At 45.7% G+C, this 57,671-nt stretch carries 52 protein-coding genes and 1 pseudogene (1 of these 53 running past the window's edge); 29 read left to right on the top strand and 24 right to left on the bottom strand.

Going from position 1 to position 57,671, the window contains the following annotated elements:
* Positions 1 to 973, bottom strand: partial view of an ABC transporter permease gene (locus QUB35_RS14210; RefSeq protein ID WP_333142512.1) — the 5' portion only. The gene continues 68 nt to the left of window position 1, outside the view; the window shows 973 of its 1,041 coding nt (coding positions 1-973); its start codon is at positions 971 to 973; the stop codon falls past the left edge of the window.
* Between the two features lie 281 nt (positions 974 to 1,254).
* Positions 1,255 to 1,767, bottom strand: a complete 513-nt coding sequence (locus tag QUB35_RS14205) for an adenine phosphoribosyltransferase (RefSeq protein ID WP_333040475.1) — start codon at positions 1,765 to 1,767, stop codon at positions 1,255 to 1,257.
* A gap of 237 nt (positions 1,768 to 2,004) precedes the next feature.
* On the opposite strand from QUB35_RS14205, the gene QUB35_RS14200 reads away from it, so the two are divergent.
* Entirely contained in the window at positions 2,005 to 3,171 is a 1,167-nt protein-coding gene (locus QUB35_RS14200; protein ID WP_333142511.1) for a pyridoxal phosphate-dependent aminotransferase, read from the top strand.
* A gap of 106 nt (positions 3,172 to 3,277) precedes the next feature.
* Here QUB35_RS14200 and QUB35_RS14195 read toward each other — a convergent pair whose 3' ends face one another.
* Positions 3,278 to 4,051, bottom strand: a complete 774-nt coding sequence (locus tag QUB35_RS14195) for an RNA polymerase sigma factor SigF (RefSeq protein ID WP_333142510.1) — start codon at positions 4,049 to 4,051, stop codon at positions 3,278 to 3,280.
* 462 nt (positions 4,052 to 4,513) lie between these two features.
* A complete protein-coding gene (locus QUB35_RS14190; protein ID WP_333142509.1) occupies positions 4,514 to 5,356 on the bottom strand; it encodes a photosystem II manganese-stabilizing polypeptide in 843 nt (280 codons plus the stop codon).
* 399 nt (positions 5,357 to 5,755) lie between these two features.
* Here QUB35_RS14190 and QUB35_RS14185 point away from each other — a divergent pair, with 399 nt between their 5' ends.
* Positions 5,756 to 6,118, top strand: coding sequence for a hypothetical protein (locus tag QUB35_RS14185; RefSeq protein ID WP_333142508.1), 363 nt, complete (start codon positions 5,756 to 5,758; stop codon positions 6,116 to 6,118).
* 66 nt (positions 6,119 to 6,184) lie between these two features.
* Here the strand turns inward: QUB35_RS14185 and QUB35_RS14180 are convergent, their stop codons facing one another.
* The 3 genes and pseudogenes from QUB35_RS14180 to QUB35_RS14165 all read right to left on the bottom strand — a co-directional run bounded on the left by QUB35_RS14180 (position 6,185) and on the right by QUB35_RS14165 (position 14,768).
* Entirely contained in the window at positions 6,185 to 7,801 is a 1,617-nt protein-coding gene (locus QUB35_RS14180; protein ID WP_333142507.1) for a calcium-binding protein, read from the bottom strand.
* Between the two features lie 339 nt (positions 7,802 to 8,140).
* Positions 8,141 to 13,514 (bottom strand): annotated as a pseudogene (locus QUB35_RS39150) (AAA family ATPase); the annotation flags it as partial.
* Positions 13,515 to 13,781: 267 nt separating this feature from the next.
* Entirely contained in the window at positions 13,782 to 14,768 is a 987-nt protein-coding gene (locus QUB35_RS14165; RefSeq protein ID WP_333142506.1) for an AEC family transporter, read from the bottom strand.
* A 390-nt stretch (positions 14,769 to 15,158) separates the two neighbouring features.
* On the opposite strand from QUB35_RS14165, the gene QUB35_RS14160 reads away from it, so the two are divergent.
* Both QUB35_RS14160 and QUB35_RS14155 read left to right on the top strand, forming a co-directional pair.
* The gene (locus tag QUB35_RS14160; protein ID WP_333142505.1) at positions 15,159 to 17,690 is read left to right on the top strand and encodes a VWA domain-containing protein; all 2,532 of its coding nucleotides are present in this window, start codon (positions 15,159 to 15,161) and stop codon (positions 17,688 to 17,690) included.
* A 95-nt stretch (positions 17,691 to 17,785) separates the two neighbouring features.
* A complete protein-coding gene (locus QUB35_RS14155; RefSeq protein WP_333142504.1) occupies positions 17,786 to 18,130 on the top strand; it encodes a hypothetical protein in 345 nt (114 codons plus the stop codon).
* A 75-nt stretch (positions 18,131 to 18,205) separates the two neighbouring features.
* On the opposite strand, the gene QUB35_RS14150 is transcribed toward QUB35_RS14155, so the two are convergent.
* Complete coding sequence (locus QUB35_RS14150; RefSeq protein ID WP_333142503.1) at positions 18,206 to 19,498, bottom strand: ribonuclease D; 1,293 nt, start codon at positions 19,496 to 19,498, stop codon at positions 18,206 to 18,208.
* Positions 19,499 to 19,732: 234 nt separating this feature from the next.
* Positions 19,733 to 22,444 carry a DNA gyrase subunit A gene (gyrA, locus tag QUB35_RS14145; RefSeq protein ID WP_333142502.1) on the bottom strand — a complete coding sequence of 904 codons (2,712 nt, stop codon included), beginning with the start codon at positions 22,442 to 22,444 and terminating at the stop codon, positions 19,733 to 19,735.
* A gap of 396 nt (positions 22,445 to 22,840) precedes the next feature.
* Between gyrA and QUB35_RS14140 the strand changes: the two genes are divergently transcribed.
* The 3 genes from QUB35_RS14140 to QUB35_RS14130 all read left to right on the top strand — a co-directional run bounded on the left by QUB35_RS14140 (position 22,841) and on the right by QUB35_RS14130 (position 25,900).
* Complete coding sequence (locus QUB35_RS14140) at positions 22,841 to 23,764, top strand: histone deacetylase (RefSeq protein ID WP_333142501.1); 924 nt, start codon at positions 22,841 to 22,843, stop codon at positions 23,762 to 23,764.
* Positions 23,765 to 24,084: 320 nt separating this feature from the next.
* Entirely contained in the window at positions 24,085 to 24,273 is a 189-nt protein-coding gene (locus tag QUB35_RS14135) for a hypothetical protein (protein WP_015175516.1), read from the top strand.
* Positions 24,274 to 24,877: 604 nt separating this feature from the next.
* Positions 24,878 to 25,900, top strand: coding sequence for an ABC transporter ATP-binding protein (locus QUB35_RS14130; protein WP_333142500.1), 1,023 nt, complete (start codon positions 24,878 to 24,880; stop codon positions 25,898 to 25,900).
* 416 nt (positions 25,901 to 26,316) lie between these two features.
* Here QUB35_RS14130 and QUB35_RS14125 read toward each other — a convergent pair whose 3' ends face one another.
* Both QUB35_RS14125 and QUB35_RS14120 read right to left on the bottom strand, forming a co-directional pair.
* A complete protein-coding gene (locus tag QUB35_RS14125; protein WP_333142499.1) occupies positions 26,317 to 26,904 on the bottom strand; it encodes a Uma2 family endonuclease in 588 nt (195 codons plus the stop codon).
* 178 nt (positions 26,905 to 27,082) lie between these two features.
* Complete coding sequence (locus QUB35_RS14120) at positions 27,083 to 28,486, bottom strand: NB-ARC domain-containing protein (RefSeq protein WP_333142498.1); 1,404 nt, start codon at positions 28,484 to 28,486, stop codon at positions 27,083 to 27,085.
* Between the two features lie 256 nt (positions 28,487 to 28,742).
* On the opposite strand from QUB35_RS14120, the gene QUB35_RS14115 reads away from it, so the two are divergent.
* The 5 genes from QUB35_RS14115 (at position 28,743) to QUB35_RS14095 (ending at position 31,936) form a co-directional block, all read left to right on the top strand.
* On the top strand, positions 28,743 to 29,693 hold the full coding sequence (locus tag QUB35_RS14115; RefSeq protein WP_333142497.1) for a hypothetical protein: 951 nt from the start codon (positions 28,743 to 28,745) through the stop codon (positions 29,691 to 29,693).
* Positions 29,694 to 29,701: 8 nt separating this feature from the next.
* Positions 29,702 to 30,148: a hypothetical protein gene (locus QUB35_RS14110; RefSeq protein WP_333142496.1), complete on the top strand. Its 447-nt coding sequence runs from the start codon at positions 29,702 to 29,704 to the stop codon at positions 30,146 to 30,148.
* A gap of 31 nt (positions 30,149 to 30,179) precedes the next feature.
* Positions 30,180 to 30,371 carry a hypothetical protein gene (locus QUB35_RS14105; protein WP_332950290.1) on the top strand — a complete coding sequence of 64 codons (192 nt, stop codon included), beginning with the start codon at positions 30,180 to 30,182 and terminating at the stop codon, positions 30,369 to 30,371.
* 5 nt (positions 30,372 to 30,376) lie between these two features.
* The gene (locus QUB35_RS14100; RefSeq protein WP_333142495.1) at positions 30,377 to 31,690 is read left to right on the top strand and encodes a ThiF family adenylyltransferase; all 1,314 of its coding nucleotides are present in this window, start codon (positions 30,377 to 30,379) and stop codon (positions 31,688 to 31,690) included.
* A gap of 78 nt (positions 31,691 to 31,768) precedes the next feature.
* Entirely contained in the window at positions 31,769 to 31,936 is a 168-nt protein-coding gene (locus QUB35_RS14095; protein ID WP_333142494.1) for a hypothetical protein, read from the top strand.
* A 35-nt stretch (positions 31,937 to 31,971) separates the two neighbouring features.
* Here QUB35_RS14095 and QUB35_RS14090 read toward each other — a convergent pair whose 3' ends face one another.
* The 5 genes from QUB35_RS14090 to QUB35_RS14070 form a co-directional block, all read right to left on the bottom strand.
* Positions 31,972 to 32,226, bottom strand: a complete 255-nt coding sequence (locus tag QUB35_RS14090; RefSeq protein ID WP_333142493.1) for a type II toxin-antitoxin system PemK/MazF family toxin — start codon at positions 32,224 to 32,226, stop codon at positions 31,972 to 31,974.
* A complete protein-coding gene (locus QUB35_RS14085; protein ID WP_333142492.1) occupies positions 32,216 to 32,695 on the bottom strand; it encodes a DUF433 domain-containing protein in 480 nt (159 codons plus the stop codon). The genes QUB35_RS14090 and QUB35_RS14085 overlap by 11 nt, the downstream gene beginning before the upstream one ends.
* A complete protein-coding gene (locus QUB35_RS14080) occupies positions 32,661 to 32,936 on the bottom strand; it encodes a type II toxin-antitoxin system HicB family antitoxin (protein WP_333142491.1) in 276 nt (91 codons plus the stop codon). Before QUB35_RS14080 ends, QUB35_RS14085 begins: the two co-directional genes overlap by 35 nt.
* Positions 32,937 to 33,063: 127 nt before the next feature.
* Positions 33,064 to 33,300, bottom strand: coding sequence for a hypothetical protein (locus QUB35_RS14075; RefSeq protein ID WP_333142490.1), 237 nt, complete (start codon positions 33,298 to 33,300; stop codon positions 33,064 to 33,066).
* A gap of 81 nt (positions 33,301 to 33,381) precedes the next feature.
* Entirely contained in the window at positions 33,382 to 33,714 is a 333-nt protein-coding gene (locus tag QUB35_RS14070) for a Tse2 family ADP-ribosyltransferase toxin (protein WP_333142489.1), read from the bottom strand.
* A 299-nt stretch (positions 33,715 to 34,013) separates the two neighbouring features.
* Here QUB35_RS14070 and QUB35_RS14065 point away from each other — a divergent pair, with 299 nt between their 5' ends.
* Both QUB35_RS14065 and QUB35_RS14060 read left to right on the top strand, forming a co-directional pair.
* Positions 34,014 to 34,904 (top strand): ABC transporter permease, encoded by an 891-nt coding sequence (locus tag QUB35_RS14065; protein ID WP_333142540.1) that lies wholly within the window; start codon positions 34,014 to 34,016, stop codon positions 34,902 to 34,904.
* Positions 34,905 to 35,421: 517 nt separating this feature from the next.
* A complete protein-coding gene (locus QUB35_RS14060; protein WP_333142488.1) occupies positions 35,422 to 35,805 on the top strand; it encodes a hypothetical protein in 384 nt (127 codons plus the stop codon).
* A 148-nt stretch (positions 35,806 to 35,953) separates the two neighbouring features.
* On the opposite strand, the gene QUB35_RS14055 is transcribed toward QUB35_RS14060, so the two are convergent.
* Complete coding sequence (locus QUB35_RS14055; RefSeq protein WP_333142487.1) at positions 35,954 to 37,312, bottom strand: FAD-binding oxidoreductase; 1,359 nt, start codon at positions 37,310 to 37,312, stop codon at positions 35,954 to 35,956.
* 249 nt (positions 37,313 to 37,561) lie between these two features.
* The gene (locus QUB35_RS14050; protein ID WP_333142486.1) at positions 37,562 to 38,311 is read right to left on the bottom strand and encodes a class I SAM-dependent methyltransferase; all 750 of its coding nucleotides are present in this window, start codon (positions 38,309 to 38,311) and stop codon (positions 37,562 to 37,564) included.
* 698 nt (positions 38,312 to 39,009) lie between these two features.
* On the opposite strand from QUB35_RS14050, the gene QUB35_RS14045 reads away from it, so the two are divergent.
* The 6 genes from QUB35_RS14045 (at position 39,010) to QUB35_RS14020 (ending at position 45,302) form a co-directional block, all read left to right on the top strand.
* Positions 39,010 to 39,120, top strand: coding sequence for a hypothetical protein (locus QUB35_RS14045; protein WP_333142485.1), 111 nt, complete (start codon positions 39,010 to 39,012; stop codon positions 39,118 to 39,120).
* Between the two features lie 381 nt (positions 39,121 to 39,501).
* Positions 39,502 to 40,914 carry an adenylate/guanylate cyclase domain-containing protein gene (locus QUB35_RS14040; RefSeq protein WP_333142484.1) on the top strand — a complete coding sequence of 471 codons (1,413 nt, stop codon included), beginning with the start codon at positions 39,502 to 39,504 and terminating at the stop codon, positions 40,912 to 40,914.
* Positions 40,915 to 41,128: 214 nt separating this feature from the next.
* Positions 41,129 to 42,433: an adenosylmethionine--8-amino-7-oxononanoate transaminase gene (gene bioA, locus QUB35_RS14035; protein WP_333142483.1), complete on the top strand. Its 1,305-nt coding sequence runs from the start codon at positions 41,129 to 41,131 to the stop codon at positions 42,431 to 42,433.
* 17 nt (positions 42,434 to 42,450) lie between these two features.
* Positions 42,451 to 43,494: a biotin synthase BioB gene (gene bioB / locus QUB35_RS14030; RefSeq protein ID WP_333142482.1), complete on the top strand. Its 1,044-nt coding sequence runs from the start codon at positions 42,451 to 42,453 to the stop codon at positions 43,492 to 43,494.
* A gap of 364 nt (positions 43,495 to 43,858) precedes the next feature.
* Entirely contained in the window at positions 43,859 to 44,470 is a 612-nt protein-coding gene (locus tag QUB35_RS14025) for a class I SAM-dependent methyltransferase (protein WP_333142481.1), read from the top strand.
* A gap of 157 nt (positions 44,471 to 44,627) precedes the next feature.
* Positions 44,628 to 45,302, top strand: a complete 675-nt coding sequence (locus tag QUB35_RS14020; protein ID WP_333142480.1) for an SDR family oxidoreductase — start codon at positions 44,628 to 44,630, stop codon at positions 45,300 to 45,302.
* 191 nt (positions 45,303 to 45,493) lie between these two features.
* Here the strand turns inward: QUB35_RS14020 and QUB35_RS14015 are convergent, their stop codons facing one another.
* Positions 45,494 to 45,973, bottom strand: a complete 480-nt coding sequence (locus QUB35_RS14015) for a hypothetical protein (RefSeq protein WP_333142479.1) — start codon at positions 45,971 to 45,973, stop codon at positions 45,494 to 45,496.
* Between the two features lie 82 nt (positions 45,974 to 46,055).
* On the opposite strand from QUB35_RS14015, the gene petN reads away from it, so the two are divergent.
* From petN to QUB35_RS13995, 4 genes are all read left to right on the top strand, one after another.
* Entirely contained in the window at positions 46,056 to 46,145 is a 90-nt protein-coding gene (gene petN / locus QUB35_RS14010; RefSeq protein ID WP_071883976.1) for a cytochrome b6-f complex subunit PetN, read from the top strand.
* A 91-nt stretch (positions 46,146 to 46,236) separates the two neighbouring features.
* A complete protein-coding gene (locus tag QUB35_RS14005) occupies positions 46,237 to 46,836 on the top strand; it encodes a DJ-1/PfpI family protein (protein WP_333142478.1) in 600 nt (199 codons plus the stop codon).
* Complete coding sequence (locus QUB35_RS14000; RefSeq protein WP_333142477.1) at positions 46,833 to 47,081, top strand: DUF167 domain-containing protein; 249 nt, start codon at positions 46,833 to 46,835, stop codon at positions 47,079 to 47,081. The genes QUB35_RS14005 and QUB35_RS14000 overlap by 4 nt, the downstream gene beginning before the upstream one ends.
* 366 nt (positions 47,082 to 47,447) lie before the next feature.
* Positions 47,448 to 47,636, top strand: coding sequence for a CsbD family protein (locus tag QUB35_RS13995; protein WP_333054441.1), 189 nt, complete (start codon positions 47,448 to 47,450; stop codon positions 47,634 to 47,636).
* Between the two features lie 268 nt (positions 47,637 to 47,904).
* Here the strand turns inward: QUB35_RS13995 and QUB35_RS13990 are convergent, their stop codons facing one another.
* The 5 genes from QUB35_RS13990 to QUB35_RS13970 all read right to left on the bottom strand — a co-directional run bounded on the left by QUB35_RS13990 (position 47,905) and on the right by QUB35_RS13970 (position 52,747).
* The gene (locus QUB35_RS13990; protein ID WP_333142476.1) at positions 47,905 to 48,159 is read right to left on the bottom strand and encodes a DUF4926 domain-containing protein; all 255 of its coding nucleotides are present in this window, start codon (positions 48,157 to 48,159) and stop codon (positions 47,905 to 47,907) included.
* A 10-nt stretch (positions 48,160 to 48,169) separates the two neighbouring features.
* Positions 48,170 to 48,505, bottom strand: a complete 336-nt coding sequence (locus tag QUB35_RS13985; RefSeq protein ID WP_333142475.1) for a DUF6883 domain-containing protein — start codon at positions 48,503 to 48,505, stop codon at positions 48,170 to 48,172.
* Positions 48,506 to 48,818: 313 nt separating this feature from the next.
* On the bottom strand, positions 48,819 to 50,786 hold the full coding sequence (locus QUB35_RS13980; RefSeq protein WP_333142474.1) for a calcium-binding protein: 1,968 nt from the start codon (positions 50,784 to 50,786) through the stop codon (positions 48,819 to 48,821).
* 6 nt (positions 50,787 to 50,792) lie between these two features.
* Entirely contained in the window at positions 50,793 to 50,969 is a 177-nt protein-coding gene (locus QUB35_RS13975; RefSeq protein ID WP_333142473.1) for a hypothetical protein, read from the bottom strand.
* A 644-nt stretch (positions 50,970 to 51,613) separates the two neighbouring features.
* The gene (locus tag QUB35_RS13970; protein WP_333142472.1) at positions 51,614 to 52,747 is read right to left on the bottom strand and encodes a cob(I)yrinic acid a,c-diamide adenosyltransferase; all 1,134 of its coding nucleotides are present in this window, start codon (positions 52,745 to 52,747) and stop codon (positions 51,614 to 51,616) included.
* Positions 52,748 to 52,974: 227 nt separating this feature from the next.
* Between QUB35_RS13970 and fraC the strand changes: the two genes are divergently transcribed.
* From fraC to QUB35_RS13945, 5 genes are all read left to right on the top strand, one after another.
* Entirely contained in the window at positions 52,975 to 53,493 is a 519-nt protein-coding gene (gene fraC / locus QUB35_RS13965; protein ID WP_333142471.1) for a filament integrity protein FraC, read from the top strand.
* Between the two features lie 5 nt (positions 53,494 to 53,498).
* Positions 53,499 to 54,497, top strand: a complete 999-nt coding sequence (locus tag QUB35_RS13960; protein WP_333142470.1) for a DUF5357 family protein — start codon at positions 53,499 to 53,501, stop codon at positions 54,495 to 54,497.
* 438 nt (positions 54,498 to 54,935) lie between these two features.
* Positions 54,936 to 56,207, top strand: a complete 1,272-nt coding sequence (iscB, locus tag QUB35_RS13955) for an RNA-guided endonuclease IscB (RefSeq protein ID WP_333142469.1) — start codon at positions 54,936 to 54,938, stop codon at positions 56,205 to 56,207.
* A gap of 87 nt (positions 56,208 to 56,294) precedes the next feature.
* Complete coding sequence (locus tag QUB35_RS13950; RefSeq protein WP_333142468.1) at positions 56,295 to 57,068, top strand: ABC transporter permease; 774 nt, start codon at positions 56,295 to 56,297, stop codon at positions 57,066 to 57,068.
* 413 nt (positions 57,069 to 57,481) lie between these two features.
* A partial coding sequence (locus QUB35_RS13945; RefSeq protein WP_333142467.1) for a helix-turn-helix domain-containing protein occupies positions 57,482 to 57,671 on the top strand: 190 nt, incomplete at its 3' end.

Genomic DNA, 57,671 nt, shown 5'->3' with positions numbered 1-57,671 from the left:
CAACAATCAACATGGTCGCACCCATCATCAAACTTGCCATTACTAAATACAAATCTTGATTGTTCACCGCCTCCAAAGTCAGCTTTCCCAAACCAGGCCAATTAAAGAAAAATTCGGCAATAAACGCACCGCTCAACAAACTAGCAAACTCAAAACCCAATAGCGTAATCAACGGATTAACAGCATTCCGCAAAGCATGAATGTAAATTACTCGATCGTCCGGCAAACCTTTCGCCCTTGCTGTGCGGATATAATCTTGACGCAGCACGTCCAACAATTGTCCGCGCATCAATCTTTGCAAACCAGCAAAACCAGTAACGCTGAGGGCGACAGTTGGCAAAATTAAGTGCCAGCCGTAATCGAGGATTTGACCCCACCAAGGTAAGTCTGCATGGTCAATACTTGTCATTCCTCCGACGGGAAACAGAGGCGAAGTATTCTGTGCGAAAAATAGCAGCAGCAACGCTGTGATAAAGCTCGGAAATCCTTGTCCGGTGTAGCTGACTACTTGCAGAACTCGATCGACTGTGCGGTTTTGATTGACGGCCGCGACAATTCCCAAAGGAATCGCGATCGCCCAAGTTACAATCAAAGATGCGATCGCCATTAATAACGTCGCCGGTACCCGTTCCCACAGCAGCGAAGCTACGGATCGCTGATACACAAAACTCGTGCCAAAATTCCCCCGCGTCACAATTTGTTGCAGCCACCGCCCATACTGCACAATCGCTGGTTTATCTAAGCCGAACTGCTGTTCGAGTTGCTTGAGCGTTTCCGGCGAAATCTTCGGATTTTGGCTCAATGTATCCAAGTAATTTCCCGGTGCTAGCTCAATAATTGCAAAACAAAGCATCGATGCCAAAAATAGGGTTAAAAGTGCCTGCAACAGTCGCTTGAAAATATAAGTAAATGTCTCGCTGCTAAACAGAGAACTCAACATTCGCCAATTTCGATTCAATTTAATAGAAGTCATAGGATTTTAGATTTTAGATTTTAGATTTGAAGAATTGTGAATGATATTAATGCCGCTTGCATCGGAATGATTTAACCACAGAGAACGCAGAGATCGCAGAGAAAGAGAAGAGAGAGATTAATAATTCCGATGCAAAGGTCAAGGATATTATTTGTCAGTAGTTTTTACTCAGCAGTCAACAGTCAACTGTCAGCAGTCAACTGTCAACTGTCAACTGTCAACTGTCAACTGTCAACTGTCAACTGTCAACTGTCAACTGTCAACTGCCAACACTTAACTAACTAATACTCCACTAGCGTGACGATCGGCACATCGGGCAATTTCTGCCTGCCGCCCAAGGCCTGCAATTCAATGATAAAAGCAAAACCGACAAGCTCGCAGCCAGCTTGCTCTAACAATTTAGCCGTCGCCGCCGCTGTTCCGCCAGTGGCGATTAAATCGTCCACAATCAGCACCCGGCTGCCGGATGTCATCGCATCTCGGTGCATCTCCAGTCGATCGACACCATACTCCAACTCGTACTCAGCAAAATGAACCGCACCTGGCAGTTTCCCTGGTTTGCGGACAGGAATAAAGCCTATTCCCATTTTATAAGCCAACGGCGCGCCAAAGATGAAGCCCCGCGATTCCATGCCCACCACATAGTCAACAGACATTGCAGAGCATTTTTCTGCTAAGCTGTCAATGGTGTAGCTCAGCCCTTGCGGGTCGCGCAGCAAAGTTGTAATGTCTCGAAACAGAATTCCCGGCTTGGGGAAATCAGGAATGTCGCGAATCAGAGATTTGAGATCCATAAGCTTGCAGATCGGCGTTGAGGGTAACGAGGCATCAAAAATGTTACAATAATAACGTCAAAAAATAAAAATTAAAAAATAAAAATTAAAACTAAGAGCTTTTTTAATTTTTATTCTTTAATTGCTTAATCCTTTACGTACTATGTAAACAAATGTCATAATTCCCTAACAATAGGGTTGAATATCAACATTTGTCACCCTATGATCTAAAGTCAAAAATCTAATATCTAAAATCCAATGATTAAGTTGGCAGCACGAGTGGGTGAGGTTCCTCCTTCTATAACCTTGGCGATCGCCGCTAAGGCTAAAGCCATGAAGGCCGAAGGGATTGATGTCTGTAGTTTGAGTACGGGAGAACCTGACTTTGATACGCCCGAACACATTAAAGCAGCGGCAAAACAAGCTTTAGACGCGGGGAAGACTAAGTACGGCCCTGTGGCTGGGGAACCGCAGTTAAAAGCTGCGATCGCCCGCAAACTCCAATCCGACAACAATCTCAACTATCAACCAGAAAATATCATTGTCACCAACGGCGGCAAGCATTCGCTCTACAATCTGATGATGGCTCTGATCGAGCCGGGAGAGGAAGTAATTATTCCGGCTCCCTACTGGCTAAGCTACCCTGAAATGGTGAAACTCGCTAGTGGCAAGCCAGTAATTGTACGGACTGATGCTTCTACAGGATATAAAATTACACCGGAACAACTGAGTAAAGCGATTACTCCCAAAACCAAGTTATTTGTACTGAATTCGCCTTCTAACCCGACGGGAATGGTGTATACTCCGGCGGAAATCAAAGCATTGGCCGAGGTGATAGTCGATCGAGATATTTTAGTCGTTGCTGACGAGATTTACGAAAAAATTATATATGACGGCGCCCAACACGTCAGCATTGGTTCCCTGGGCAAAGAAATCTTCGATCGCACCCTGATCAGCAGCGGTTTTGCTAAAGCTTACTCGATGACAGGCTGGCGAGTCGGTTATTTGGCCGGGCCGATCGAATTAATCAAAGCCACCAGCACCATTCAAGGTCACAGTACCTCAAATGTGTGTACCTTTGCACAGTACGGCGCGATCGCAGCTTTGGAAAGCAGCCAAGAGTCTGTCGAAACAATGCGTCTAGCTTTTGCCGAAAGGCGTCAGGTAATATTTGAATTACTCGATGCTATTCCGGGAATTAGCTGTATTAAACCAGACGGTGCTTTCTATATGTTTGTCAACATCAGCAAGACTGGAATGAATTCTCTGGAATTTTGCGACGCTTTCTTAGAACAGCAGCAAGTAGCAGTTATTCCGGGGATTGCTTTTGGTGCAGACGACCACATTCGATTGTCTTACGCCACCGATTTAGGCACAATTAAAAAAGCCGTAGAAAGGCTAGATAAATTTGTCCGCAGCATCTAAAAATTAGTCTGTTGACTGTTGACTGTTGACTGTTAACGGTTCACTGTTAACTGTTAACGGTTGACTGTTAACTGTTCACAACTGACAACCAACAACTGACTAATAACTAAAGCTGTTTAGTCATAATCTCTTTGAGCAAATCCAGCCCCTTCTTAACTCGCCGAGAAACAGTCACCGCACTGATACCCAAGCGTTCAGCCGTTTCCTTCTGCGTCAAATCGTAGAGAAAAACAAACTCCAATATCTCGCGAGTCCGTTGTTCCAACATAGCCAAAGCTTGCTGTACGCGAATTTGATCTTCTTGCGCCAACTGAAAACTCCGATACTTGCTATCGGGCACCAATTCTCCCAGACAAGTCGCCCCCTCATCTTCATCTTGCATCGGCGCGTCCAAACTCAGAGGCGATCTGTTGAGATGGGCCAACTTAATTTCTTGCCATTCTTCTAAAGACACCTCAAGGGCTGCTGCTACTTCAGCATCCGTAGGTTTGCGGTTTAACTGCACCTGCAAATCCTTGATCGCTGCTACTGATTTGCGTTCCAGGGACTGCCAGTGGCGGGGAAATCGCACAGAAGGGCTTTTGTCGCGCAAGTAGTGTTGAATTTCGCCCCGTATGTAGGGAATTGCAAAGGAACTAAAAGCGTGTCCCTTGGCGATATCAAACCGCTCGATCGCCCTGATCAACCCAATACATCCGACTTGCAGCAAATCGTCGTAGCTTTCACCGCACTGGTTGATCCAGTGGTAAACTTCTTTTCTGACCAGTCCAATATTCAGTTTAACTAACTGATTGCGGATTTCATTCGATCCAGAAACTTGGTACTCGCGCAACAATTGCAAATTTTCGCTTTTTAGCTCGTTCGGCACTGTGGTAGACATGGTGACATAAGGGTTGGTAGAGCAGAGGACTGAGGTTGCTTTAGATCTAGCTTCTAATCTAGTCTAAAAAAATTCACTTTTAGGTAGTGTAATCCTAGCACTTAATAGGTGTGATAGCGGACACACCAGTTGAGTTTTCGGTACCTGAACGGATTTAGCGGGATTCTCCGAAGTTTTTCGGCATCAGGCAGACTTTTACCAGGGAGAACACCTTCGATCGAATCCCCAATTTAACCAGCTTTTTTCAAAAATATATTATAAGCTGAAAACCTTGTGAATACAATACTTTAATTAATAAAAAATCCCAACTTCATAACTTGCGAATGACCACTATTCAATCATAAATTTAGTCATTAGTCAACAGTCCTAAGTTATGTTGCTCAAGACTGTTGGCCAATGAAGGGCGAGCAGGAGCTTTACGACCAGAAACTGCTCAAGTTCGATCTATCCAGAAAGCCAATTTTACGATACAGAAGGCTCAATGCGAGCGTAAAACAAACCCCGAATTTTCACGTCCAGAGCCGGTCTAGCTCCCAAATCAGTATCAGAAGGCTGCGTGCTCTCAAAAATCCCGCCAACTTCGCCAGTGGCGCTGTTGACTTTAGCAACTTGGAGAGAAATTTTGCCGGCCTTAGTGCGAGTGTCAGCAACCTTAACATTAGCCCGCACCCGTTTGGAATTGTCACTAGCCGGAAGCGCTACAGCATTGTCGTAGCCAGTCGATACCCCGCGAGCTTTAGGGTCTAAAAAGCCTGCGCTGCGGTAAGAAGGAACGTTAAACTCCCCTCTCAAATCGGTGGAAGTATTGATAGCAACCACTCCGGGATCGGAACTGGCCACTAGCTGTTTAATGGTAAACAAGAAAGGTACTTGCTCTCCGCCCGGTAACTGAATCGTAATAGCTTGAAAATCCAAGCCGTCTTCTTCTGTGAAAGTCAGAGTTCCGTCTGTACCGACCTTGAGCGTACCTTGAACTTGGTCAATGCTCGACGTGAACCGGGTCAGCAATTTACCAGGCACAAATTCCGCTTCTTGGCGTTTGTTTGCTGGTTCTTCCTTCACAAAATAAGTTGTGGGCTGCAAACACAAACCAGTAAGTTTATAGGTGGCGCCCGCTTCGATGGGGATCGATCCCCGAGAAGTTTCTGCCAAGCTAGGGCAGTTATTAGCCAAGCCAGTACCTCTAATCTCGTCGTAGGTGAGCAACTCCGTAGTCGCCACCGTCGTGTCAGAAGCAGAAGAACAAGCAACCAGCGCACTCATGCAAAATGCTAAAAGTGCAACAATTAAAGCACGATATTTCATTGCAAACCTCAATATCCAACATCGGATTATATTAAGAAAAAGCCCTACTTCGAGCAAAATATAATTGCCCGCCGGCAGGCTAGGCCAGCGCTTAGGGCAGCATTTAGATCCAGATCGCTCGCTTCACCGAGACCGGCATTGACTCAAAAAATCAAGCTAGTGCGCCGTGAAAATAAGCATGAACTTATGATTTCTCAAAGGTTCGGATCGCAGCCCAATACACATGGTACGACGGGTTGTGCTCTTTTCCTGACTTGGACTGCAAATTAATATTGCTTAAGTCAACCTACTTAAGTTACTTTGCTTATGACCCCGAATGGCGATCGCGACTAGCTCGATTAGTCGATTGACCAAAAGGCTGGGGACAAAGGCCTTGTAGATTTCAAAGGAAGCAGCGGTATGGACAACGGCAAAGATTTAGAGTCAGAAAAGTTGCAGTCTCAAATGCACTCGCTGACAGAGGCGATTCGGACTTTAGCCGAAAGTTGTCAGGGAGACAGTCTGCTGCTTTTGGCCCTGCTGCGGAGGCTGGAAGCTTCGCACCGGGAAATTCGGGACGGTTTGTTTCAAGCGTCTTTTCCCGACAACCGCCAAGCACTTTACAAACTGCTCAGGAATATTGAAGCCAATGGCGGCTGGCCTTACATCCACCGCATGAAACTTCGATCGCTCTTGGGGTACAGCCAACAATTATCTCCTGTAGAAGATTCTCCAGCCGAGTCGCCACAAGACTCGGCCGGAACTCCCCAAGACGTGAAATAGTTTTGAGTTATGAGTTATGAGTTTATGTAAAACTCACAAACTCATAACTGAGCTGCGCGATCGCACCTAGAACCCCAAAGGTGTAGGAGCTAAGGGTATCGGGTTCGCCACCGTCGGGAATATCGGCGTCTGCCCCGGCATTGGCAATAGTCCGGGAGTCGGCGTCGGAGGGATCGAACTAATTGATAGCAGAGGCGAATCAGGCACGCTAACTGTCGGCGGAATCGGAATCCTCGAAGCAGTCGGCGTCGGAGGCGGAGTTGGAGTCGGAGGGGGAGTTGGAGTCGGAGGCGGAGTTGGAGTCGGAGGGGGAGTTGGAGTCGGAGGGGGAGTTGGAGTTGGAGGCGGAGTTGGAGTCGGAGGCGGAGTTGGAGTCGGAGGCGGAGTTGGAGTTGGAGGCGGAGTTGGAGTTGGAGGCGGAGTTGGAGTCGGAGGCGGAGTTGGAGTCGGAGCATCAGTTGCAGCCTCCGTTGCAGCCCCAGTTATATCTGTAGTTGTGGTTGTAACTGTGGTTGTAACTGTAGTCCTAGTTGGTCTGGGAGTAGCCGTCCCAGTCACAGCGATAAAATCATTCGCCTCGATCAGCGCCGCCGGAGTGTCGATCAAAATTGCTAAAAGCTTGCCGTCGAGCGTCGTAATTACTGTATCCCTGACATTTGCACCGTTACCTTGCCGAACTTGCAGTTGAGCGAAAGATAAATTGCTCGGCAGTCCAAAGAAATCCTCTGTGTCATTGTAATCAGTAATTAAACCCAAACTGCCAGGCCCGGCTCCCAATCCAAAGACATCGCTGCCGCTGCCGCCAGTCAGAGTATCCGAACCCTCGCCTCCGATTAAAGAATCATTACCTTCTGCCCCAAATAAATTGTCATTGCCGAAACCTCCCAAAATGGTATCGTCGCCGATACCTCCAGCCAAGGAGTCATCGCCAAAACCGCCGTCGATACCATCATTACCTTTGCCGCCAAACAGGAAGTCATTGCCTTCATCTCCCAGTACCGAGTCGTCGGCTTCATCGCCGCGAAGCGTATCGGAACCGATGCCGCCAAAAACTGTATCGTCAGCCTTGCCCCCGAATATCTGGTCATTACCAGCGTCTCCCAAAAGCGAATCGTTGGCGGCATTGCCGTACAAAGTGTCGTCGCCGTCGCTGGCACTCAAGTAATCGTTGCCATCACCGCCCAACAGTTGATCCCTGCCACTACCGCCGTTGAGAGAATCGTTCCCAAAATTCCCGTAGAGAAAGTCATCATCAGCATTCCCGAACACGGAATCGTCCCCGTCATTCCCTGTGAGGGTGTCGTTGCCAGTACCGCCGGCAATCACATCAAAGCCTGCGTTCCCACTAACTAAGTCGTCCCCTGCATCTCCCAACACGCTGTCTATCCCGTCGTTGCCTTCGAGGATGTCGTTGCCCAAACCGCCGCGAATCGAGTCGTCGCCGTTGCCGCCTAGAGCAGAATCGCGGCCTTGGTTGCCAATAAGTTCGTCATTTCCTTCACCGCCAATCAGCGAATCTGCTCCGTCACCTCCAAGAAGCTGGTCGTTGCCGCCGTCGCCCTCTAGGGTGTCATCTCCTCCCGCACCCAGAGGCGTGTCATCGCCATCTAAGCCGCGAATTCGATCGCCCAGCGGAGTCCCTAGAATAAAGTCGTTGCTGTCTGTGCCGATCAGATTTGCCATACGGGATACACCGTTCCTCAATAAAATAAATTGTTTGAAATTATGTTAATCGCCTTCGTGACAAGGGATTGCTGCTTGCCTAGGTTAGCATAATTGAGATTTTGGCAATCTGGCGCAGGGGCGCTGGAAGTTTGACCCGTGTCCGCAGTTGCGATCGGGGCTGGTATAATGCCCGATTAGTCATTAGTCATTAGTCATTAGTCATTAGTCATTAGTCATTAGTCAACAGTTAACAGTTAACAGTCAACAGTCAACAGTCAACCGTCATCAGTTAACAGTCAACCGTCATCAGTTAACAGTTAACAGTCAACAGTCAACAGTCAACTTTTATGCGCTAATAGGTAACACTATCTCAAATTCACTCCCTCCCCCCAAAGTAGAATTGACATTAATTGTTCCGCCGTGGGTTTCGACTACAATCTGGCGGGCGATCGCCAATCCTAACCCAGTGCCTTTTCCTACTGCCTTCGTTGTGAATAAATGGTCAAAAATCCGCTGTTTTACTGCTTCTGTCATGCCTGCACCGTTATCGGCAATCTGAATTTTGATGTGCCGATCGCCCGACTGACAGGTACGAACTGTGATACAGTGTGGATTTGCTTTAATGGCATCCAAACTGCGTCTTTGGTTTGATTCTTCTAGGGCATCGATCGCGTTAGCAAGCAAGTTCATAAAGACTTGGTTCAGTTGACCGGGAAAGCATTCGATTGGGGGGAGATTGCCGTAGTCTGTGACGACTTCGATCGTGGGATGGTGTTCGTTGGCTTTCAGCCGATGTTTCAAAATTAAGATGGTGCTGTCAATGCCCTCATGGATATTAAACGGAACTTTGTAGTCTTTATCGGCTCTGGAGAAGGTGCGGAGGCTGGTGCTAATGCCGCGAATGCGATCGCACCCGACTTTCATCGACAACAGCATCTTTGGCAAATCTTCTAAGGCATACTCTAAATCAATATCCTCAGCATCTTCTTCAATTTCCTCGCCGGGATTTGGCAGTTTTTCTTGATATAATTTTAAGTGGGCAATCACATCTTTTATCGTGGTCGTTGCTTCCTCAATATTGCCGCTAATAAAGCCGACAGGATTATTAATTTCGTGGGCTATTCCTGTGACTAGATTCCCCAATGTGGACATTTTTTCGCTTTGCACGATCTGTAACTGTGCTTGCTGCAGATCGAGGAGCGATCGCTCTAATTCTTGTGCATAAGCTTGAGATTGTTGGTACAAGCGAGCATTTTCTATAGAGATAGCCGCTTGGGCGCACAAAAGTTGGATGAGATCAGTGCGATCTTCTGTAAATGCACCAATTGTCAAGTTATTTTCTAGATATAGCAACCCGATTAATTTACCCTGATTTAAAATCGGGGTACACAGCACACTTTTGGGCTTTTCGTGGAGCAAATACTGATCCGCAATAAAATCGTTTTGTACTGCTGCATTATCCAAAACCACAGTTTTCCAAGTCCGCTTAACATAGTTGACCACAGCAGAGGGAAACTCGTCGCTGGCTGACAGTGGTACAGATATTGAGATGACATCTTGATTGAAGGAGGCTACAGCTTCGATGGCGAGATTCCCATCCTTAAGCAACAGCAGAACTACTTTTTTTGCCCCGGCATTTTCCATCACCACAGACATCAGGCCAGCCAGCACTTTTTCTAATTTAATTTCACTTGAGAGAGTTTGGGAGGCTTTGAGAATAGCCGCGAAATCGAGGGTTTCGTAAATACTGTTGCTACTCGATCGAATTGTTTGGAATCTTTGAGGTAAAATTGACGATTTATTGATTGGGTGGATGCGGGTTTGGGGGATTACAAAACGATTTTCTCTGGCCTGCAATATGGGAGAAAGAAGTTGGGGATAGCGTTTTTCTAAGTCATCGATTTTGGCTTTCGCACCCCAGCGAGCGTAACAGTAGTAGGCGTCTTGCATATAGGCTTGCGCCATTTTTTCTTTGCCCCAGTCGAGGTAGAATTTAGCTGCTAGTTCGTTAGCGAGGGCTTCTTCTTGGATGTATTCGTTTTCTTTCGCTCCAGAAATGGCACGATCGTACATTTCAATAGCTTCTGCCCTCTGTCTGGCAACTCGGTATTTCTCTGCTTCTACCAACTGCCACTTATGCAAATAATTCATGGGGGCGTGTTCTGCCCAATGCTGCAACTTCCTTTGATTTTCCTGAACTCGTTGCCCCTGCGTTTCTAACTCCAGGGCTGTTTCATTATCCGTAGGGGCCGTGCTACCCCTACTCCCCGTGCCGGCCCTCTTGGTCTGACCTGCCGATCGAATCGTCTAGGTCGGGGGTAGGCACGGGGAGTAGGGGTAGCACTACCCCTACAAAATTCATGTTTTTGGTGAGAATGAAACAGCCCTGTTTCTAACTCCGTCTCGGACTCAGGAGTGGCCAGGGCTATGAGTGAGTCATAGAAATTTGACACTCCCCGACCTAAAAGTGCGAGGATTCTTAATTCAGCGACTAACCTTTAAGTGTTGCGTCATGAAAGGCAATATTCAGACCTTTTAACCGTAGAAAACTACCAATTAACGAGCCTGATTCGCAGCCACCCCAGCGGGTCTATCTCCAAAAGCGTACTAGGATATTTACCTAGAGTTTGGGTATGCCCTACCCTACTTAACAATCCTAAAAGAATAGTTTGTTTTAACTGGTTTAAGGTTTAATTCAACCTCTAGCTGTTTAAAGAGTTTTCGCTGCTCTGCGTCCCCCGGTTTATACCTAAAAGTGTGTCTTAACTGTTTCACGATGGTAAAGGAATTAAACCTTGACTTTTATAGTATATCACAAATATAGGAACTTACTGGACTTGTTGAAAGAAGTTTTAAGAAATTAAAGCCGTCCTAGAAGGACAGGGTTTTAAACCCAAATTTTTGATAAATTTACCTGTAAGGCAGTCACCAGCGCAAACAAAGACGAACCAGCCAGATAACAAGCTGTCGCAATACTTGCCGCCACTTGCATCGTGGCCAGTTTTTGGGCATCCACCATCGCTGGCAGATCGAATAACTCTTCAATAGGTCGATCGCCGATCGAGCTATTAATTTCCTGCACTGCTTGCTGAATATCTTCTGATGTAGGGCTATCGGGCAATTCTACTCCTAATTCTTTGAGACTCAACAAACCGATAGCAATTCCTTCTAAAAACTTGTTCTGGGACGATAATGCCTGAATTTTGACGATGTAAACGCTCACTCGCTCTAGGGGAGTTCTGGTATGATGAATCACAGTGTCAATCCACCGATCCATCCGGTCAAATTCGCCACAGAGTGAAGCCACTTCGGCGGCTATTTCGTGCAAGTTCAAGGTCATCTCGTACTGTCGTTGCCAAGCGCTCTCTCCAAGCAAATTTAGCCCGATCGCAGCATACTCGCGAGCAGCTTGATAAGCAGTAGCGGCTCTGGCTTTGCGGCAAGCCGTGAGGTTTAGTTGTGCCAAATTGTCCCGTTCTGTTTGGTCTTCAATCAGCGCAATACCATAATTCAACTGATTGACAACTGAAAAAATTTGCTCTTCTATAGCTGCGGGTGAAATTTGCTGGATCAGCAATTGTCCAATCTGATAGTGAGCACGATCTCGCTCTTGTTCGGGAATTAAAGAATAGGCGGCTTGCTGAACGCGATCGTGCAAAAACTTGTAATTCACTACCTCCGAATTATCGGTCTCCTCCCGTCTTTCTCGACCAATATAAAACTTATAGATTTCACTTTCAGGCAGGATTAACCCCTCTTGCAAAGCCTTCCACAAATCCGCCGCCGTTTCCGTTTCCAATTGCTCGGAAACAACTGCCAAAGTCCCCAAATCAAACTGATTCCCAACACAAGCAGCCAACTTCAACACATTCTGAGTCGCTGGCGGCAATTTTTGCAACTGCAACGCCATAAACTCGACCACATCATCCGTCAGCGCTGCCTCCCGAACTCGCACAATATCGCACTGCCAGTAACCAGCAAGCCGGTCAAACTCAATCAGCCCATCCTGATGCAGTGCTTTGAGAAACTGCGTTGCAAAAAAGGGATTTCCCTGGGTTTTTTGTGCCACCAACTCCGCCAACGGTATTGCCCAAGATGGATCGCAATTGAGCGTATCAGCAACCAAATGATTTAGGCTTTCGGAACTCAACGGTTCCAGCGTAATAGTATCCACCGTTGCCCCAGCTTTAACCGCTGCATCCAGTGTCAGCATCAACGGATGTGCTGCAAATACTTCATTATCTCGGTAGGCACCAATTACTAATAAATAACCGATTGTCGCATCGGCCACCAGCATTTCCATTAACCGCAGCGAGGCGGTATCTGCCCACTGCAAGTCATCCAAAAACATCACCAGGGGATGTTTGGGTTTTGTGAACACCTTAATAAAGTTTTGGAAAAGCAAATTAAACCGATTTTTTGCCGCATTTCCTGATAATTCTAGTACGGGTGATTGTTTGCCAATAATTTTTTCGAGTTCGGGAATTACTTCAATAATGACTTGTGCGTTATCGCCCAGTGCTTGCAATATTTGAGTTTGCCATTTTTTCAACTCCTCGTCACTTTCGCTCAACTATTGTCCCATTAAGTCGCGAAATGCTTGCACAAAAGCTGAGAAAGGAATGTTGCGGTTAAATTGGTCGAATTTGCCTTTTATAAAATAGCCACGCTGGCGGACAATTGGTTTTTGAACTTCATTCACCACTGCCGTTTTTCCAATCCCAGAAAAACCAGCTACTAGCATCATTTCTGTTGTGCCACTACTGACGCGATCGAAGGCTTCGAGTAGGGTTTCTACTTCTGTTTCGCGACCATAGAGTTTTTCGGGTATAATGAATCGATCGCCCACATCCCTCTGCGCGATCGCAAAACTCTTTATCCTACCGTTTTCTTCAAGTTGCTCCAAACAACATTCTAAATCGAATTTCAGCCCCAACGCACTCTGATAGCGGTCTTCGGCATTTTTCCCCATTAATTTGCTGACAATCTCCGAAAGTACGGGCGGGATTTCAGGATTAATTTCATGCAGTGATGGTGGTTGCTTGGCAATATGACAGTGTACTAATTCCATCACATCGTTGGATTGAAACGGCAATCGTCCCGCCAGCAATTCGTAAAAAGTCACGCCCAAAGAGTAAAAGTCACTGCGGTAGTCAATGCCGCGATTCATCCTTCCCGTTTGTTCGGGAGACAAATAGCCGAGTGTCCCTTCCAGCAGGTTGGGATTCATCAGGGTTTGAGTTTCCCTGGGCAGCAAAGATGCAATACTAAAGTCAATGAGTTTGACTTGTTTTGTTTGGGGATTAATTAAAATATTGGCGGGTTTAATGTCTTTGTGAATTATCCGGTGGCGATAGAGTATATCTAATATATTGCTCAGGTCGATCCCCACTTGCAAAAACTCCATCAGAGACGGCCGAGTTTCCCCTTTTTCCGTCCATTCCTTCAGAGAAATTCCCCCAAAGTCTTCCATTACCAACGCATAGCTGTTGTGGTAGGTTTCTAAGCTGTAGGTTTCGATGATTCCGGGCAAGTTGAGGTTTTTGGCGATCGTGTACTGATTGCGAAATTGCACCAGTTCGCTGAAGCTGGGATACTCGTTCTGCAGGACTTTGATGGCGACGGGCTGTTTATCGTTAGTGCGAAAAGCTCGATAAACTAGGGTGCGAGTTCCTGAGTAAATGCGATCGAGAATGTGATAACCTGTCAATCTAAAATTTATACTTGCCATACTTATATTCTTCCCGTCCTCCACGGGCTATTTCCACATTAGCAGAAGCCCATACAGTTTCCAACTCCCGTGATTGTTATTTTAAATCAATATGAGATATAGCAGTTCTCAATCTTGGTGAGGTCTGCCCTATGCCCTATGCCCTATGCCCTATGCCCTAGATCGGAGAACACCTCATGTTACTGAGAAACGCTATATATCGTTCAATGTTCGTGATGGGGATCACTGAAGTAAGAAACTTTTCAAGCTGAGCAATTCCTATTTTTATTAAAAATTAAATAGCCTCATCCATAGGGGAATAGTGAATAATAAACTAACGCAGCCGAGACCGATCGCAGTTACGGCTAATTCGCGATCGAGATTGAAAGCTTCTGCCAACAATGTAGTACCAAAAGCAGGAGGCATCGCCATTTGCAGCACTAGCACAAGTCGCGGCGCGCCCGCGATCCCCAAAAACGTTAATCCCGTGCCAATTACCAAGGGAACTAACAGCATTTTAATCACGAGACAAGCCAAAACTTGTTTGAGGTTGTGCAAGGAATTCAACTTGCTCAACAGCATCCCGATCGTAATTAAAGCTAAAGTAATTACACTCCAAGCACCTGTTGTTAACAATTCTGCAATTTGTGCCGAAAGCGGCAAGCTGCGCGAGACAAATCCTAAACCAAAAGCCCACAGTGCCGGATTCAGAAAAATTGCCCGCACCGGACCTAACCAACTCTGAGGACGATCGCTTTTGCCGCAGTGAGAAGCAATAGCAACTCCCAGTATATTGATTCCCATGCCAGTGCCTAGCAAGTCGTAAAACAACGCCCAGGCAAAGTGTTCGGAACCTAATAAGGACAAGGTGACGGGAAAGCCTAAAAAACCCGTATTACCCACCATCGTTGCCAATAAGAAGCTGCCTTGAGTGGGCAAACTCCAAGCGCTGGTGTGTTCCGGGCTATTTTGGGCGATCGGATTAAGACTCTTGAAACGTTCCTCGCCGACACCGAAATTTATCAAAATCCCAGCGAGTCCTCCACCTGCTAGAATTGCCGCCCAAGCTATCAGCGGCGCCATCCAAATAGCGCCAGACAAATTAGCGCTGCGGATAAAAGCAACAATGCTCAATGGCGTGCCAAAGAAGAAAAGAAACTTCGCTAAATATGTAGAATAGCTTCTCGGTAGCAGGCGGCCGAGAATGAATCCGAACGCCACCCATCCGATCAGATTTAGATAAAGTTTGAGCAGCGGATTTTCTAAATAAAGCATGATTGGCTAAATCTTTACTAAACGACATATACCAATTTTTTATGAGGCTCCGTAGAATCCGATCACCCCTAGCCAAGGGCGGGCACGGGGGCACCGCCCCTACTAAGGGGGGACAAGATTCCGATCAAAGTCAACCCCTACTCCCCAACAATCAGGGGGATTTAGGGGGATCGAGATATGTGCAACTTCACATTAAATTGGTATTACGCAGATCCACTACTTTTGCCAAAAAAGCCCACATTTACCCTATCGCCGCAGTTTTCCCCGGCATCGCAGGGCTAAATATTAATGATTATTCAGCCTCGCAAATAATTTTCCACACAGGCCTTGACATCCACAGAAGCGCGTGTCATGATTAAGTTGAGGAATAAGTCAACATAGGTGAAAACTATGGCACGGCAAGCAAAACAATCATCTCAAGTCAAACGTTCCAGCAGCCAAGCAGCCTCCAATACTCGCACCAAGTTTACTCTCTACAATTTTGCCGGAAACGCCAAGGCATTCTATCTAGTCGATCGCATAAATTTAGAAAGAAAGCCCGGTGATCTCCCTGAAAAATCCGTGGCTCACAGCATCATCATCATCGACCGTTCCGGCTCAATGTATTATGACTTAGAACCGCTGAAAGAAACCTTAATCAAGCTTTTGACATTAGACGAATACAACAATTACCAGCTAATTGTCAGCCTAATTTCCTACGCTAGCAATCGGGACGTAATTTGTCACTTCCAGCGAATTCCCATTCAAGAAGTGCTGAAGTTTGACTCTCCATACATCAAAGAAATTCAAAAAATCCACACGGCTGGCAGTACCTGCATATCGCAGTCGATGCAACTCGCTAAATCTCTGGTTAAAGCGGGAGAAATGACAGCGATCAATTTGCACACAGACGGCTATGCAAATGACCCCAGTCCCAATTCGGAATCTGCAAAACTAGGGGAAATTTGCGAAGAACTCAAAGACATGGATGTGTTTGCAAACACGATATCCTATGCTTCTGCTGACTTCAAACTTCTCTCCAAAATCGCCAACACATTATCGGGAAATTGCATCCGCGCTGGCGAAGTCAAAATGGTTTATGATGCTCTTTACGACAGCACAAAACTGTTAGGCAGTTCCGTTGCACCGCCGCTGGAAGAACCGTTAATTAAGGAATATGATTATCAAGTTTTTGTTTCCAAAAGTGGCAAGAAAATCAACGGTTCATCGAGCACGCTGAAAATCTGCGGGCTGAAAGCAGACGATCGCGGACTGTTTTACAAATATCAGAAAGTCGCCAAAGATGAGTATGACAAACTAGATGTTCCCGTTGCTCAAACTGATGAGTCGGTGTTTGCTTTTGCGAAAGCTAACCTCGCTGACGGCAATTTAAATACGGCTAAGTATGCGCTGGTGAGTACCTTCGACGCTACTTTGACGGAAAAACACGCTAAAGCTTTGACAAATGCCCAAATAGCGGAGTTTACGGAAGATTTGGAACAGGCTGTTTTTGCGCCTGATGTGTTGAAAAATCATGTAATTGGCGATCGGGTAAAAGTCAGCGAGAAAATTTCCCTGCTGGAGTTAATCAAGATATTGGAGGAAAACAGCAACAGCATCATCATCAACTTGAAACACTTGCAAGAAAATTATCAGCGAAAAGGTTTGAAGCGAATTGAGGGAAAGCGAGACGAAAACGGCAACCTTGTCAAGCCTTGGCTGAAAACTGAATTCTTGGACGGTGGCGAATACATGCAAATGGGTTCATTTGCGATCAATCAAAATACCGCTACCATCAATATGCTGATTACCCGCAAAGCTAAGCTGGTAAAAGTTGAGGATGAAACTTTAATCGCAGAAGTGGCGGGAATTCTAGTTACAGACCTCAATACTTTCAACAATTATACCATTGTCAGCGACGGCGAAGTTAATATTAAGTCGCTGCGAACCAAAATCAGCAGCAAACCAGTGTTTGATTTGCTCAAAAAATGCGGTGTCCTTGAAAAAGACGGTTCGCCCGTGCAAGAATTTGACTTCCGTTCCGAGTACGATATTAAGTTAGAGACTTTGCCCCTGGTGCCTTTTGACGGGCGTTACGGCAGCCTTGACGGAGTGTTTGAGGAACTCGCAGAAATCAAAATTCTCTCTAGCATTCTCTCGGCTCATTTGAAGGAGGAATCTGAGGCTTACACTGCGGAACAATTGGAAGAATTGAAACAGCATTATCTCTCAAAAAGCCTTTACATCAACTTTCCGACGACGACGGAATACACGGAATTAAAAAGTGCGATCGCCAACGGTTCAGTAGATTCGCGAGTCAGCTACAAAATCGACATCGGCAGCAAAAACATCCTCAACTTCGGCAAATTGCACTCTGCCAACAAATTTCTCGATCGCCTTTATGAAGTTTACCACAAAAACACGGGCGAAAAGCTAGCAAAACCGACATTTGACATCACGTTAGATGAGCCTGTTGTCTTCGCACACAAAACCCTGTCATCCCGAACAAAAATCACCAAAGTTGACGACTTGATGAAACTGATTTTCGATGAGTTTTTGGGGTTGGAGGATAACGGAATTGTTAGCGCTACTTTAGCCAAAGTGGGTGCAGATAGTTTGCTGCGGCTTTTGCAAGCGAAATGGCAGGGAGAAGATGTCAAGCGAGACGAGTTTGTCGCTGCTTTAGCTAATGCGAATGAGCGACTGGAAGCTTATGCTGAAAAAGTGTACAGGGAAAAAGTTTCACCGCTGGTTTTCTATATCGGTTCTACCGGACTTATCCCGGATGAAATGGAGGCAAAAGCTGCTACTGCTGAGGAAATTAATTCTAAATACGGCAACTTGCAATTTTCTAAAGATGAGCAAGAGGGGATGTTTTTTGAAGTGGGAGATTGCATTATTAGCGTGTATGCTAAGAATGAGTATTTCACGGTAGGGAAGTAGAAAGTAGGGTGGGCCTTTGCCCACCTTGGTTAAATAGGGCTGATTGAAATGAACTGCAAAGGCGTAGTCGATAGTAACAAATCAGGTCAAAAAATATGGATACACCACCACTCCCACAACCAAAACTCGATCGCACACCGATCACTTTCGATCAATATGCAGCCTACACCCCCGAAAAGCTAGAACTGCGGCATGGTTTCTATGGCTATGGAGGGCAAGACTTGACAGGTTTTTATCTTGCAGTATTGGCAAATATGGGGTTACGGGAAGCTGTGCGCCAGGTACCGCTTGCACTATGGCTAGAGGCAATTCAAGAGTTAGCTTTGCAAAATCCTAAACTCAATTTTGATACTGAGATTGGGGAAGCTATGCTTAACAGCTTGAACCGAGGATTGGAAGATTTGCAAGCAGTTGCAGAGTATTTGGAAGAACAAGCTTAGTCGCGGTACACACAGCAAAAATGAAACGCGATTCGTTTATACTGTAAGGGCGGTACTCCCGTACCCACCCTCTATTTAAAACGGAATTTCCTCATCTTCATCTTCCACAGTCTTAGCCGTCATCCGCCAACTGGTAATATACTCAATTTGCACATCAATTTTGTTAATAGCTTCCCCTAAGCGCTTTTGGATGTATTGAGTCAGCGTCACCATAAAATCTAACTCAACTCCCACAGATAGCGCAAGTTTTGCCAATTTAGCAAAATTCACCTTCAAAATCGAGGAACTGGACAACTTAAAATGGGGAGTATTTTCCTGATTTTGCACCAACATTGCTTTTTTAATGCGCTCTTTTAGATGCTCAACTTCTGAATCCAGCAACTTCCATTCAGGCAAAATTTCTTGATACCTTTTGCCCAATGCTGTTAAATCCTCACTCTCCGGTTCCGGCGCAATTTTTTTAGTAGATTTCCGCCGTTGCTGTACATTAGAATTTAACCGCCAACTAGCAATATCCTCAACTTCCAAAGATGGATCGGCGATGAGTTCACCTAACTGTTTTTGAATTTCTTTCGTCAGCGTCACCGGAAAATTCAACTCAATTCCCTCAGTTTGCGTCAGTCTGGCCAGCGTCATAAAATCAACTTTCATCGTTATCGAACTGGAAAGCTCAAAATAAGAACTGTCTTTGAGCTTTTGGGCCAGCATCCCTGCTTTAATGCGTTCTTTCACTTCAGCGATTTCTGAATCTAGCGGCTTCCACCGAGATTCTATTTTCTGATATTTTTCGCCCAATGCTGTCAAGTTTTCCGTTGCGGGTTCGGGGTAACATTGGGCAAGGATTTCTAGGAGGCTGCCATGCACTCCAGCTAAATAAACCGCGTCCATCTTGGCATATTCTAGCTGCTTCTCGGTGAGGGGACGCTTTGCCCAATCGCCACTTTGTTCTGTTTTATCTACATAAGCAATGCCGCAAAGTGTTTCTATTAAAGTTTTGAGTTGTCGATTAGGTAAGGGCAGAATGTAAGTGGGAATCTTTGTCGCCATTTTGAGTGTGCAGGTGACATTTTGAGCGTCGTCATTGCCTAAAAATCGGATGTCATAGCTGGCGTTATGCAAGACTTTTTCAATATTTGGATTTACCATGATTTGGTTGATGAAATCTTTTGCCAATTCTGGTTTATCCAAGACATCTAGTATAAAAGTGGCATCTCCCGTGGAATCTGTGGAGTCAGCTAACACCTGAATCAGAGATAATCTGGGGTTGGATTTATAGTCTGCTATTTCTGTGTCAACCCACAGGATTTTAGTTTGGGCAAATTTAGCGATGAGTGCTTTGATGTCGTTGGCTGCTGTTAAATAAGGCATTTTAATCGACTTTTGCTATTAACTTTTTGATTATATTATGCTATAGCAATTATCGGATCGATTGTCAACGATCGCATTAAGGACACGGCATGGCCGTGTCCCTACAGGTATTTTTTCATAATTAGTATTAAATGTTGACCCGTCTTGGAGGCAGAAACCGGGAATAGACGATCGCATTTTTACCATTCAGCAGTAAGGTACGCAGCGCGCACCTTACAAACTATTAACCTATGACTATTCTGCCACTTCCTCAGATTCCGATTCTTCCGCCGATTCTTCACCAGCAGGCGGCACTAAAGCCACAGCTACGATCGAATCATCCTCATCTAACCGCTGCACCCGCACACCCGTTGCTGTGCGCGATTGGGTAGAAATTGCACTCACAGCCTGACGGATAATAATACCTCGGTTGGTAATGATCATCAATTCGTCATCTTCGTTGACAATTCGCAGGGCAGCTACCTGATCCTTACCCTTTTTCGACTTGAATTTAGTAGCCGTCAATCCCTTACCAGCCCGTCTTTGCAGGCGGAATTGAGAAACAGGAACCCGCTTCCCGTAGCCGTTGGTGGTGATTACCAACACCGAAGGAACTTCGCTGCTAACCGTCGAAATTTCTTCGGCATCTTCGCCTTCTATTTCCTCGGCTTGCAGTTCTAATTCTTCGTCTTCCAATTCCGCATCTTCACTTTCCAATTCAACAATTTCTGCTCCTTCAAATTCCGAGTCTTCAGTTTCTAATAGAGCAATATTAGCTCCCTCAAATTCCGAGTCTTCAGTTTCCAAGTCAGCAATTTCGGCAACAATTGAACTCGGCAAAATGTCCATGCTGATCAACTCATCGCCCGATCGCAATTTCATTGATTTTACACCCCGCGTCGCGCGGCCGACTGGGCGCAACTGTTCGTGATTGGTGCGGAAATGAATTGCCATGCCTTGGCGCGTACCGATGATGATGCTGTCACCCACTTTTGCTCTCCGTACCCAGCGCAGTTGGTCGCCTTCTTCTAGAGAAATCGCGATTAATCCATTAGTGCGGATGTTGCCAAAAGCGGAAAGTGCGGTTTTCTTAATGTAGCCGCCGCGAGTCAACATTACCAAGTATTCTTCGCTGGTGAATTCTGTAACTGACACCATAGAAGTGATTTTTTCTTCTATAGGAATCGGCAGCAGTTGCACCACGGGAGTGCCGCGGGCAGTCCGGGAACAGACGGGGATTTGATACGCTTTGACAGAGTAAACTACGCCCCTGTCGCTGAAGAACAAAACGCTGTCATGATCGCAGCAGGAAAGGAAATGTTCTACTCCGTCGTCTTCTTTCATTTTCGCGCCTGCTTTGCCGCGAGTAGCGCGACTTTGGGCCTCGAAAGTGCTGACAGGCATCCGCTTGATGTAGCCTTGCTCTGTAATCAGAATAATTGCTTGTTCGTTGGCAATTAAATCTCTTTCATCGATTTCTCCTTCGGCGTGTTCGATGACGCTGCGTCTAGGAGTGGCGATTTTGGTTTGGATTTCGACAGCTTCAAATTCGGCGATTTCTAAGATGCGTTCCCGCCGCGCTAAGATATCTTCCAAATCTGCGATTTTAGTTCGCAATTCTTCGTGTTCTTGCTGAATTTTTTGCGCTTCTAATGCTGTCAAACGCCGTAACTGCATTTGCAGAATTGCGTCTGATTGCTGTTCCGAAAGACCGTAATTATCCATCAATTCTTGTTTGGCTGCTGCAGAGTCGGCAGCGGCGCGAATTAGGTGAATAATTGCATCTAAGTTGTCTAGGGCAATTAATAAGCCTTGCAGAAGGTGGTCGCGTTCTTCTGCTTTGCGGAGCTCATATTGAGTCCGGCGAGTAATTGTCTCAATGCGGAAGTCTAGGAAGACATTGAGGAATTGGGAGAGCGTAAGTAGTTGGGGTTCCCCATTTACTAGCGCTAACATATTGGCTCCAAAGTTGGCTTGGAGGGGTGTTTGTTTATAGAGGTTGTTGAGGACGACGCGGGGATAGGCGTCGCGCTTGAGTTCGATCACGATCCGCATTCCGTCTCTATCGCTTTCGTCGCGAATGTCGGAAATTCCATCTAATCTTTTGTCGTTGACAAGTTCGGCAATTTTCTCAATTAGCGCTGCCTTGTTTGTTTGGTAAGGCAATTCGGTGATAATAATTGCTTCTTTGTCGGGGCGACCGGGATGTTCGATGGTTTCAATGCCGGCGACTCCGCGCATTGTAATCGAACCGCGCCCGGTGGTGTAAGCATCGCGAATGCCGCCTCTACCCAGAATTTGCCCTCCGGTGGGAAAGTCCGGGCCGGGGATGTACTGCATCAATTCCAGGTCAGTAATTGCTGGATTGTGAATTAGTGCTACTAAACCGTCAATTATTTCGCCTAAATTGTGCGGCGGAATGTTGGTGGCCATCCCTACAGCAATCCCGGAGGAACCGTTGAGCAAAATTTGGGGGATGCGTGCCGGGAGTACGAGGGGTTCTTGCTGGGAACCGTCGAAGTTGTCGCCGAAATCAACTGTTTCCGAGTCGATGTCGCGCAGCATGGAGTCGCTCGTCAAAGCTGTGAGGCGACACTCGGTGTACCGCATGGCAGCGGGCGGGTCGTTGTCAACGGAGCCGAAGTTGCCGTGGCCGTTGATCAGGCGTTCCCGCATGGAGAAATCCTGAGCCATCCGCACCAGGGCGTCGTAAACCGCTGTGTCTCCGTGCGGGTGATACTTGCCCAGCACCTCCCCCACGACGCGGGCGCATTTGCGGAAAGGTCGATCGGGAGTCAAGCCCAATTCGTTCATGGCGTAGAGAATGCGTCGGTGAACGGGCTTGAGACCGTCCCTGGCATCTGGTAGCGCCCGACCGACAATTACGCTCATGGCGTATTCCAAGTACGATCGGGACATCTCATTACCCAGATCCGTCGGGATTATCCGCGACTCAGAGGTGCTCATAGGTTGAAAAACTCCGTTAAAAATTTAAATTTGACCGCTATAAATCTCAAAAATGCGATAAAATCGGTTTGGATTCAGTAGAGCTGCCAAATATTGCAAATTACTCCTGAAATTATATCACAATTTGCCTTGGAATTTATGGGAAAGTTGCCAGAAAATTTAAGGGACGAAACAAGCACAATTGATAATTTGTCAGTTGGTGATTTTGTCAGCAGTTGGCAAAAGCTAGAAAGTTTTTTTTAGGCGGTCGCTTTTCATGCTTTCGTGAGTTTTTTTGACGACCATATAAGAAATTAAAATGGTTACTCGATCGAAATTTTAATTTCACAAAACCGAAGGCATTCTTAAAGCCAACTAAAAATCTAAAATCTAAAATCTAAAATCTAAAATCAGCCGATGCTACCCGTCATCTACTCCGAAGATTTCTTGCTGCACAAGACTGGAATGCTTCACCCAGAGCGACCAGAACGTTTAACGGCGATCGTCAATGCTCTGAAAGCTGCTCCTTGGGCGGATAAAATTGAATGGCAACTGCCCACCCCAGTGGCGCAGCGCGAACAACAACTGTTCTCGGCTATCAAAAAAGTTCACTCGCAAAGATACATCAAAGAAATCGAACATTTGGCTCATCGGGGAGGCGGCTACCTCGACGGTGATACGCCGATTTCTGCTGAAAGTTACGACGTAGCGCTGCTAGCGGCGAGTGCTTGGCTCGATGGGGTCGATCGAGTGGTGGCTGCGGGGGAACCGGCTTTTGTGCTGGCCAGGCCGCCGGGACACCACGCCGAAAAAGCCCGCGCGATGGGTTTTTGCTTGTTTTCCAATGCTGCGATCGCCGCTCACTACGCCCTGGAACAGCCGGGAATCAACCGCGTCGCTGTCCTCGACTGGGACGTGCACCACGGCAACGGCACTCAATCTTTGGTGGAAAACTGTCGGCAAATTGCCTACTGTTCCCTGCACCAATCTCCGTGCTATCCGGGAACTGGAGATGCCGAGGAGCGCGGTGCCTACGACAACGTGCTGAACATTCCCCTGTATCCCGGCAGTGGCATAGCTGAATACCTGAGCGCCTTTGAATCTCTTGTCGTGCCTTTTTTGTCCAAATTTGAACCGGATTTGTTGATTGTCAGCGCTGGTTATGACGCTACTGCCTCCGATCCGCTGGCGAGCATGACTCTGATGCCGTCAGATTTCGGTACTTTCACCGGATACTGCCTGCAACTCACCCGCCGCATAGCTTTTGGTTTGGAGGGGGGTTACGCGCTGAAAGAGTTGGCCGAGTCGGTTGTGGCGACTATTGACCGATGCCTCAATTAGCTGGAAAATTGGCATAGGGGAAAATGAGGTTGAGAACCCATGAGGACGAGATGGAGAGTTTTTGAGGGCGATCGGGCCTGATGGTCTTTTTCCCTCTGACTTCTGACTTCTGACTTCTGACTTCTGACTTCCGTGACAAGCATCACCAATTTAAGAGATCCAAGTCACTGGGCATCCAAGTCTCGGTCACAGATTTTTAACCGAAAAATCACACCGTGTCAATGTTTTCGATCGCCTTTGAAGTCCCTCCCAGAGTGGATAATAAAAATACAACAAGCCTGTTAAAATTTTATCTGTCTCAATCAACTAGGAGGTTTATCATGTCAGTATCCCAAATGACACTCGAAGAGTTATTTGGTCAGGTCATGTTCTCCAGCGTCGTGACTCGCCACGACCGGAGACAGCTCAGATCTGCACTCTTAGAAAGAACACTGAATGAAGATGAGTATGCCATCATCAACCGACTGCTGTACAACGTTCGCCGCGGTTGGGTAAAAATTGTCGATTAAAGACCTGGCAGCCACTCCCTTTGGGGGAGTTAATACCATTTTCGATTTTCGATTTTCGATTTTCGATTAAAGAGTTGGTGATTACTGATAACTATCGGGGTTGAGATCGCGGGCCTACAGTTACATTTTTTGGGAACTCGTTACAAGTAGAACTTGCCAATTCGGGAAGTTTTTTGTGTTTAATAGTTGGCTCGAAAGTGTGATGTGTGTGACCAGTGTGTTAATTATCAAAATCTCGCTACAAATCAGCCTATAGGTAGAGATAATTATAAAGTAACAGGTTTCGGGTGCATCTCTACTTGTTGAAAACTTGTGAGTTTTGAGTTACTAACTGAGAAGTTATAATTAACTCAAAACTCATAATTTTTTGGAGGTGAGATGGGAGATGGGAGAGTGGGAAAACTGATGAATATCAGGGTTGAGAGCCGTTAAAAAGTTGATATTTTATAAACGGGTATTAAAAATCAAAACTATAAGCTGTTTCCGGTTGAGGAGGAGTGTGCGATCGTTACAAGCACACCGAGTCGCATTGGTCGATCGACCATTCCGGCAATTTGAGCCCAGAAGTGTCAAAATATTAACAACCAGTTCATCCCCAAAATATATGGCTCCCGCCGTTTTAATTGAAAATCTTCAGAAACGCTACGGCACTGTAGAAGCCGTTAAAGATGTTTCCTTCAAGGTAGAACCGGGGGAAATATTTGGTTTGCTAGGCCCCAACGGTGCAGGCAAAACCACAACCCTGCGGGTACTTTGTACTTTGAGTGCGCCCGATAGCGGACGCATTGAAGTGTCTGGCATTTCTGCTGTCAGCCAGCCGAGAATTGCCAGACAAAAACTCGGCTATGTCGCCCAAGAAGTTGCTCTCGATAAGGTGCTGACGGGGCGGGAACTCCTGCAACTGCAAGCAGCGCTTTACCATTTGCCGCGCAATACGATTAAAGGGCGGATTGACGAAATGGTGAAACTCCTCGGTTTGGAGGAGTGGGAAAATAAAAAGACGGGTACTTATTCCGGCGGTATCCGCAAACGCCTCGACTTAGCTGCTGGGTTGCTTCACCAGCCGGATGTTTTGGTGTTAGACGAACCGACTGTCGGGCTCGATATTGAAAGCCGGGTGGTTGTGTGGGATTTCCTGCGGCGCTTGCGGGAGGAAGGTACGACGGTTTTGATTACGAGTCACTATCTCGAAGAAGTTGACGCTTTGGCCGATCGCGTGGCGATTATTGACAAGGGTACGGTGATTGCACAGGGTACGCCGGAGGAGTTGAAAAATCGGGTTGGGGGCGATCGGGTGACTCTGCGGATTCGGGAGTTTTCGCCGATGGAAGAAGCCGAAAAAGCTAAAACTCTGATGCAATCTTTGCCTTTTGTGCAGGAAGTAATTGTCAACGCGGCTCAAGGAAATTCTCTCAATTTAGTAGTAACACCGCAAAGCGATGCGCTGGTGACTATTCAGCAAGCTTTAAAAGATGCGGGACTTCCTACTTTTGGGATTGCTCAATCTCGGCCGAGTTTGGATGATGTGTATTTGGCTGCGACTGGTAAGACGCTGTTGGATGCGGAGTTGGCTGCTGCTAGCAACCGCGATTTGAAGGCTGAGCAAAAACAGGCGATGCGATCGTAGTTTGAGGGAAGGGAAAAGTTCGTCAGAAACAGGCAAGATGCCTGTTCCACAAAGAGTTAATTTTATTGTGGAACAGGCATCTTGCCTGTTCAAGACTACGTTTTTTGGAGATGTCTGAAGCTCAGCGCGCGGGGTTAGAAACCCGGTTTCTTCACAGATTTCTCGTCGCCAAACCAGATTTTCCTCAGAAACCGGGTTTCTTTGGGCTTAGTCCTATATTATCGCGAGCAATTAGCAGATTCCGTCCATCAGCGTTTGTTAGGCATTCAACCCGATCTGGGCGTTGTGCGATCGCGCTTGTTAGCCCAAAAACAATCTTGAGGATTAAGTATTTCGGCGGTTGAAACCGCGTCTACACAAACAAAGTCTGCCTTCGCAGACTAAGAGATCAACCGATATTTAAGCTGAAGTTGATATCATACATCCAATACTTGCTCTGCTGTTAGTGATAATTCTGGGAAAGTTCGGGATATAATTCGCTCAGTTCCTCGGTAAGCAGTCATTTGATAACCCCCATTTTCATCGAGCAGGTAAACAAAAACAGTCGGTTCTTTCGGGTTGCCCAAATAGTTTCTGCTACCCAAAGCTAAATAATCGACAATCCAATATTCAGAAATTCCCAGCCGCTGATATTCATCTAGCTTATCGATATAATCATCTTCCCAATTTGTTGAGACAACTTCTACAACTAATTGTGGTGGTTCAGTTAGGGATGAATAGGCGAAGGGCTGCGATTCCCAGAGGGTTTTGTCTACTACTGTAACATCAGGATGGCGGCCTTGTTCTTTACCATTCGGGGTTAATGTCCTGACTACAATTCGGCCAGATACCCTGTAATTCAGGTGGAGTCTTTTTACCTCGTCTTGGAACGTATTTTCAAGGAAATCAGCTACATTTTCGTGCAGTCTGATTGTTGGTAATATTTTGATAATTTCTCCATTAACCAGTTCATAACGTCCGTCTTCATCTGGAAGTTGCTTGATGAATCGATCGAAAGTGAGCATTAGTTTAGGTTGGGTTTGAGTTGCGATAGTGGTTTGCTCTCATTTAGCTAGATTAGGACTTACGCATGGTGGCCCAGAAACCGGGTTTTTTTACGAAATACTTAGTTACATACCGTAAATTAGGTAAAAAACCCGGTTTCTTTAATCGGAGCGTGTCCCGGACTATAGATATTTAAGACTATTCTGCCACCATTTTAACATACTGTTTTAACACAGGTGCAATCCTGAAAACGATTTCAGCTTCACAGCTCAATTTTTCGATCATTCCCCGTCTATCTAAAGATTGAATTGCTTTACATAATTCGCCCTGCGAACCTTGACATTTTGCCAAAAATTGAGTAAAGGAAACAGGTTCGATTTCATTACTAAGTTGCGAAATAGCCTGTTTTTCTATTTCCGACAACCGCTGATAGTGCTGCTGCAATATCGGTGTCAATTCATCGCTTAAAAATACTGGTTGATAGCTTAAATATTGAGAGACTCTACCGCCAAATAAGTTGTTAATGGTTTGAGCGACTAATTTTAACCACAGGGGATTACCTTGATAAAGGTTAATCAATTCTGGCCAGTATTCTTCATCCAACAAACCTTTTTCTCTAAAAATTTCTGTTGCTGCTTCACCTACCCCAGTTAACTGTAATAAACATACTGCTGAATTATCGTCGGTGAATGTGAGGATGTCTGAGGGTGGTTCCCAACTATTGAGAATTAAGCAGCTATTATGGGGAATTTCGCCGATGAGTTTAAATAGGGTTCCGTAGTTTTCATATCCTGGTTTATAATGTCCTGCAAGTTGCCCGCTGCTGAGAATTTGCTGCACGTCATCGAGGATGATTAGACAGCGATTGTCTCGCAATGTTTCTATTAGGATTGACAACTGAGCATCGATGTTGGCGGAAAAGTTAATTTCTGTGCGATCGGATAGAAATTGAATCAGGTTTTTGAGGGTTGTTTCGAGGGGTGGGGAGGTGCGGAGACTGCGCCAGATGATGCGATCGAATTGAGTTTGAATTTGGGGGATGAGGTGACGGGCGATCGCACTTTTGCCGGTGCCACTCATGCCTGTGATGGTGAGGAGGCGGCAGTTTTGGCGGGCGATCGCATTTTCGAGGGCGGTGAGGGGTGAGTTGGGGTAGTTGTAGAATGTTCTGATCTCCGGTGCATCTCTTAAATCGAGTCGCGGTTTCTCTTGGGTGTTGTCTTCATTTGATGTTGGTGTTGAGGGTGAGTTTTGGGGAGTTTTGGGAGGGTGGGATGTTTCTGTGCAAACGTTTATATTCCCTTTTTGGACAAGGTTAAAATAACCGGAATTTGAAAATTTAGAAATTTCATAGCTTTCCATTGCAGAGCGCAAAGTAGTTTTACTAACCTTTTCACCTAACTTTTTTTTAATGAGTTGCCATAATTTTGAAGCTACATTAGCAACGTGACGTTCAGTACAGTGATATTCTTTAGCAATTTCGGAGTATCTTTTACCTTGCCAAGTAGCGAGCAATACTGCCTGTTGCAGGTTATCTAAGTGTTTACCCGTTTTGGCTAAAACCAGGTCATCGGCAAATCTCAAGACTTCCTTGATTTCCATAGTCAGGTAAGTGTAGATAATTCCAGTATCATATCAGACTTTGATGATATTTTATGACATTTGTAATAAAAAATGATACTTGATGATAAAAATGTCGAATAAATTCAGGATATTTTATGATATTTTGTGATGGTAAATCCCAAAAATATTGCTTATGATAGATTCCTATAAAGCAAATCTGTGAATTATTTTTTTTGTAATTACAGACTCAACGCATATTTCGTCTATAAATATAACTAACTAGCCGAAAAGCACAATGCACGGAACAAAAACACACTCTCAATTTAAAACCCTCATCTACGAGGAAGAACTAGACCGGATTGCTGGATGGGTTGAAGAGTATCCTAACTTAGAAACAGGTGGAGACTTGTTTGGATTTTGGACTCATTCAGGAGCACCAGTAGTTCAGTATGTCCTTGGGCCAGGTTCAGATAGCCGACATAATGATACCAGCTTTTATCAAGATAGACAGCATTTGATTAAAGCTGGAGAGATTCTCAGGAGCAAGCATGGATTACAACATATCGGTGAGTGGCATTCTCACCACCAAATGGGATTAGCACAACCCAGTGGAGGTGATAGTAATACCGTTATTCGGGCATTACAAAGATACAATTTTCCAAGGTTTCTGCTTTGCATTGCTAACATACGTTCTAATTCAGTAATCATGAAAAAATGGAATGTCAATGTTGGCTGTTTTTTGTATTCCAGCCACCGAGCTAATTATCAAGCTGGTGCATGGGTGGTTTTGCCAGGGGAAAGTCCTATTCGCTCCAATTTGAAATGGAAAAGTGAATTAAGCCGGATAAATTCTCGTCCTTCAAAAAATTGGACTGTTGACGAAACAACTCTTGAAGAGGAACCTTTGGTAACAACAGAGCCAATAGAGATATCTGAGAAACTATGGTACAGCAGTCAACAAGGTCAAGCCATACTGAAAAAACTATTCGACGAAATTCAGAAAAAATTTCAACACTGCGAAATGTCTCGAACAAATGAAGATCGAATTTATTTAACCTTTGAGTGCCAAGATAAACATGGGTGTGTAGATCGCTGGCGTGCAGATTTTCCAGAGGATTTTCCGCAATCTTCACCTCAGCTTAAGGTTAACCATGAAAAACCTTTTACTGTGCAAAATTGGCATAATAATTCCCCTCATTTTGAGCAAGTTGAAGATTGCATTAATCGTTACTATAATAGAAGGTAAGGATTACTATGACATGGACTCAATTGCAACAACAACGCTTACAAGTAGAGCGGCAAATACTTAAAAAGTATTTTCCCAGCTTTAGTTGGATTAATCCAGGAGATTCTAACAATACACGAGTTGAAGGTAATGTTTGCACTAATGCTGGTAACGTATATACTCTGCGAGTTTATATACCTTCCGATTTTCCCAACTCTCGACCTGATATGGTCGTGACATCACCCTATCCTTTTAAGGGATATCGCGGACAAGACTTAAAGGAATATGGAACAAGCGCAAGTATGCACACTTTAGATCCAAGAGATGGATATGTCAAGATTTGTCATTACAGAGAGTGGTTGCCTAATTTAACTGTGTACTTAGTTGTGCTGAAAGGTAGAATCTGGCTCGAAGCACTGGAAGGACACAGAAGAACAGGGCAAGCTTTAGATAGTTTTCTTCCTCATATGCAATAAACTCATCAAACCATAAAGAGACATAAAACTCATGACCAACTCTCAAGATGTAACCCGCCACCTACAAAGAACCGTTCAAGAAGGAGAGGCACCTTCAGATCAACAGCTTATGTTTGATCCAACAACTGGTCAGTTGGTAGTGAAGAGACCGTCTGAGCGAGCCCCTAGTCCCGATGCTGTAGTTGCCGATCAAATTACAGAAGATGGTTTCTTCCGAGGTTAATTATTATGACTTTCCCCTTAGTTTATATGCACGAAGACCAAGTGCAGACTCTTTTTGGTAAGTTTCTACAATCTCAAGTAGATAGGTGTGAAGCCGTTGCATTTGGTTTTGATAATGGTGATGTATTTCATGTTTATACATCTAGACCTAAAACGCAGTTATCCGGTTATCCGTGTACCTCAGCAATTCATTTTTTAACTACGATGCCAGAGGGTGAAACTGGCTGTGCTGTTGCCACTCAAATTTACAATGCCATGTTTGGCAACCGAGTCAGTCACCCTGTTAATACTTCTGTAATTGTCTTGTTTGCCATTCAGGATAATATATTACGTCATCGTGCTTTTATTGGAAACTCCGAAGGGGAATTTCACGAAGGAAGCGTTAAATTTATTCCTGAACGTTCAGAACTTTACTCTCGCAGTAAAGGTTTGTTAGAGACTTCTGTGCTTGAAAATTGCAAAATAGGAATTGTTGGATTAGGCAGCGGTGGCTCTACTGTAGCACTAGAACTTGCTAAAGCAGGCGTGGGAAATTTTGTCTTGATAGATTTTGACCGCCTAGAGTTAGAAAATGTTGCTAGGCATATTTGTGGCACAGGAGATTTAGGTCGCTACAAGACTAAAGCTGTCAGGGATTTACTTTATGGGAAAAACCCATATATTCATGTGCAAACGGCTGAAGTGGACATCAATCAAAATCTTGAGGAAACTAAACTTCTCCTGAAAAATTGTAATTTGATTATTGCTGGCACTGATAATGATAGAAGCCGTTTTAACCTCAATAGCATAGCTCTTGAATACAAAATTACTACTATTTTTGGCAGAGCATTAACTCGTGCTTGTGGTGGTGATGTTTTGAGAGTACGTCCTCATCAAGGCCCGTGCTTGGGCTGTGTTTTCACTAAGGATTTTTTGGAGAGTCGCCAAGAGGAAATATCCCAGTTTAGACAATCTCGATCAGAGACTCCTGCTTATGTTCCAGATGAGGAAGTAAAAGCTACAATTCAGGTTGGTCTTGCTTCTGATATTCTGCCTATCTCTAACATGATTGTTAAACTGGCTTTGGTAGAGCTTTCGCGTGGTAAAGCAAGTGGTATTAGTTCATTAGAAGAAGATTTAGTGGCAGACTTCTACCTTTGGGGTAATCGTAGAGAGAATACTTATGCCAGTTGGCCCAAGATGGAGTATAATTTTAATACACCGTCTATTCTGCGTTGGTACGGAGCAAATTGGGAGCGTAGTTTATCATGTCCTGTTTGTGGGGAGCAACATGAACCTTTGATTGATGAGACTGAGCAAGATAATATTTTTGCTAGCTAGTAGTTCATAACAATAGCAGCGCGCGCGCCCTTCCTTAAGCCAAGCTCGATTTCCACAAGTCTACAAGGAGAATGAATTATGTCCAAAGAAAAGCCACCCGATAAAAGAGATCCAAACGCTTTTGAAAAAAAAGAACAGAGAGTAATATGCCCTTCATGCCAAGGAAAGGGAAAAATAAAACCTAAAGATGCAGTCCGAGAAGCAGTGTGCCAACGGTGTAAAGGGAAAGGTTTTCTGTTAAAATAAGCAGGCGGTTGCTGGAGCGAAAGCAAATAACAACATCAGTTTACAAACGAAGCCGAAACTTTCGTTAAACCATTAGCAATATCTGGCTCAATCTTAACGTGCCAGATATTACCAGCATAATATTCTTTCCAATCTGTGATAGGTGCAGCCAATTTCACTGGTAACTTACCAACATTATCAGAACTTACCACTACAGCCGGACGAATTTTTTTGATTTCGGCTCCCAGTGTTGGGTCAAAATTAGCCAACCAAATATCACCCCGTTTAGGAGAAGGAGAGTTAGTAGTCAATTAAATCTCCTGCTTCTAATTCTTGCCATTCTCTATCTTCCTGGTAATGTTGCAACATTGCCTCAGCTTGTCTTTCTAAAATCCTTCCCCTCTCTTCCAGCGGTAATTTCATAAATTCTCGGCGACTGGGATAGTTGGCTACTGTTGGTATTTCTAAAGCTATATCCGTCGGCTGCTTTTGAATCTTACGCTGAGAATTCAATGCTTCTATTCGAGATCTTTCTGCTTCCTCCGCTGCAATATCAGCCTCAATTTCCTCTCGGTTAGCATGGTAATAAGTCAAAGCTGCATAGACTTGGGTGAGAGTTAAATGCCCGATGCGATCGGCAATTTCTTCTGCACTCAAACTTTGCTTGTACCAAATAGCGATGCGCCGGACTGTAACACCAGTCCCGGCAATAATTGGACAGCCACCATGTATGTCAGGCTGACGGCTAATTAGAGTTCCTATATCCGTGATAGTTGACAAGATTTTTTCCCCGCCAATGTCTGATGGTTCTTTTATCTAGGATAGCACTGTCAAATGTAGTTAGCAGACGGCGGGAAGTTTTAGGCAGAGGGAATTCTTCTAAATAAAGTTCCGTTGCTTCTTTGAGATTGGCGATCGCCTCTTCGATCGTCTCTCCTTGGCTAGCCGTTCCCACTTCAGGACACTCGGCTACATAAACATCCTCTTCCCAATAAACAATTGCCGTGAAAGTACAAGACATTTTTTTGCCAAATTCTTCATACTTAATCTAGCATATCCAGCACCGTTTTTCAGTCGCGATCGCCCATCTCATCCCCTATCGCAAAAAAGTGCGTGAAGCGGAGCTATCCCGAAGGGAATCGCTCTCATTAACTTCTTACCTCTTGATACAAACCGTCAGAAGATTCTGCTATTTTAGGCAGACTACCATCCTTAATAGCTTTCATTAAATCTTCGCGCAACGCTTCTAAAAAATAGCGATCGTTGCCGATATCTGATGCTTCATCCTCATCCAATTCTTCATCCTTCAAACGTTCTAGGTATGCCTCTATCCGAAACTCAAGAGCTTCGATAATAAATTGTACATCCTTAAAAGATAGAATCATCTGAACTCCATTTTTAATCTTTACACTCACTTGCCACAATGCTAACCCACTCTGTGTCAAAGCTGCTAAAGCTGAAAATCGTTAACTCACTTTGTAGAAAGATGCACTTATCAGTCGAAGAGACTCCTTGTACTCCTCTATCGGCATAATATGACTCGGTTTCCACAACCAATGATCGTTGTGGTCATTAACTAAATCAAGCGCGGCAGGAATTTCACTCTCCGCATCTAACTTCCACCAGTTTTTGTCGCTTCTTTGAGTAGCAAATGTCGAAATCCCACCTCCTAAAGTAGGATCTACCCAGATGCGACCATTTTCTTCATAAGTAGCAACATCTTTGTTCGGTCGGACATTATCCATTCTAGGTGAATTAGCGTTGCCTTGCCGATATAGAGCGATCGGTGTTTCTGCCATGTCTCGATCGAAGATTCCCAGCTATGTAGAATTTATCATAATGACTATACAACCTAATCTGCTGGCTTGTGACGATCGCCCGCCCAACACCACCAATACCTCCAGACTTGCTACCCTAAAGAGAGTTCGATTTAACTCACCCAAGAGCAGCATTCTCGCTTAACAGGCAAGATGCCTGTTCCACAAAGAGTCAATTTTCTTCTTGTGGGGAGTAGGGGTTGGGCTTCTAGCCCGCCCTAAAGGGATGATTGCAACTGGTGCAATATCTCAGATTTAATCAAAATCAACAACAAGCAATTATGAGCGGTACTGTTACATCCCCCAACAACCTCAACCAGCAGCGGCCACTCTCCACGGCATCCGCTGACACTTCCACTTCCCTGCTGGCCGACTTCATCCAAGAAACACTCGCCTTAACCAAGCGCCTGTTTATTCAATTGCAGCGCCGCCCCTCGACGCTAGTTGCAGGCATTATTCAGCCGCTGATGTGGTTGGTTTTGTTCGGAGCTCTGTTTGAAAATGCACCCGCCGGCTTGTTCGGCGAAAGCCAGAATTACGGACAATTTCTCGGCGCTGGTGTAATCGTTTTTACTGCTTTTGCCGGGGCGCTGAATGCTGGTTTGCCGATTATGTTCGATCGCGAGTTCGGATTTCTCAACCGCTTGTTAGTCGCGCCGTTGGCTTCCAGATTTTCGATCGTCCTGGCTTCGGCTATTTTTATCGTCACCCTCAGCTTTATCCAAACCGGCACAATCGTTACAGCGGGAGCGTTTTTGGGCGCGGGATTCCCCGGAATTGCCGGACTTGGGGCGATCGCCCTGATTGTGCTGCTGTTAGTTTTGGGCGTCACCGGCTTGAGTCTGGGTTTAGCCTTCGCTCTCCCCGGCCACGTAGAATTAATAGCGGTAATTTTTGTTACTAACTTGCCGCTGTTATTTGCCAGCACAGCCCTCGCGCCGCTGTCATTTATGCCAGAGTGGCTGCAAGTTGTGGTGACTCTCAATCCTCTGAGTTACGCGATCGAACCGATCCGCTACCTGTACCTGCACAGCGATTGGTCGCTAGCCAGTGTCGTGATGCACGCTCCTTGGGGTAATGTCACCTTTGGAGGAGCGCTGTTAGTGCTGCTGGCGTTTGATTTGGTGGCGCTGCTGAGCATTCAACCGCTGCTGCGACGCCGATTTGCTTAGTAAGGGCGATCGTTTCACCTGCACCGTCAATTCTAGGACACGGCGCCGTGCCTTTCGTCCTGTCAACTTAAGGTAAAACCGATAGTCCGTCAGGGGTTGAAACAAGACTCTCAAAGCCAAAGTCCTCTTGCATAGGACTAATGAGTTCTTCAGTCCTCTTTCAGAGGACTTTCGCTATGAGACAGGGAATTCATTCCCTGGCGGACTGCCGGGTCAACGATAGGACTGTTTCATTCTCACGAAAATCAGGCTTTTGTAGGGGCGGTGCCCCCGTGCCCGCCCCCACCCACAGACGATTTCACAGGCATTTGGGACATGGGGGCAACCACGGGGGGATTGCCCCTACGGAGAATGAAACCGTCCTGGGGTAAGCGAGAGGACTGCGGGACTAAAAGCTTAAGTTGACACCAATGGGCATTGCCCTGTCCTTAGCCCCAGCGAAGTAATATAATATTTAGTCGCAAGTCAGAATATTGTTTAGATAGAATTGTTTTTTTGAAGATTCAACTAATAAATGATGAACACCAAAACTTCCAAATCCGGCAAATTGATGATGGGGATTGCTGCAAGCGCGATCGCATCCTGTGTTCTGTTCTCCCCTCAAGCAAGCTTCGCTCAAGCCAGCGGTTTAAATAATGCCCAACCGCTGCAAGACTTTCAAACTCAAGACAATACCGACCCCTTTTCCGGCGACAGCAGCGGAAGGGGAATATTTGATTTAATTCACCGATCGAAATTGGGCGGTGGCCGCAGCATGGAAGAATTTAATAGCGAACAGCGCCAAAATTTAAACGATGCGGCCGCAGAATTTCGCAACAAACAGCGCCTACTACTGGAAAACCAAGCAGTACCTACACCAGGGGCGATCGCACCAGCAGAAATTACCGCCCCCGTCCCTTAAATTGCTTTCTTAGTCCGCGTAGGCGGACTTCGTTTGTCTAGCAGCGGTTTCAACCGCCGAGTTTTAATTTTATTCCTTAGTCCGCGAAGGCGGACTTCGTTTGTTTAGCAGCCGTTGAAACCGCCGAACAATCTAAAAACCATCCTCCTTAATCCCGTTCCAACCACGCCCGCATTTTACCCGGATTAAGCAAACCGTAAGGATCGACCAACTCTTTAAACTGCAACTGTTCCACATTAATACTTTTCATCCCTCCATCTTCCAATATATAAGTGTGAGGATTAGCAATCAATGCGCCTTGCTCTTCGTGATAGCGAATAATTTCATTGAGCCGTGATTCCGTAGTGTAGCGAACTATTTGCAAAGCCGCGGCGATCGCCCTGCCATTCATCCGCAAAAACTCCAAGTGCATCATCACCTCATCCCCATAATAATTGTACAGTTCCTCAATCAATTTCCAACCTTTATCTGCGGGAAAAAGCGTCTGCAAATAAGTCAGAGACGGGTCAGCGCTGCGAGCGTGGAGAGTTGTATGATTCCAAGTAAATTCAGCAATAGCTGCACCTTTGCTCGCTGCTTGCGCGTTTTTTTGATAGCAAATTGTGCCGCCATATTCGCGCACCAAATCTTGCAGCGGTTCCAGACAAGATTCAGCTACCATTAACAAAGCGCAGTGCTTACCTTCAGGAATTGCATCGCGGAAAGCAGCAAAATAAGCAGGAATCGGCCAAGCACAAACACAAATTAGTTTTTTGATAATTCCGTCAGCATCGCCCAAAGCTTGACCGAAGTTTGCCGATGTCATAAAATCGTCAAAAGCGACGATGATTTCCGCCCAAGGATAAGCAGGGGCGAGAGGAATTTCTAACTCAGTAATAATTCCATTTGTGCCGTAAGCGTGATTGACTTTTTGCACTTCATCGCCGCGCAATTCGATGACGCGGGGCTCGTCTTCCATTGTAACGACTCGAACAGCATGAAGATTTCCGCGATCGCGCAATTGCCCGTAAGTTATCGAACCAATTCCCCCGCTACCGCCGCCGATAAATCCCCCAATCGTTGCGGTGCGATAGGTTGAGGGAACCATCCGCAATTCCCAACCAGTTTCTCGCGCTTGTTTGTCGAAAACCGACATTTTCACCCCTGGTTCTACGCAAGCTAAACCCGGTTTTATCCAGCGGATATTGTGCATTTTGCTGGTATCTAAAATGACGCCGCCCTTGAGGGGAATGCACTGCCCGTAATTGCCCGTTCCTGCACCTCTAACAGTTAGCGGAATTTTGAATTTGACGCAGGCCGCAGCAATTCGCAAAACTTCGGCTTCGCTGGCGGGACGAACGACTAAATCTCCTGTTTTATCACTTAAGAGAGGTTGCAAAATTGGACTGAAATGATAATAGTCGTGAGATAGCTTGACAACTTGCGCGCGATCGCTAATTATTTCAATTCCCGATAGTTCCGAAGAAAAAGCATCCCAGTCAATACTTTGAATCGCAGTGGCAGTCATTTTGTTTCCTTTATGCTCGCAGTATTATATCAAATCCGTTAGCATCGGAATTATTCATCTCTCTGTTCTCTCCTCTGCGTTCTCTGCGTTCTCTGCGGTTTAATCATTCCAATGCAACCGGAATTCATATTATATATTTTATCAACCAGAACTTAGTAACATAAAATACTAATTGCAATCTTTCTTTAAGCAGTAAGGTGCTTATTCGTGCACCCTACATATAGAAGTTCTGCTTCCAGGGCTGCTTTTTTAATTAACAAATCCCCCAAACACCGCCATACCGTAGTATTTCCAAGGCACTGCAACAGTCTCAAATCTAGCTTTTACCAGCATTTCCAACTGTGCCGAAAGTGTAGCTAGGCGATCGGGATTAGAATACCCGTAAGAGACACTCGTCCCCACATTTGCGCGAATTTCGGCTAAAGTTTCCGCCTGATTTAGCGCCCAATCTTCTCGCGCCGCTTGATAAATATCTTTCATTGCTGCTGATTCTGCTAAAAGAGGATCGGCATTCCAAAAACAGCCACCAGCATTTAAACTTTCGCGAATGCGTTGAAACAATTTCAACTTCATGTCATCCTCAAGATGGTGAATTGCCAGAGATGAAATGCAAGCATTGAATTTATCGCCCAAGCCTGAGAAATTTGGATTGTCCGCCCATTCTCCAAAATCCATTTCTAAACCAGTCCACCGGGCTGCGTATCCTGCAGACTCTATTTTGGCGCGGGCAAAATCAAGCATTCGCGGTGAGTAATCGACAGCCACTATTTCCGCAGACGGGTAGCGTTGGAGAACTTTTAAAGTGAGTTCCCCCGTACCGCAGCCGAGTTCTAAAATGCGGTGGTTTGCGTTAGCAATGCAGGCTGCTAATACATCCAACATTTCGTCATATTTAGGTAAAAGTCGCCGAATACCCGTATCAAAATTGGCAGTATTGACGAAAACTTCTCCCGGCAAAATTTCGTTGCGCGCAGGTGAGGCAGTAGAGTCAGAATTCACGATCGCCAACCATAGACTACAATTGCTATCCTAACCGATATCAAGCAAAAATTGCGTGAAGTAGGGAGAGATCACAGCCCAAAGCGTGTCAACTTAACGTTAAACGTACTACGGATTTGCTGTCTGACGATTAAGGCTCGATCCCCCCTAGCCCCCCTTAATAAGGGGGGGACAGGAATCTTCTCAAAGTCCCCCTTCTTAAGGGGGATTTAGGGGGATCTAGACTGGGTTAAAAGCGAGATTTATCAGGGGTTTCATTCTTAAGTTGACACCAATAAGCACGGCGCCGTGTCCTTACTCGATCATCTGTACTTCACTCAACAGAAAACCACTATAAAGTTATGCGTATTCTTACGGATAAGCGAAACACTCGCGGTAAACAATAATTAACCCTCGGTTGCACTCAGAGAGTCTTGCTTTACCCCCGAGGCCAACAAAACACTTTGAAAAAGCAGTGTTATGTTAGTAGTGCATAAATTCCCATCAAGATTAAACCTCACACTTGAGGATACCATGCGCCAGTTGATTTCTCCAATTCGGGCTGCCATCAGCCAATTAATTTATAAGCGAATTCTGCTTGCGCTGACAATTTTATTTTGTGTAGGTGTAGGAGTAGCGATGGCAAATATGTCTGAGCTTTCCTCTACCCTAACGGGATTGTCGGCGCGATTCAAGTCACACAATCAACTTGCGATATATTGAGAAATAAGTATCTGTTTGAAGACAGAGGAATTATCCACGTCAAAGGCAAGGGCGATATGAATACTTATCTGCTTGGAGGCAGGCTAGTCAGCGCAGTTTCGGTTTAATTTGTTTATTATATTATTAAGGGGTCTGCTAGTTAGTCCAGAGTCATCAGTCATTATATCATGTCCGGTCGATCGACCGCGATTTTCGTAGGGGCCCGTGAGCCAACAATACCTGCCAATAATTGACAATCTGAAAAACCCGCCCCGACCGCGATATTATGGTTAATCAATCGGACATGATATTAGTCAGCAGCAAGCAGCCAAGAAGTAACAGTTAATAGCTGCTGGCTGTTGACTGCTGACAATTATAGGAAGTACACAGGGGATGTGAGAAACCAGGTTTCTGGGCGGTTGCTTCGTTGACACACCCAAAATTGATTACGAGAAACCCGGTTTTTTTTCCTAGGTCCTACATTAGCCATTGGCAAAATAGTAAGTTTTATGTTATTGCGGATTTTATCATTTTTGAAATTTTTCAAATCTCGCTTGTCTAGGCAAATAGCTTTGTGGGTATTTGCTAGCATTCTTGTCATAGAGGGAATTATTTTAGTTCCCTCTTATTTTCGGCGCGAAAATGAACTTTTAAGTCAACTGGAACAGGTATCTCGGGCGACTGTTGATTCCCTAGAGTTTTTGCTCCAACAAGATATTTCCGATCGCACTTTCTTGCAAGAAGAAGTAAAAAATATTACTAAGGATTCTCAAGTAGTCTTAGGACTATCTATTTACCAAGCTAACGGTGAGCTAATATATACACTTGGCGAATCCCCAGAAATCAGTTTAGAGCAACTAAAAAAAGCTCGTATAGTTCACAGTCACAATTTCGATGGCAAGCGCTACGATATTGCTTGGACGGAGCGACATTTGGGAGGCGATTACATCTTAATTGTTCGCCACGATGCTTCCACCGTTCAACCGGAACTTTACGCATTTATCGGACGGGTGGCTGTTCTAGTCATTATTATATCAGCCTTTGTCACTTCTGTGACTATGTTTTTTTTAGGCGTGACAGTAATTGCACCTCTCTTGAGATTGCGCGATGACTTGATCGCTGCCGGAGACGCTTTGAGCAAAGATCGAGCACAACCTGATTTCTACTCTCTGTCTGTCAAGCGGGATGACGAGTTGGGAGAACTCATGGTCGCATTCAATCAAATGTTTCACCGAGTTTACCAGGAAATTGCACAGCGGAAACAAGCTGAGGAAGTATTGCGCGCCGAACAAGAAAAGTCGGAACGTTTATTACTAAATATATTACCAGTAATGATTGCCGATCGCCTAAAACAAGGTCAGATAAATATTGCGGACGGATTTGCCGATGTTACAGTTTTGTTTGCGGATATTGTGGGCTTTACCGAAATATCTTCGCGCACATCTCCTGAAGAATTAGTAGAATTACTTAACAAAATATTTTCAGCTTTCGATCGCTTAAGCGAACAATACGGCTTAGAAAAAATTAAGACTATCGGCGACAATTATATGGTAGCAGGCGGTTTGCCGCTTCCCTGTACAAATCACGCCGAATCTATTGCCGAAATGGCCTTAGAAATGCAGCAAGAAATTATGAAATTCCGCGACGAATGCGGTAAACCTCTCAATATCCGCATTGGCATTAATACTGGGCCTGTGGTAGCAGGTGTCATCGGCACTAAAAAGTTTATTTACGATTTGTGGGGAGATGCTGTGAATACAGCAAGCCGCATGGAATCTCAGGGACTTCCGGGTAAAATTCAAGTTAGCAACTCAACTTATGAGTTGCTGTGCGATAAGTATTTGTTGGAAAAGCGGGGTAAAATTAATGTTAAAGGCAAAGGATCTATGACGACTTATTTGCTCAAAGGCAGAAAATTGTAACTGACAATTTTAACCATTGCCTGCGAATACGTGGTAGGGGGGCTGACGTTCCCAGGCAGGGGGCATCGACACCCAACTAGATTTTTTTTAACGAACCGCGAAGACGCTAAGGACACTAAGGAAGAGATGAAGAAAGAATCAAAAATAAAAAGTTCATAAGGGCGTTATTATTGCTATATTAAAATGCAGGTTAATATTAGTAATTGGGGCAAAAATGACTGCGAATCAGGAACATAATTATTCAAATTCACCGATTTGGCAGCCCTTCACGCAAATGAAAACGGCTGGCCCCCCACTGAAGGTAATTCGCGGCAAAGGATCTGTGCTGGAATTAGCAGACGGGCGGCAAATTCTCGACTGCATTTCTAGTTGGTGGGTGACTGTTCACGGCCACAGCCATCCAGTTCTGGCAGAGGCTCTTTACGAACAAGCCCAAAAGTTAGAACACGTAATCTTTGCCGGATTTACTCACGAACCTGCCGAGAAACTTGCGAGTAAATTACTAACTCATACGCCTGCTTCTTTAACGCGGATTTTCTTTTCTGATAACGGCTCGACTGCTGTTGAAGTTGCTCTGAAAATGGCATTTCAATATTGGCGCAATCTCGGAGAAACTAACCGCACTAGCTTTATTAGTTTTGAGGGAGGTTATCACGGCGATACTGTGGGCGCGATGTCTGCTGGGAGAAGTTCGCTGTGGTGGGAATCTTTTGCACCTTTAATGTTTGCTGGGGATGTTGTTCCTTTTCCGGCGACTTTTGACGGCGACAGCCAGGTGGAAAGCAATGAGGCTGCGAGTTTAGAGAAATTGGAGTTTTTGTTAAAGCAGGGCGGCTATGCGGGTATTTTTATCGAACCTTTGGTGCAAGGTTCTGGGGGGATGCGAATGTGCCGCCCTGAGTTTTTGCGGGCGATCGCACAACTTGCGGGCCAATTTAATGTATTGTTGATTTACGATGAAGTAATGACGGGTTTTGGGCGCACGGGCGAACTGTTTGCCTCGGTTAAATCTGCAACTTCACCGGATATCCTGTGTTTGTCTAAAGGATTGTCTGGTGGCTGTTTGCCAATTGCTGTCACAATGGCATCGGAGGATATTTATCAAGCTTTCTGGCGAGATGAATGGGACAAAGCTTTTTTTCACGGTCATTCTTACACCGGAAATCCCTTAGCTTGTGCGGTGAGTGTAGCATCCTTGGAGCTTTTGGAGCAAAACCCAAATGTGTATCAAGGGATGGAAAAATTGCACCGCCAATATCTGAATCAATGGCTGAGAAATCATCCTAAACTCGAACGGATTCGGACTTGTGGCACCATCGCAGCAATGGATGTGAAAACGGAAAGCGATTCCGGTTATTTTAATGACATCGCTCCTCTATTGAAAGCCAGATTTCTCGAAGCGGGGTTTTTGCTCCGCCCCTTGGGAAATACGCTTTACTTGATGCCTCCCTACTGCATTTCTCCTGATGAACTAGAATCGATTTATCGGGTGATTCGTCAGGTTTTGGATACTCTGTAAACCCTTTAATTTTAGTAATGAATTTACCCAATTGGAACGATTTGGCTGACGACGCGCTGGCGGGCAAATGTCTCTCTCGCGAGCAATCTTTAGCCGTATTGCGCGCACCGGATGAGGTTTTGCTGGAACAACTAAACGCAGCTTATCGGGTGCGCCGCCACTACTGGGGAAACCGAGTCAGGCTGCACTATTTGTTAAATGCTCAAAGTGGCCTTTGTCCTGAAGATTGCCATTATTGTTCTCAGTCAAAAATTTCGACTGCGGAAATTGAGAAATATCCGCTTTTAGCTAAGGAGAAAATTCTGGATGCCGCCCAACGCGCCGCAGATTTAAAAGCTGGTACGTTTTGTTTGGTGATTTCGGGCCGCCAACCTAACGCATCTACTTTCGATCGCGTTTTGGATGCTGTCGAGACTGTGAAGGCAAATTATAACCTAAAAATTTGCGCTTGTTTGGGATTGTTGAGCGAGGAGCAAACTCATCGTTTGGCTAAAGCTGGAGTCGATCGCGTCAATCACAATCTCAATACTTCCGAATCATATCACACGGATATTTGCACCACTCACACTTTTGGCGATCGGGTGGAAACCGTCGAACACGTAAAAGCAGCGGGGATCACAACTTGTTCCGGCGGAATTTTGGGGATGGGCGAATCGGATGATGATGCGATCGATTTAGCGCTTTCGCTTCGCAAGTTGGGCGTTACTAGCGTACCCGTCAACTTTTTTATTCCGATTCCCGGCACACCATTTGCAGATGTGAACAGGTTAACTCCCCGCCAATGTTTGCGAATTCTCTGTTTGTTCCGATTTTTGCTTCCCAGTCAAGAAATTCGGATTGCTGGGGGACGGGAAGTACATTTGCGATCGCTGCAACCTCTCGGACTTTACCCCGCTAATTCTATCTTTGTTGGCGATTATCTGACAACTCCCGGACAAGCTGCCCATCAAGATTGGGACATGATTCGAGATGCGGGATTTGCGATCGAATCCCCCGAAGGTTCTCTCTTAGAAGTTGATTCAGCAGTTACCAAATCCGAACAAAAAACCCTGGCTGTGTAACTCTTATACCAGTTTTCAATCGGATGAAATAGAGTAGGACACGGCAGTGCCCAAAGCCTGTGTACTTAGCGTCAAACTTAGTACCATCCTGCTGTTTGACTATTAGGGTTCGATCCCCCGGCGCATAGGGCGGGCACGGGGGCACCGCCCCTACGAAGGGTGGGACAAGAGTTTGATAAAAGTCAACCCCTACTCCCCTTCTTAAGGGGGATTTAGGAGGATTTAGACTAGGCTAAAACCGATATTTATCAAGGGTTTTAGCCTTAATTTGACACCAATGGGCTCTTGGAGTGTTCCTACGGTTAACATTCTTCAATCTAAAATCTAAAATCTAAAATCTAAAATAATACAAGAGGGGGAAATTGTGGACAAACGCGAAGAAATTACGATCGCAGAATACCAGCTAACTGCCGAATCTTTCCGAGAAGGAACTTGGCATCACGACGTATCCCAAAATCGCTCCGCACTGACCGCTGCCATGCCCCGCACTCCCGGTAAAATTCTCGATATAGGATGCGGGCCGGGACGAGATTTAGTAGCGTTCAAGAGCCAAGGACACACAGTTGTAGGCTTAGATGCAACTCCAGCTTTTGTAGAAATAGCAAAAGAGTTGTCAGGATGCGAAGTTTGGCAGCAATCTTTTCTGAATCTCGACTTGCCAGAGGCAGAATTTGACGGTATTTTTGCCAATGCTTCCCTGATTCACGTTCCCAGCGACGAGATGGTGAAAGTCCTGCAAAATTTGCACAAAGCCTTAGTTGTTAACGGCGCAATTGTCATGTCAATGTGCCGGGGAAATTGGGAAGGATACGACGAGCGGCCAACGGGAAAACGCTATACTGCCGGATGGGAATATCATACTTTAGCGCCTTGTTTAGAACAAGCGGGATTTGCAATTGTCAATCACTACTATCGCCCCCCCGGCTTACCCCGCGAAGCTCAATCTTGGGTAGTAATAGTGGGCAAAAAACTCTAACGTAAATGGGAAATTGCCAATCATTCCCCTCTCTTCCTCTGCGCCCTCTGCGCCCTCTGCGGTAAAAAAAAACTAATTCAAAAAATTACAGAGGATTGTTGTATACTGTTCCACAGTCAAAACAACCAATTTCTGCATAACTTAAAACACAATTAATATGACAGAGAAATCCCACATTTTTTTAGCGGGTGCTAGTCGAGGAGTCGGCTTAGAAATTGCGAAATGTCTGGCAGCCCAAAAGATGCAAGTAACTGCACTTTTGCGATCGCCCGCAACCAGCACCGAATTAGAAGCAATGGGCATCAAAGTCGTGACTGGCGATGCTTTGGATGCAGCAGCTATGGAAGCGGCGATGGCTGGGGGTGAGCCAATTCATGCCGTAATCAGCACAATTGGCGGCTTGCCCAAAGATGTAGAATTATCCGATTATTTGGGCAACAAAAACTTGATTGATGCGGCTGTCAAAGCAGGCGTGCAAAAGTTTATTTTAGTTTCATCAATCGGCAGCGGTAATAGTGTCGGCGCTTTGCCGCCCCAAGCTTTAGAAACTTTGCGCCCGGTTTTAATTGAAAAGGAAAAAGCCGAAAATCATTTGATAGCAAGCGGGATGATTTATACAGTGATTCGTCCCGGCGGACTCAAATCGGAACCTGCAACAGGCAACGGTATTTTAACAGAAGATTGTCGAGTTGCTGGAACGATTCACCGGGCAGATGTAGCGCAGCTAGTTTGTCAGTGTTTAGTTTCTGATGCTGCTAACAATAAAGTTTTGTCAGCGGTAGATAAACAGATGGTTTACGGCAATCCAGAATTTGAGGAATTAAATCTGTAGGGGCGGGTTTTACCAACAATAATTGCCTAAAACCGATAATCTCGTAAACCCGCCCCCACTTGGGTGGCGATCGCGCGGGGTGGGGGCGGGTTTTTGAGTCTTTGGGTATCCTTTGAAACTATTGGTGAACCCGCCCCTACAAGTTTTTGACGGAGGGCGATCGTAAACCTGTCCCCAACCAACGGCAAATCTCAAGAATCGAAAGGCTTAATCCACGATCGCCCGATCGCCCAATCCAAAACCAAAGCCGCGATCGCAAACAACACCACACTCTCGACACCGCGAACCGCAAACGGCAATAACTCCTGTAGGGCGGGCATCTTCCCGGATTCAAAAAACAATCCAGCATCCAACTGTCCAAAAGCCCGCACCAACCCAAAAGCCAACACCGCACCAGATTTAAGCTGCGGGTTAACATCTCGGCGAATCGCATAGCGGTAAGTCACGCCGAACAAAAAACCGCCCAAAAATGCGATAGTCGCCCTGAAGGCAAAATTTAGGTCAATTTCCCTTACCTGCAAACTCGCCAGAGAATCCAACCTATCCGCTAGAATTAAGCTATTACCAAGGGCGATCGCCCCAAAAGCCAGCAAACAAGACAAACCAGCAACCGTCCCTGCCTTCAAAGATTCTACCCGTTCAGCCGCACTAAAATTTGACGAATCCTTCACAGCGCCCTCATTTCAAAAATGGCTCAAATTGACTTATCATAGGGGTTGGAGTCACTTTGTACAGTTTGTTCAATAAATAGCTATGGATATTTTGTCACTCGGTTGGGTTTCGGTGCTAGTTCTGTTCTCCTTCTCAATTTCAATGGTCATTTGGGGACGCAACGGTTTCTAGATTCCAGAATAGCTTGCGGGGCCAGCTTTTTAACTGCCCCGCATTTTTTTTCATCCTATTTAACCAAATCAAAATAACAGGAGTAGGAAACATGACAGCAAAAAAAATCTTAATGTTAGTCGGCGACTTTGTAGAAGACTACGAAGTAATGGTACCTTTCCAAGCACTGCAAATGGTAGGTCACACCGTCCACGCCGTCTGCCCGGACAAAGCCGCGGGTCAAACAATTCGCACCGCAATTCACGACTTTGAAGGCGATCAAACCTACAGCGAAAAACCCGGTCACAACTTCACTTTAAACGCAACTTTTGACGAAATCAACCCCGCCGACTACGACGCTTTGATTATCCCCGGAGGACGCGCCCCAGAATACATCCGCCTCAACGAACAAGTCCTGCAAATTACCCGCTACTTTGCCAACACCAAAAAGCCGATCGCATCTATTTGTCACGGCTTACAAGTTCTAACTGCAGCAGGCGTACTCGAAGGCAAACGCTGCACCGCATACCCCGCTTGCAGCCCCGACGTACTCCGGGCCGGCGGCAAATATACAGAAGTTCCCGTTACCGAAGCCGTAGTCGATGGCAATTTAGTCACCGCCCCCGCGTGGCCAGCACATCCTAACTGGCTGGCTGAATTCCTGAAAGTTTTGGGAACGAAGATCGAACATTCAGAGAAAGTCAAAGTATGACTATTTTCACAGTCAAAGTTAAACCTAATTCCAAACAGCAAAGCATCGAAGAGCAACCCGACGGCAGCCTCACAATACATCTCAAGTCGCCGCCAGTCGAGGGTAAAGCCAACCAAGAATTAATCATGCTGTTGGCGAAAAAGTTTAAAGTGCCCAAATCTGCGATCGGCATTAAATCTGGTTTTTCCTCTAAAAATAAACTTGTCGAAGTTGCGATCGAACCTGCAACTTCTATCTCTCCGTAGGGACACGGCAGTGCCTTTCGTCGTGTCAACTTAAGACTAAAACCCTTGAGAAATCTCGCTAATAGTCGAGTCTAGATCCCCCTAAATCCCCCTTAAGAAGGGGAGTAGGGGTTGACTTAAAGAGGCTTCCTGTCCCCCCCTTCGTAGGGGCGGTGCCAAGAGTGCCCGCCCTAGGCGCCGGGGGGATCTGGCCTTAATAGTCAAACAGCAATCTGTAACTTGGTTTGAGCTTAAGTTGACACCAATGGGCACGGTGCCGTCTCCCTACCGGATATCTATAAAGTTAACAGCCAATCTATCTAAAGATGGATTTAGACTCAACTTTAAAATCATATATTAGTAGTTGTAGAGTTAGAATAAAAAATTATGAACATTGAAAATAGAGTCGAAGCCACAGCGAAGAATATTGAAGGCAAAATCCAAGAAGCTGTTAGCGAAGTTACAGGCAATCAAAAAGATAAATTAGAAGGTCAAGCCAAGCAGGATGAAGCATCAGCAATTCACCTGAAAGAAGACCTCAAAGATAAAGCAAAAGAGATTGTAGACCGAGCTTAGTAACAGTATTCCCTACAAGTTTCCTGCCTACTAAATCCCGCAAACGATATGTTTGCGGGATTTTTTTTATAATTAGCCTAAATCATTTGTACCAATATGTAGGGGCGGGTTTTACCAACCATAATTGCCAAAAACTAACCATCTCATAAACCCGCCCCCACCAACCAAAAAATTCAGAATTAATTGAATTTAACGGTTGCGCGACGATGCTTAATCGGGGTTATTCGTTGGGTGGGGGCGGGTTTATCAACATTATTGCTGGCAAAATTCACCGGCTAACAGCCCCTACAGATTCCAGTAATTCATAATGCAAAAGCATTAATTTTGTAGCGGGAATTGTTTCCATTGCATAAGTTCTACCATCTTGATGAGAAAATTCTACCTCAAAAGCACTGCCATCAAATTCCATCACGACTGTTCCTACTTGTCCTTTATATAATTTAATGATTTGTTTTGTTTCAAAATGGGTGGCTTCTAAATCTTCAGTTAAAGCAACAATATCTAGGTCTTTAATTGTTTTCATTGTTTTTACCTCACTTTTTGACGGGATAACAACTTGTTAATCGGGGGAAACTTTCACCTAAGCGGACGATCCAAGCTGCTAGAATCAGAGATTCACCTACTTCGGTTTTCAGCAAGAATTTCATGTTGTAATGTGTTCCGTATTCATTGTTTTTTTGAATAACAACATCTTCGTTGATAGCAGCTTCTTTTAAAGCCTGTTTGAGCATTTCAGCATTTTTTAGGGTAATGCCTAACTTACTGGCAAACAAAACAGCTTTATTTTTTCCTTCTTGATGATTCGGATTTAGAGAATATTCTTCTATTTTATTGCCTAAATCTGCTAGATGACCATTGGGCAGTTTCACTATTAATAACTTTTTTTGAAGGACAAAATAGAATATTAGTCTGCTACGATAATCGACTGTTACTCAAATGTCAATTATATCGTCTTTGAGTTGGGTGGCTGGTTTATCAACATTATTGATGGGTGGCAAAATGGATCGGTGAATCTGCCCTTCCTTTCAATGCCCAATGCCCAATGCCCTATCCCCGATGCCCAATCCCCAATGCCCACAAAAAAGCCGGGGATGGATATCCCCAGCTCGAAACATAGCACAATTAGTTTTGAGAGTTGGTAGGGCGATGTTTCAGAATCGACTCCACCCACTTTTACCCAAATTAAATCAGGGTAATGTCAGCAGCCGTAATGCCCGGTCTGCCATTTAGATTTGCCAGCGTAACTACTCCATCAGCAGCAAGACCGTTAGAGTCATATCCTAGTCGTCCGGTTTCATTTTCATAAAAGACGAACGGATCTGACGGGCCCGCCCCGGCTGGACCAAAACTGCCGTTGTACTGCCCACTCTCAAGCGCCAAGAACGCCTGCGAAGAAAGTCGATTCGTATTTTGCACTCCCCTCAAGTTGGGGAAGCCGTTGGAGCCATTGATTTGGAAGATAAACTTGTCTTGGCCGATCGTAAAATCGCCGATTTGGTCTGGGTTAGTACCATCGGCGCCCTCACCGAAGTTGTTGTAGTAGAAGCTGTCATTACCCGATCCGCCAATCAGCGTGTCAGCACCAGGCCCGCCGCCGAGAGAGTCGTTACCGTCGCCGCCGATCAAATAGTCGTTTCCAAAGCCGCCCAGCATCGTGTCGTTTCCGGCACCGGAATTTAAGGTATCGTCCCCCAATGTTGCGTTGGATGAGTCGCCGAATAGGACGTCATCCCCGCTACCAGTAGTGATGACATCAGTGCCGTTGCCACCAGTAATAAAGTTGCTGCCTAAGGTATCGGTAATCAAGTTGGCGACTGTGCCGCTAAAGGTGACGCTGCTAGCGTAGGAGATGAAGTCGTTACCGGCAGCGTTGCCAATCAGGCTATCGCGATCGCTGCCAAAGATCAGGGTGTCACTTCCCTCGCCACCGTTAAAGAGGTTGGTGACGGTGAAGCTGCTGGCAGTAGTAGGATTGGTGTAGCCAATTAACAGATCGCCGCCCAGCGCGCCTTCGAGAGTAATCAAAGCAGTACCAGTAGCATTACCAAAAATGGCAGCGGTAGCATTGATAGTATCGTTGCCATCTCCACCGACTGCATTAGTAAATGTACCGCTCAGGCTGTCGTTGCCTTCGCCGCCGATCATCGAATCGCTGGAGAAGGCAGCGACGATCGTGTCATTGCCCACTCCGCCGTCGAGCAAGTTGCGACCCGCGAAGCCTCCAAATGAACTCTGGGCACCTCCGCTCAAAGTTACATTCACCGTGGTTCCTGACGAGATGAAGTCGTCGCCGACACCTCCCAACGCGGTATCCTGAGTAGCAAAAACCGTGATCGTGTCGTTGCCGTCGCCGCCGTCGAAGAAGTTTTTGCCGGCGCCAAACTCGGCGATACCGCCGACGAGAGAATCGTTGCCGGCACCGCCGAGCAAGGTGGTTTTCTCAACGCCAATGGTGACGAAGCTGCCTAGAGCAAACTGGTTCGGCTGGCTACTGTTGCGAATGACTAAAGTATCGTTGTCAAGGTCGCCCGACAGATAGCTGTTGCTGGCCACACCGTACAGTGTGTCGTTGTCTTTACCGCCGAACAGAGTATCTTTTTGATTGATACCTACAACGTAGTCGGCGCCAAGGTCCCCCCGCAAGTAGTTGCTACCTGCATTGCCACCGGCGCTGCCGCCGACGGGAAGACCGAGGTTGTTGCCGCCGCCGGAGATGAAGAAGCCGAGGGAGTCATTGTCCTTGCCGCCGTAGAGGGAGTCTCTTCCGAGGGCGCCTCCGAGCATCGTATCAGTACCCTCATTACCAAACATGAGGTTGCCATCGACTGTACCTTGGAGCAAGTCTTCTCCCAAACCGCCGTACAGGGTCGTATTCCGGCTTTGAGCGACTACGGTGTCACTGCCTGCGTCGCCAAACAGCAAAGCCCGCTCGCGCTGGGCTACTAATGAATCTTCGTCGCCGTCGCCGTACAGTGTATCGTTCGGGCCGACGGAAGTCAGAGTATCGTTATCGGCTTGGCCAAATATTAAACTGCCGCCGAGGGTAGAAGTTGTAATTAAATCCGCCCCCGCTCCAGCGAAGATTGTATCCGGGCCCAGTCCCGGAGTGTTTAAATTAGTTTGATCGGAATTGTCAGTTAACGTTGTCATAAAGCTTCACTCCTCTACTTGTTGGTCATCGCTGGTGCGACTACAGACACTGCCTAGAACACCGAATGTTTGGATTCCGCTGTAGTTTAACCTGTTTGCCAGCCGCAAGTCTAGCCTACTGGCGTTAACCCTGTCTAGACTTTCTCCCTCGCGGATTTTTTGCTTGTAAGCTTTTATATTCAATGTCTTCACCCTTTAATAATCCTGGTGCACTGTCTCAGGTGCTCACGCTCTACAAGACGCGGCTCATATTCTTAATGTTCCATTCTGGGTTGGCGGTCGGGGATCGCGTCCGGGGGAGGACATTAAAGATTAAAAAAGGCTGATCTGGGTGATCGGGAAGACAAGGGAAATTGGGAGATTTGTTACTTGGTAACAAGGCTTTGTGGCAATTTCCGGTTTTCCAGGCAGGGCCATCATAAAAAATACTCGGTAAGTGGGAAACTCAGTGGCTTCAGCCCTGAGAGGAAAACGACACGGCGATTTCAATCGCCTTGAATCCCCTTGCGGGGTTAGAGGGGTATGGTTGCCCCTCTATGGAGATATGGTTGTCTCCGAGTCCCTTTCGGGTAATGTTAGCTTCGCCAAGGTTATAAGAGCTTTTTAGACCTGCAACACTGTCTCAGTGACTTTAAGACTGTTTAATTGCAGATGACAGAGCGGAAAACTAGCTTCGCATTCGCCGGTGTCGTGACTCAAATAACGTAGTCAGTTAAGACTTAGGCTGGTCAGAATAGCTTGTAATTTCTTACAAGCTCAGTGGCTTTAGCCCTGAGTTCCTGACTTAATAATTCTGACCCGGATTGAACCGAGTACCGCTCCGGGCTTTAAAAGTCTACGCCCCGCTTTAGTTCTACGCCCCGATCGCCGTAGTGTTTGTGACAGTATACCTCGGAGTGTACGCTTGCCAAGTCAAAGTAAGCGTGGGGTTTGTGGCAGCGCCCGGTGATAATAATTTCTGTATCCCGCGGCTTGCGTAGCAGGGCTTCGACGATCGGCTCTACCGGCAGCAGTTCTAAGTCTACTGTGGGATTGAGTTCGTCGAGAATAATCGTTTTGTACCAGCCGCTGGCGATCGCACATTTGGCGATTTCCCAGCCGCGTTCTGCTTCTATGCAGTCTAGCTCTTGCTGTTGCCCCCGCCAAACTATAGCATCTCGGCCGCACCGCTGGTGATCTACTAGCTGCGGGTAGCTTTGGCGCAAAGCTGCGATCGCCGCATCTTCTGTATAACCAGTGCCACCTTTGAGCCATTGCACGATTAACACCCGGTGAGATTGGTCTTGACTGATACCCCTACCTATTGCCTGCAAAGCTTTGCCCAAAGCGCTCGTAGACTTGCCTTTGCCCGCTCCGGTGTATATTTCGATACCGGAAATATGATGCTCTGCCACTGCGGGGTTATAGTGGGGCTTCATTTCTGAGTGTAAGTCGGCAATCTCCAGCAAAGCTTCGGGGGCCGCTCGGCCTGTGGCGATGACTTCTAAATATTCTGGTTTGTTTTTGAGGGTTTGGACTACTTCGTCAACTGGCAGCAAACCCAAGTCCAATACCGGGTTTAGTTCGTCTAGTACCACGACGGAATAGAGCGAGCTTGCGATCGCTCCTTTGGCGATATCCCAGCCTCGCTGAGCTTCGGCGCGATCGAAGCGGGTGATTGCTTCGGCCCCAAAATATTCGGCACGGCCGGTACGCACTTGGTCGATTAAGTGCGGAAATGCCCGTTGCAAGGCTTCTATTGCCCCGTCTTCGTCGTAGGAGCGGCCGGGGCCTTTGAGAAAGCGCAGCAACAAGACTCGCGTGGGCGAGTCAGAATTGATACCCAGCCCGATCGAGCGCAACACTACTCCCAAAGCTGCCTGAGACTTGCCTTTACCAGCGCCGTCGTAGACGTGAATCTGACCTGCGGCGCGTTCCGACCGGGATGAGGCTGTCCGAATACCAATGCCATTCCTTACCATAATCAGCAGTTGTTTGAGTCTGTATCGGGGTGGGTATTCGATCGCGCGCCTTGAATGTCTAATTTTTCCATTCTGTTGGCGGATCTCAACAGATTATACGATAAGTCCTAACCCCCAATTTTTTAAGTCGCGATCTAACGCAATCAGGTGCTCAAACCTCCGGTTAAGATTATTCCGTTTGTGCTGTACAATTAAAATTTAACACGGACTGATATACCTAAAGGCTTATGATTGCGAGTGTTTTCCCATTTCGGACTGTTTTGGTGCAAATTTTAATTATGTTTTTGGCGATCGCGATCGAATCGTGGTTTTTGCAAAAACTACTTAAACTCGGCCCCAAAACCAGCATTGAATATACAGCCATCCTCAATCTCTCTTGCACTTGCGTAGGCTGGTTAGTTTTCTTCGGCATTGAAAGCGTTCTTAGCAAAGAATTGCGGGAACAGCTTATCGGTTATATCTTATTAGGACGTGGGGATAATGTTTACGCTCCCATAACTATGATAGCACTCTCAGTATTAGCCGTCACCTTTCTAGCTAAATGGCAGGGATTAGAATTCATAGAAAACATGGTTTCAGGCAATAAAAAAGCTTCCAAACCTCAGTTTTTAGGACCACCAACCCTCACCCGCCGTCCTCCCAAAAAAACTTTTCAAGTAACTACCCAGTTTGGGGGAATTTTAATCGCCCACACTGTTAGCAATATCGTTATTTTAACCGTGTTGTTTTTGCAAAGCGTCTATTGAAATTTATGATGAAGCAATTTTTAGATGTCACTCAGCAACTCACTAAGCTGACGAACAACCTTTGGGAAACCAATAAAAAAATCCAAAAGGCGATGATTCCGCCTAAAGTTGTCCACTGGAAGACTCCTTTACTACTCAGCATCTTTTTAGCTTTGCTGACAGTGGCGGCAGTCACTGACTGGCGGACGAGAACTCTGCTTTTTGATATGAGCTGGTTATTTTTTACACTTTCAATGGGTTTGCTGACGAGTCAGCAACCTTTTGTGATTAAAGGAGTAAGTCTGAGTCCGTGGGTGACAAGCATCTTAATTGGCTTGTGGTTGCTGGTAAGATTGCCGTCGGATAGGAAGGAAATAGCATGGATATCCGGCCCTATTATAGCAGTAGTAGTTCTTGCTACAATAGAGATTTGGAATAGCGAGTCAAAACGGGAAGGTATCAGGTCGTTGGTGCGTCCTCAGTTTTTGATGATTACTCTAGTTCACGTGCTGTTTTCCTGTTGGTTTGCTTTTCACTTTTTAATTCAAGGTTGGATACAACAGTATCCGAGCGTTTTATCTCAGGATTTAAGGCAAAGCGATTATGTGGTGACATTTCAACGGCCAACTATTAATCGCTCCCGAGGAGTTGTCATCCTCAATGCAATGGAGGGATACCTGCGAAATGAAGCCCGCACAAAACCGTGGGCGCAAGTAGAGCAAATGTTAATAGATATTGACAACGAGCGATTTTTTCTGCGGAATCAAGCCTTAAAAACAACTGGGATAGTCCCAGAAGATGCTAGCTGGGATGTCAAAACTTCGATCGTCCAAGGAGAGTCCCGCTATCAGTTAGATATGCAGGCCACTTGGCTGGGGCTGGTTTTTAGACCGGAAATATATTCGTTTACCAAATCTTGCGAGGTGTTCCAGATAGCCAATAGGGCGACTGTAACCTGCGATGCCATTAAACGCTCTCAACCCGGACAGAAAAAAGATGGAACTGCGGGAGACAGTCAAGTGTGATTCTGTCTCTGTTAACTAATTGCGATCGGTATAGCGGGAGAGTGGGAAAGTCTGAGAGTCTAAGATGGAAAAAATCCTCTTTCTTCCCTCTTCCTTCTTCCCCCTTCCTTCTTCCTAATAACTTCTTCCCTCTTCCTTCTTCCTTCTTCCTTGCACTAAAGTATGGCGAAAGTTTCCAGCGGGTTAATAACTAGGTCAGTAACTCAGGGCTAAAGCCACTGAGCTTGCAAGAGAAATCGAGCAAGCTATGCTGACCAGCCTAAGATTCTTGAAATCTACGTTATTCAAGTCACGACACCAGGCGAATGCGAAGCTAGTTCCCTGCTCTGTCATCTGCAATTAAACAGTCTTAAAGTCACGCTCGGCAGTGTTGCAGGTTTAAAAAGCTTTTATAACATTGGCGAAGCTAACATTACACGCAAGTGGAGGGACGCAACAATGTCCAACTTTATTTTCGTACTCGATACAAACAAAAGACCACTAACACCTTGTAAGCCGTCAATGGCTCACAAGTTGTTAACTGCCCGTAAAGCGGCTGTTTTTAGAAGGTTCCCCTTCACAATTATTCTCAAAAAGGTGGTAACAGCAACTATTGAATCAATTAGTCTCAAGTTAGATCCAGGTTCTAAAACTACTGGCATCGCTTTACTAGAAGGTGAGAAAGTAATTTTTGGCGCTGAACTAACTCATCGAGGTCAAGCCATCAAAGCAAGTCTTGATTCCCGTCGCGCACTGCGTCGAGGAAGACGAAACCGTCATACTCGCTACCGCCAAGCAAGGTTTTTAAACCGTACCCGCCAAAAAGGTTGGTTAGCACCATCCTTGCAGCACCGGGTAGAAACCACCCTAACTTGGGTTAACAAATTACGCAGACTTGCACCAATCAGTTTGATCGTTCAAGAGCTTGTCAGATTTGACCTACAACAACTAGAAAATCCTGATATCTCCGGCGTTGAGTACCAACAAGGCGAACTACAAGGTTACGAAGTTCGTGAATATCTACTCAACAAATGGAACAGAAAATGTGCTTACTGCGACACTGAAAATGTACCTTTGCAAGTTGAACACATTCATCCAAAAGCTAAAGGTGGAAGCAATCGAATTTCTAATCTCTGCCTTGCTTGCGAGAAGTGCAACCAGAAGAAAGGCACTCAAGATGTTGAGCAATTTTTAGTCAAGAAACCTGACATCTTGAAGCACATTCTTGCACAAGCAAAACGTCCGCTTAAGGATGCTGCTGCTGTGAATTCGACTCGATGGGCGTTGTTCTCTCGACTGAAAGAAACGGGGTTGCCCGTTTTGACTGGTTCAGGTGGACTGACAAAGTTTAATCGTACTCGACTGCAACTACCTAAAACTCATTGGCTTGATGCTGCTTGTGTCGGTCAAATTGAATCATTGTCTGTAGTAACGAGTAAACCATTGCTAATCAAGACAACTGGACACGGGACTCGTCAAATGTGCCGCACAGACAACTTTGGCTTCCCATCTCGGTACGTTCCGAGAAACAAGTTTGTCAAAGGTTTTCAAACCGGCGACATTGTAAAAGCAGTCGTTACCAGTGGCAAAAAAATAGGTGAATATGTTGGTCGGGTTGCGGTTAGATCGACGGGTTCGTTCAATATCTCGGCATCAGAATTGGTGCAAGGGATTAGCCATAAATACTGCAAAATTGTTCACCACAAAGATGGCTACAGTTACTCATTTTGAATTTGAAGATTCAAGGCGATTGAAATCGCCGGGTCGTTTCCCTCTCAGGACTGAAGTCGCTGAGTTTCCCAGTTAGCGAATTTTTTTATGAATTTGAGAAGAATTTTGACAGTCGCGACCAATGTATTTTGGGAAGTAATTCGCGATCGCATCCTTTACTTAATTATTATTTTTGCTTTGTTGATGGGCGCCTCGGTACGGTTGATACCCGAATTAGCGGCGACAACCGAGAAGAAAATTATCTTAGATGTCGGTTTGGCTGCTATGAGCCTCCTCGGTCTAATTGCCACAGTCTTTGTGGCTACCGGACTGGTCAACAAAGAAATTGAAAAGCGGACTGTTTATCTGTTAGTTGCCAAGCCGATAAGTCGGGCTGAGTTAATTGTGGGCAAGCACTTAGGGCTGTCGGCGGTGCTGGCGGTTCTTGTAGCGGCAATGACTGTTATCTATCTGGCTATTCTGAGTTTGAGCCGCATTCCTTTCCCTTTGGAAAGCATTTTAATCGCTTCGCTGTTTATCTGGTTGGAGCTTTGTCTCATGGCCAGTGTCGGGATTTTATTTGGGGTTTTTAGCAGTTCGCTGCTGGCAACTTTACTGACATTTGGCGTTTATTTAATGGGACATTCGACGCGGGATTTAGTAGCTTTGGGCAAGTTAACTAAAAATCCTGGCATTGAACAATTGATGATGGGACTTTATCTGGTTTTGCCGGATTTAGCCAGATTCAATTTGAGAAATGATGCTGTTTACGGACAAGTTCCTTACTTGGCAGGTTTGATTACAGATGCTGGCTACGGTTTGCTGTATATGGTGCTGCTGTTGTCAATTGCGATCGCCATATTTTCCCGTAGGGAATTTTAAAGCGCGCATTCCGTACCTTCAGGGTAATTGTTTGTAGTGAGGGCTTTAGCCCTAACTACAAACCAATTTTATTATCGACTTAGCGCGCTAAGATATAGACAAGGTTATCGATCGCCCATCTAGACTAAAACTCAAACTTTTATTGGTAAAATGAGGTGACTTATGACTACTGTAATTCACCAAAAAACTGGGTCTGAAGCCCCGTCGTTCTACGACGGCTTTTTATTGATTTTCCAGTTTCCTAATCAACCCTCTCAGTACGTCTGATTGAGAGCGCATTGTCTTTGTACAGTAACGGGCAAGAATTTCAGCTTCTTGAGAACTGATGCGTATATGCAATCTCTTATCTTTTTCCATAACTTCCACGATGTGTACTCAGTTTATGTGTACAATATAGCAAGGAGGTAAAAACAATGCAACGCTGGAACTACAAGTTAAAACCAAACAAAGAGCAAGCCGCGCTCATGGCCCAATGGCTTATAACACTGCGTAAGCACCGTAATTATTGTCTCAGAGAACGCTTCATCGGCTGGGAGACTAACAACAGAAATGTTGAAACGCCTCGGAGCTATGCTTTTGGGTCTTATTGCGAAATAGACACCC

The organism is Microcoleus sp. B13-B6 (genome assembly GCF_036705405.1).
Taxonomy (GTDB): domain Bacteria; phylum Cyanobacteriota; class Cyanobacteriia; order Cyanobacteriales; family Microcoleaceae; genus Microcoleus.
This window is presented reverse-complemented; position numbering and strand designations above follow the sequence as displayed.

Excerpts from the sequence above, each read along its gene's own strand:
- QUB35_RS14205 (WP_333040475.1), bottom strand. The coding sequence starts at position 1,767 with ATGGATCTCAAATCTCTGATTCGCGACATTCCTGATTTCCCCAAGCCG.
- QUB35_RS14200 (WP_333142511.1), top strand. The coding sequence starts at position 2,005 with ATGATTAAGTTGGCAGCACGAGTGGGTGAGGTTCCTCCTTCTATAACC.
- QUB35_RS14195 (WP_333142510.1), bottom strand. The coding sequence starts at position 4,051 with ATGTCTACCACAGTGCCGAACGAGCTAAAAAGCGAAAATTTGCAATTG.
- QUB35_RS14190 (WP_333142509.1), bottom strand. The coding sequence starts at position 5,356 with ATGAAATATCGTGCTTTAATTGTTGCACTTTTAGCATTTTGCATGAGT.
- QUB35_RS14185 (WP_333142508.1), top strand. The coding sequence starts at position 5,756 with ATGGACAACGGCAAAGATTTAGAGTCAGAAAAGTTGCAGTCTCAAATG.
- QUB35_RS14180 (WP_333142507.1), bottom strand. The coding sequence starts at position 7,801 with ATGGCAAATCTGATCGGCACAGACAGCAACGACTTTATTCTAGGGACT.
- QUB35_RS14165 (WP_333142506.1), bottom strand. The coding sequence starts at position 14,768 with ATGCTTTATTTAGAAAATCCGCTGCTCAAACTTTATCTAAATCTGATC.
- QUB35_RS14160 (WP_333142505.1), top strand. The coding sequence starts at position 15,159 with ATGGCACGGCAAGCAAAACAATCATCTCAAGTCAAACGTTCCAGCAGC.
- QUB35_RS14155 (WP_333142504.1), top strand. The coding sequence starts at position 17,786 with ATGGATACACCACCACTCCCACAACCAAAACTCGATCGCACACCGATC.
- QUB35_RS14150 (WP_333142503.1), bottom strand. The coding sequence starts at position 19,498 with ATGCCTTATTTAACAGCAGCCAACGACATCAAAGCACTCATCGCTAAA.
- gyrA (WP_333142502.1), bottom strand. The coding sequence starts at position 22,444 with ATGAGCACCTCTGAGTCGCGGATAATCCCGACGGATCTGGGTAATGAG.
- QUB35_RS14140 (WP_333142501.1), top strand. The coding sequence starts at position 22,841 with ATGCTACCCGTCATCTACTCCGAAGATTTCTTGCTGCACAAGACTGGA.
- QUB35_RS14135 (WP_015175516.1), top strand. The coding sequence starts at position 24,085 with ATGTCAGTATCCCAAATGACACTCGAAGAGTTATTTGGTCAGGTCATG.
- QUB35_RS14130 (WP_333142500.1), top strand. The coding sequence starts at position 24,878 with ATGGCTCCCGCCGTTTTAATTGAAAATCTTCAGAAACGCTACGGCACT.
- QUB35_RS14125 (WP_333142499.1), bottom strand. The coding sequence starts at position 26,904 with ATGCTCACTTTCGATCGATTCATCAAGCAACTTCCAGATGAAGACGGA.
- QUB35_RS14120 (WP_333142498.1), bottom strand. The coding sequence starts at position 28,486 with ATGGAAATCAAGGAAGTCTTGAGATTTGCCGATGACCTGGTTTTAGCC.
- QUB35_RS14115 (WP_333142497.1), top strand. The coding sequence starts at position 28,743 with ATGCACGGAACAAAAACACACTCTCAATTTAAAACCCTCATCTACGAG.
- QUB35_RS14110 (WP_333142496.1), top strand. The coding sequence starts at position 29,702 with ATGACATGGACTCAATTGCAACAACAACGCTTACAAGTAGAGCGGCAA.
- QUB35_RS14105 (WP_332950290.1), top strand. The coding sequence starts at position 30,180 with ATGACCAACTCTCAAGATGTAACCCGCCACCTACAAAGAACCGTTCAA.
- QUB35_RS14100 (WP_333142495.1), top strand. The coding sequence starts at position 30,377 with ATGACTTTCCCCTTAGTTTATATGCACGAAGACCAAGTGCAGACTCTT.
- QUB35_RS14095 (WP_333142494.1), top strand. The coding sequence starts at position 31,769 with ATGTCCAAAGAAAAGCCACCCGATAAAAGAGATCCAAACGCTTTTGAA.
- QUB35_RS14080 (WP_333142491.1), bottom strand. The coding sequence starts at position 32,936 with ATGTCTTGTACTTTCACGGCAATTGTTTATTGGGAAGAGGATGTTTAT.
- QUB35_RS14075 (WP_333142490.1), bottom strand. The coding sequence starts at position 33,300 with ATGATTCTATCTTTTAAGGATGTACAATTTATTATCGAAGCTCTTGAG.
- QUB35_RS14070 (WP_333142489.1), bottom strand. The coding sequence starts at position 33,714 with ATGGCAGAAACACCGATCGCTCTATATCGGCAAGGCAACGCTAATTCA.
- QUB35_RS14065 (WP_333142540.1), top strand. The coding sequence starts at position 34,014 with ATGAGCGGTACTGTTACATCCCCCAACAACCTCAACCAGCAGCGGCCA.
- QUB35_RS14060 (WP_333142488.1), top strand. The coding sequence starts at position 35,422 with ATGAACACCAAAACTTCCAAATCCGGCAAATTGATGATGGGGATTGCT.
- QUB35_RS14055 (WP_333142487.1), bottom strand. The coding sequence starts at position 37,312 with ATGACTGCCACTGCGATTCAAAGTATTGACTGGGATGCTTTTTCTTCG.
- QUB35_RS14040 (WP_333142484.1), top strand. The coding sequence starts at position 39,502 with ATGTTATTGCGGATTTTATCATTTTTGAAATTTTTCAAATCTCGCTTG.
- bioA (WP_333142483.1), top strand. The coding sequence starts at position 41,129 with ATGACTGCGAATCAGGAACATAATTATTCAAATTCACCGATTTGGCAG.
- bioB (WP_333142482.1), top strand. The coding sequence starts at position 42,451 with ATGAATTTACCCAATTGGAACGATTTGGCTGACGACGCGCTGGCGGGC.
- QUB35_RS14020 (WP_333142480.1), top strand. The coding sequence starts at position 44,628 with ATGACAGAGAAATCCCACATTTTTTTAGCGGGTGCTAGTCGAGGAGTC.
- petN (WP_071883976.1), top strand. The coding sequence starts at position 46,056 with ATGGATATTTTGTCACTCGGTTGGGTTTCGGTGCTAGTTCTGTTCTCC.
- QUB35_RS14005 (WP_333142478.1), top strand. The coding sequence starts at position 46,237 with ATGACAGCAAAAAAAATCTTAATGTTAGTCGGCGACTTTGTAGAAGAC.
- QUB35_RS14000 (WP_333142477.1), top strand. The coding sequence starts at position 46,833 with ATGACTATTTTCACAGTCAAAGTTAAACCTAATTCCAAACAGCAAAGC.
- QUB35_RS13995 (WP_333054441.1), top strand. The coding sequence starts at position 47,448 with ATGAACATTGAAAATAGAGTCGAAGCCACAGCGAAGAATATTGAAGGC.
- QUB35_RS13990 (WP_333142476.1), bottom strand. The coding sequence starts at position 48,159 with ATGAAAACAATTAAAGACCTAGATATTGTTGCTTTAACTGAAGATTTA.
- QUB35_RS13980 (WP_333142474.1), bottom strand. The coding sequence starts at position 50,786 with ATGACAACGTTAACTGACAATTCCGATCAAACTAATTTAAACACTCCG.
- QUB35_RS13970 (WP_333142472.1), bottom strand. The coding sequence starts at position 52,747 with ATGGTAAGGAATGGCATTGGTATTCGGACAGCCTCATCCCGGTCGGAA.
- fraC (WP_333142471.1), top strand. The coding sequence starts at position 52,975 with ATGATTGCGAGTGTTTTCCCATTTCGGACTGTTTTGGTGCAAATTTTA.
- QUB35_RS13960 (WP_333142470.1), top strand. The coding sequence starts at position 53,499 with ATGATGAAGCAATTTTTAGATGTCACTCAGCAACTCACTAAGCTGACG.
- iscB (WP_333142469.1), top strand. The coding sequence starts at position 54,936 with ATGTCCAACTTTATTTTCGTACTCGATACAAACAAAAGACCACTAACA.
- QUB35_RS13950 (WP_333142468.1), top strand. The coding sequence starts at position 56,295 with ATGAATTTGAGAAGAATTTTGACAGTCGCGACCAATGTATTTTGGGAA.